This window comes from Caldalkalibacillus thermarum (assembly GCF_014644735.1).
Lineage (GTDB): Bacteria > Bacillota > Bacilli > Caldalkalibacillales > Caldalkalibacillaceae > Caldalkalibacillus > Caldalkalibacillus thermarum.
The window spans coordinates 1-55664 of sequence record NZ_BMKZ01000004.1 but is presented as its reverse complement, the minus strand read 5'-3'; the positions used below and the strand labels follow the sequence as shown (position 1 = coordinate 55664).

Genomic DNA, 55664 nt, shown 5'->3' with positions numbered 1-55664 from the left:
CCGTCCCTGCATCCAGGACGGCGTTTCAAACAAAGGTCTCATCCGCTCCTGGGACAATTGTTCCCCCTCATAGGGGCCGGCCAACGGGGGCAAAGTGTAAGTAAGCACTTGTTCCTGGCCCCGCTCATTGATGTACTTAAATTGGGCCTCGTAATCTAAGAAAGAAAAGGTGAAGACAAGGCCAACAAAGCCAATAACCATCAGAATAGCAGCAAGAACCCATTCCAGCATGACCGTATGCCAGGATGATTTATGCTGATCAACCGTGCGGATGAGATACATCAATCCCGCCGCAAACCCAACGGCAAACAGCCCCTCTCCCAGGGCTACAGTTGCCACGTGCAGTTTCAGCCAGTGGCTTTGCAAAGCCGGGACAAGCGGTTTAGGTGTGGTGTCAAAGACAGAAGCCCAGCCCAGCAGCGTGACTGCTAGAAGCAAGACAAAAACACCCAGGATGGTCGTTCTGTACATTCTGTAAATCACGATAAAACCCAAAACCGTCATCATGGCTAAAAAGCTCATAAACTCAAACATGGAACTGAGAGGGGCGTGTCCTTGGCCAATCCAGCGCAACACGTAATAGGCCGCATGGAAACCAAAACCGATCACAGTAAGACCGAAGCCCAGCCTGCCCCATTTCTGTTTAATATACTGCTTTTCCTCCGCACTTTTCGTCCGGCCGGTGACGGTGAAAACAAAAAACAAAGCGGAAACAAGGTAAAGCAGAAAAGCAATGAGCAAAGCTGTACTGCTGAAGCTGATCAACCTATCCTCCATTAGTTCGCTTCCTCCTTGTCCAAGGTCTGTTTATCAACAGGAAGACCCGTCTGGTCAATCAATTGTTCAACCTCTTTTTTAAACCCGAACCAATTCTTGTTGGTGTGGGCGGCCAGCAAAATCTGGCTGCCTTCTTGCTGAATCCAAATCCGCCTGTGCTGCCAATAAAAGCACATGATCAGGCCAACCATCGTAATCCCCAGCCCCAAATAGATGACCGGCAAGCTCCGTTCTTTGCGCACCATCAAACCGGTTACATTTTTAAACTCCACATTGTTGATCTTCAAAGCATACTGATTCTCTTCCCCAGGCATTTCAATGGTTTGTCCGATCAACACCATGCTTTTTTCACCCGCAGGGTTGTCCGGGGTGATGGTCCGAAAGATAAATGCAGGGTTATTGGGAATACTGCTTTTTGTTTGAGGTTGTTTGTGGGCATCCATTTCGAAGTCAGGATAGTATTCCAACAATTGGACCTTGTAACCGTTACCCAGGTCATATTCTGGATCAGGATCATATAAATCAACGGTTATTTCGCCCACCTCTTTTCCTGACGCTTTATGCGTCAAGGCAAAAGTAAACACGCTGAACTCGTCTAAAATATAATCTGACTGGTAAAATGAAAGACCCTCATACCGCAACGGATCATTGACCCGTATGGTATGTTCTTTCACTTTCACCAGTTCCTTCTCTCCTGAAGCGTTTGTCTTATTTTCATACAGCACGGCTTCCGTAATAAAATCTTCGGGAATAAACCGCTGTTGTCCTTCTGTATCCTCTCCAGTCTGGTAATCCTCATACACTTTTAAAGTAAAACCTTCACTCTGTATATAATATTGATTGTTTGTACCGGGTACAGGTACGATTTCACCGTCCCTGATCCAAACATATTGATCCATTGTAAAACCAGGAAGCACACGTAACAGAGCACCAACAAGGAGAATGATCAGGCCCAGGTGGACCACATATGCTCCCCAGCGGCTGAACCGGTTTTTTTCGCCCAGGACAGCGCCATTTTCTTCCCGCACCTTATAGCGCATACTGGCTAAGGCCTGTTTGGCCTTCTCCAATACCTGTGCAGGCTGCTCAACAGTAACCTGGCTGTGAATCCGCTGCCGTTTCAGAAACTGGGGATGGCGTTTAACCCGCTGCCGTTTAAGCGCCCGGTACAATGGAAGACCGCGGTCGATGCTGGCCACAATAATAGAAATGCCGATCAAAACGAGCAGTGTCACATACCACCAGGAGCTGTACAGATTATGAAAGCCCAGTGTCACATATAAAAAGCCCCCAAATCCATAATTTTCGGGGTAGTACTCATATGGGTCGGCAGTAGATGGAATATACATCTGCTGGGGGTAAATGGTGCCCAGCGTCGAAGCAACCAATGTGATGACCAAAAGCCATACACCCACTTTGACCGAAGCAAAAAAGTTCCATATGTGGTCTATGAACGTTTTGCGTCTCCTTTTAGAGCGCAAAGCGGCACCTTCATAACGCATATTCAAAATGCTGTCTTGGTCATCAAAGGGCTTTCCGCACTGTTCGCAAAGTTCTGTTCCGGGAGGATTGACATGTCCGCATTCGCAATGTATTTGTTCCATGGTTCATTTCACCTACTTCATCTCAGTGTGCCCAACCTCAAGCTTGGTGGGAGCGAAATCTGCCGGCAAAGGCATCTATTCTCCTTGCGGTACAATTAATTCTAGCTTTGCTCTGATCATCTCTTCAGTCATCATGCCTTCTACTTTGTCTACCACTATGCCATTTTCGTCTACAAAGAAAGAAGACGGAATGGGTAACACCCCGTAGCGGTGGGTCACACTCCGATCCTGATCAAGCAAGATAGGAAATGAAAGGCCGTATCGCTCGGCAAAGCGTGATGCTGTCAGATGAGATTCGGCAATATTGACGGCCAAAATCTCAATCCCTTTATCTTTAAATTGCTGATACTGATTTTCCATATACGGCATTTCTTCCCGGCAGGGAGGACAATTGCTGGCCCAAAAATTAATGAATACACCTTTTCCCTTATAATCACTCAGCCGGACTTTTTCACCTTCTAAGTTTTCCAATACAAAATCAGGTGCGGGTTCACCGACTTTGACCGGGGAATCATCGGCAGTATAAGCCGTAAAAAAAGCGCCCCCGACCGCCAGGACAATGATACCTAAAACGGCGACACGCAAGACATACCGCCTGTTGTTCATCCGGAAACCCTCCTTTTGCCTTCATTATTCCTTTTGCCTTCATTATATCAAAACGGTGTTATGATCCTCATTGTCTAAATATGAACGTTATGTGACGAGCGCCTTTAACCTCCTCACCTCTTCAGGGGTTAGCGGCCGGTATTCCCCTTCGTTTAATCCTTCTAAATTTAAAAAGGCATATCGCTCACGGTGCAAGGCAAGAACCGGATGGCCGATCGCCTTAAACATGCGTCGCACTTGACGCTTCCTTCCTTCATGGATCGTGATGCGTACCACCGCTTTGTTTTCAGCCATGTCCTTATGCAGCCACTCCACTTTAGCCGGCGCTGTCCAGCCGTCTTTCAACCTGATCCCCCGCTCCAGCCTGCTCAATTTTTCATCGGAAGGGATGCCCTTTACGGTCACACGGTACACCTTATCCACATGAAAAGAAGGATGCATTAAGCGATGGGCCAGCTCTCCATCATTGGTTAAGAGGAGTAATCCAGATGTATTTCGGTCCAGGCGTCCCACGGGATAGATCCGCTGGGGGATATTTTTGAAAAAATCCATAACCACTTTTCTACCTTGAGGATCCTGGACGCTGGTGATCACACCGGTCGGTTTGTAAAACAGGTAGTAAACTTTCGGTTCAGGATCAATCGTTTGACCGTCCACTTCAATCTTATCTTGTGCAGGATCAACAAGTGTCCCTAATTGGGTGACCACTTGTCCGTTGACTTTTACCCGGCCATCTTCAATCAGTTTTTCTGCTTTTCGCCGGGAAGCTACGCCGGCATGGGCCAATACTTTTTGCAAACGTTCCATGTACAGTCACCTCATTGTCATCTTACCCTGATTACTCAAACAGGACAAGCATCAACCCACCTTGAGCGTCAGCATCCGTTATTATCATTCTTTACCATTTTGTCAAAATAAAAAGCCGGGGTGATGGTTTCCCCAGCTTTTTCCCTGTTTTTCTTTCCAAGAGCAACCTATCCAAAGACAATGGTCACAATCAGAATGGCGGCTAAAGCTCCGGCCAAATCGGCCAATAAGCCCACTTTAAGGGCATAGCCAATTTTGCGTACACCAATTGCACCAAAATAGACCGTTAACACATAAAGCGTGGTGTCTGTGCTCCCTTGCATGGTGGAGGCCAAGCGCCCAATAAAAGAATCCGGTCCATATTGGGCAATCAAATCGGATGTGATGGCTAGTGCCCCTGCTCCAGAAATAGGCCTGATGATGGCCAGTGGCACAACCTCTGCAGGGATATACAACAGAGAAAGCACAGGAGAGATAAACAGCAGGAGATAATCCAATGCGCCGGAAGCCCGGAAAATGGAAACCGCCACCATCATCCCAACCAGATGGGGAATAATATTGATCGCCGTGCCGAATCCTTCCTTAGCTCCCTCCACAAACGTTTCATAAACGGGCAAACCTTTGATGATGCCATAGATAAGGATAAAACAAATCAACGCCGGAATAGCCCAGACCGATATGGCCGTTATAACCGTATACACTGAACCACCCTCTCTTCCTCTATACAAGAACACCGGGCCAGTTAACTTAGTATCCGTAGCGACGGCGGCACCACCTGTCCAGCATGACAGCAATCAGGGTAGAGCAAAACGTGGCAAACAAAGTGGTCCCCACAATTTCCACCGCGTTGCTGGAGCCGTAATTTAAGCGGATCGCAATGACTGTGGTCGGAATTAATGTAATACTGGATGTATTCAGCGCCATTAACGTAATCATGGCAGGGGTGGCCTTTTCTTTGTGTGGATTTAACTTTTGCAGCTCTTCCATCGCTTTAATGCCCATAGGAGTCGCAGCATTGCCTAAGCCGAATAAATTGGCGCTCATATTGGCCAGGATATAACCCATGGCAGGATGATCCTTAGGTACATCAGGAAACAGGCGGTGAGCAACCGGACTCAAAATTTTGGCAAATGTCTCCAACAAGCCAGATTCCCGGGCAATTTTCATCATCCCCAGCCAGAAAACCAAGATGCTGATCAACCCAAAACAAATGGTGACCCCTTCTTTGGCTCCTTCGAAGGCGGCTTCATTTACCGCTTGCAAGTTTCCTTCCAGGGCAGCAACAATAACCCCGATGACGATCAAACCGAACCAGATGACATTAACCATGGACAACACCCACCAAGGTGTCAAACAGGTTTCTTAACCGTTGCCAGAAGGAAGGAGGCTTTTCGTGCGGAATGAATCCTACTGGGACCCTGCCAATTTCTTCATTATCCAAAAAGTAATGCACATAACCAGCCGGCTTAGGAATGGCCGGGAGATCTTCCTGTTTAAAAACTGGATCTATAACGATCTGTTTCTTGAGATGTTCATCTTCCCGGAGGGGATAACGAAAGCTGTTAAGATATTTAAAGTGACCGTCTGTTCTCTCAAAACGCTCTTCTTTAAGCAGCTCTCCCTCTCCAGCGAAAGTGACCAAAGTATAATGCTGAAAGCCATATTCAAACATATTGATGTGATCATTCCAGTCATCGGGCGCATTTAATGTCACGGCAATCAAGCGATGGCCATCCTTGGTCGCTGATGAAACAAGCGTCCGTTTGGCCCGTTGAGTATAGCCAGTTTTAACTCCATCGGCATAGGGATACATGGAGAGCAAACGGTTTTTGTTATACCAAACCCGGTCCCATTTCTCTCCTTCTAATGGCGCGGTTTTCTTCCGTGTAGAGGCAATTGTGGCAAAAGTCTCATTCTGCAGGGCATAAGCGGTAAGCAGGGCCATATCGTAAGCCGTTGAATAGTGCTCCTCATGGGTGTCCAAGCCGTGGGGATTATTAAACACTGTTTGTTCCATTCCTAACTCTTCCGCTTTTTGATTCATTAAAAAAACAAAACCTTCCACCGATCCCCCTATATGTTCGGCAATGGCAACCGCTGCATCATTTCCCGAACGAAGTATTAACCCGTAAAGCAGATCTTCCAAGGTCATTTTTTCTCCTGGCCTGAGGTAAATGGATGACCCTTCAACGCTACAGGCATTTTTGGACGCGGTCACCACGTCTTTCAAATCGCCATGCTCCAGAGCGACAATGGCTGTCATGATTTTGGTAATACTGGCAATGCGCAACGGCTCATAGGCATTTTTCTCAAACAACACCCGCTTTGATTCCGCATCTATGAGAATGGCGGCCTGAGCAGACACATTCAGCTCCGCACCAGCCTTTTGGGGGACCAGGGAGAGCAAAAGTGTGAGTACCAGCGCGGTGATCATGACCTGTTTGCTTTTCACCAGTAACCCTCCCCACTTGATCCACGATCTTCTGACACGCTGGTACAAGTATATGCTTTTCCGGGCTGAATAGAACAAAAAAGCCCTGTCTTCCACTGGCCTGCAGTGTGAAAGACAGGGGACTATCCTTCTTGCGTTTCCGGCTCCGGAGTGGAAAACAAGAAGTTGGCTTCTTTTTTCACTTGATCCATATCGATTTCCTCAGGCAGATCGGGTAAGTCGTCCAGACTGTTTAAACCGAAATAGTCCAGAAACTCCTTTGTTGTGCCATACAGGATGGCCCTGCCAGGCCCTTCTTTACGCCCGACTTCCTTAATGAGCGATTTGTTCAGCAGGGTGTTGATCGCTTTTTCACTCTTAACCCCGCGTACTTCCTCTATTTCCGCCCGGGTGACCGGCTGCTTATAGGCGATAATGGCCAGCGTCTCCAAAGCGGCTTGAGACAGTGTGGCGTGAGAAGGAGAATGGGCCAGTTTTTCAAAATAAGGAGCATGTTCCGGCCGTGTCGTCAATTGATAGGAGCCGGCAATTTCAACCACTTGAATGCCTCTGTTTTGTTCTTTAAATTTTTTCTTCATTTCTTCGATCAACTGGGGAACAGCTGCTGTTTTGATTTCCAGGACGTCAGCGATTTGTTTGGCCTCCAGCCCTTCGTTGCCTGCGACAAACAAGAGCCCTTCGATCACAGCAAGCAGGTGTTCACGATCCATGCGCGTATACCTCCATGGCTAATGAAATCTTAATTTTCCCAAACAAGCGGTCTTGCTGGCAATACACCTCGTTTTTTTTAATTAATTCCAGCAAGGCGAGGAAGGTAACCACGATCTGCGTTTTGGTCCGCTTGCCTTCAAACAGCTGGTCGAAGGTGATCTCTTTTTTCCGCTCCAAACAAGCCTTAATCTCTTTCATTCGTTCGCTGACCGAGATTTCATCCCTTTCCACTTTACTTAACGGTTCCTCTTCCTTTTTTTTCAACACCTCTTGAAGGGCATCAACCAGGTCAAACAGGCTGACATTGGCCACCGGGTTAATATCATCCCGGTCAATAAAGGAAGACAAATCCTCGGCTGGACGGGTGTATATTTGACTCCGTTTAGCTTCTTCTTCCCTCAATAAGGACGCTAACTGTTTATATTTTCTGTATTGCACCAGACGCTCGATCAGCTCTAACCTTGGATCATACTCCTCTTCCAGCTCCATGTCCAGCATGGGCTGAAAGGTATATTCCTCTTTTTTAGGCAGCAGCATTTTACTCTTAATGGCCAACAGGGTGCAAGCCATGACCAAAAATTCGCTGGCAATTTCCAGTTCCAGCTCTTGCATCTGCCGGATGTAAGCCACATATTGATCGGCAATTTCCGAAACAGAGATTTCATAGATGTCCACTTCTGCCTTATCAATCAAATGCAGAAGCAAATCAAGGGGCCCTTCAAACGATTCTAACTTCACTTGTAACATGGGCATCACTTAACGTTTAAATTGTTTAAGCAGATTGGCCATTTCAATAGCGGCCAAGGCAGCTTCCCAGCCTTTGTTCCCCGCTTTTGTACCAGCGCGCTCCACGGCCTGTTCAATGGTGTCTGTGGTAATCACGCCAAAGATCACTGGTAAGTCCAGATCCAGATTGAGCCGGGATATCCCTTTGGATACTTCGCTGCACACATAGTCAAAATGGGGGGTTGCGCCGCGAATCACACATCCCAAGGCAATGATGGCGTCATATCTCCCAGTTTCCGCCATGCGCTTAGCGGCCAGGGGGATTTCAAAGGAGCCCGGGACCCAAGCCACATCGATCGCATCCTTGTTCACACCATGACGGATGAGTGCGTCCTGTGCACCTCCCAGCAATTTGTGCGTAATAAACTCATTGAACCGTCCCACAACAATGCCCACTTTCAAGTCGGATCCCACCAAATGTCCTTCATAAGTTTGTCCCATCTGTGGTCTCTCCTTTTATCATGAAATATATAGCTTATGTTTCAGCTCAGTTTTAAACGCAATTGGGTTGAGAGCGGGTGTTAATCCATGTGCAACAAATGGCCCAGCTTCGATTTTTTCGTTTCCAGATATCTCCGGTTTTCTTGATGAATTTCTGTCTGTATCGGTACTCTTTCGACAACTTCCAGATCATATCCTTCCAATCCGGCAATTTTACGGGGATTGTTAGTCAGCAAACGCATTTTGCGCACACCTATGTCTTTTAATATCTGGGCACCGATCCCATAATCTCTCAAATCGGGCGCAAAACCTAATTTTTGATTGGCCTCCACCGTATCTAATCCTTTGTCTTGCAAGGTATAGGCTTTCAGCTTGTTAATCAGGCCAATTCCCCTTCCTTCCTGACGCATGTACAGAAGGACCCCATTGCCTTCCGCTTCAATCTGTTTCAAGGCGGCATGCAGTTGGGGGCCGCAGTCGCAGCGGTGAGAACCAAACACATCTCCAGTTAAGCATTCGGAGTGCACACGAACCAGGGTAGGCCGGTCTGGATTGATAGGCCCTTTCACCAGGGCAAGATGTTCTTTGTTATCGACAACATTACTGTAGGCAATCACCTTAAACCGGCCGTACTCGGTGGGAAGGTCAACCTCCACCTCCCGCTTAATCAATGTATCTTTTTTGTTCCGATATTTAATTAAATCCTTAATGGTGATCATTTTCAAGTCAAATTTATCTGCAATCTTTCTTAATTGGGGCACCCGGGCCATGGTTCCATCTTCATTCATAATTTCACAAATAATGCCCGCTGGATAAGCGCCACACATCCGGGCCAGATCCACCGCTGCCTCCGTATGGCCAGCCCGGCGCAATACACCACCCTCTTTCGCAATAAGGGGAAAGATGTGACCGGGACGCTTAAAGTCTGTCTTTTTCGCTTTGGGATCAATTAAGGCTCGAATCGTATCCGAGCGTTCATGGGCAGAGATACCGGTTGTTGTTGTTTTGTAATCCACGGAAACAGTAAAAGCAGTGCCATGGGGGTCGGTATTGTGATCAACCATAGGATGCAAATCCAGTTCTCTGGCACGTTGTTCCGTTATGGGCACACAAACAAGCCCCCGCCCATGGGTAATCATGAAGTTAATGATTTCCGGGGTACACTTCTCGGCTAAGGCCACAAAGTCACCCTCATTTTCCCGGTCTTCATCGTCAACAACAATGATGACCCGCCCTTGCATCAGTTCGTAAATCGCTTCCTCGATTGGATCAAACATGCTCTCACCCCTTGTCAGTTTGGTTGCCCATTTATAAATACCCGTTTTTCTCCAGTGTCTCCCTGGTCAGCCCCTTTTGCCCACCGGCCACACCGCTGCCGTCGGCAAACATACCCCGCACAGCAAGCAAACGTTCCAAGTATTTAGCTAACACATCACATTCCAGATTGACAACATCCCCCACCTGCTTGGTGTGCAGGATCGTCTCGGACAAGGTATGGGGAATAATGGACACTGAAAATTGGTTTTTTCCAACTTCCACGACGGTCAGGCTGATGCCGTCAACCGTAACAGAACCTTTGGGAACCAGGTATTTCATCAGCTCCGGCGGTGTTTGCACGGTAAAATAAACCGCATTGCCCCGGGAGGTAATGGCAGTAATCGTTCCCGTCCCATCCACATGGCCGGAGACAATATGGCCCCCAAAACGTCCGTTGGCCGGCATGGCCCGTTCAAGGTTTACCTTGCTCCCGCTGGTCACATGGCCCAGGCTGGTTGCTTTTAATGTTTCAGGCATCACATCCACTTGGAAGCTGTCCCGGGTATAGTTGGTCACGGTCAGACACACCCCGTTAACGGCTATGCTGTCCCCTGTGTGAATGTCCTCGAGAATTTTGTTGGCACCGATCACCAGCTGAAAGTGGTCGTGCCCTTTATGAACGCCCTTGACCGTCCCAATCTCCTCAACAATCCCTGTAAACATTTTTCAAACTCCTTTCATTTCAAATAGCCCACGACTTTGAGATCCTGGCCCAGGGTTTCAACGCTGACATCTTTTAAATGCAAACTCTGAGCCAGGGAAAGCACGCCTTGGCCGCGGAAAGCGCCGGGGGCCTCGTTGCCGCCGATCAGCTTCGGGGCTAAATAAGCCACAACTTTGTTTACAAAACCGCCTTGGAGAAACGAGGCATTGACTTCTCCTCCGCCTTCAACCAGAACCGAGGCAATGCCCTGTTCTCCCAGATAAGCCAGCACCTGTTCCACATCCACCCGAGTTTCCGAAGAAATCTTGACCACCTTGACCCCCTTTTCGGTCAATGCTTTCACTCGTTCTGCCGGAGCCTGGTCCGTGGTAAAGATCCACGTCGGCGCTTGTTCCGTGTGTGTGACCTGGGCATCTAACGGGATTCTTAACTTGGAATCCAGGATGACTCTAACCGGATGACGTCCAGACTGTCCGGCAATACGGGTGGTTAAGCGGGGATTGTCACGCAGGACCGTATTGATCCCCACCAAAATGGCATCATGCCGGTGACGCAAGAGATGGACATCTGCCCGGGCTTCTTCGCCTGTAATCCACTGGCTCTCGCCAGTGACCGTGGCGATCTTGCCGTCGAGGGTCGTCGCTGTTTTTAATGTCACAAACGGTCTCCGGTGGACGATATAGTAATTAAAGATCTCATTCAAGCGCTCGGCTTCTTCTTTAAACAAACCTACTTCTACTTCCAAACCTGCTGCTTTCAGCTTTTCCACGCCCCTTCCCCTGACCAGGGGATTGGGATCACAAGCCGCAATGACCACCCGTTTAATCCCTGCCTCAATGACAGCGTCGGCACAGGGAGGGGTCCTCCCATAATGGCTGCAAGGCTCAAGGGTCACATACATCGTGGCTCCTTGCGCCTTTTCTTTGGCCATGGCCAGGGCATGAACTTCCGCATGTGCCTCCCCCGCTTTCAGATGGGCCCCTAAGCCGACAATCTCAGAATCTTTGACAATCACTGCCCCTACCACAGGATTGGGAGAGGTTTGCCCGCTTGTCGCTTCCGCTAACTGAAGGGCCAGCTTCATATAATAGGAATCCCGTTCTGAAGCCACATAAGCTCCTCCTTTAACACTTGTAAAACATCGTGATTCAAGGCGAAATGCATCTTTTTTCTCGTGCATCTTGTGACAAGAAAAAACCCCAGGAAAACATCTCCCGGGGCCTGCCAGCTCACCTTAGTTGTGAAAACTCTCACAAAAAGGTATACCTAATCTGATAAAATGGTATTGCTTTTTTTGCAATAGGAAAGTAAGGCGTAAGGATCAAGTTTTAAAAAACTTACGCCGCCATTTTTCCTTCTCCCATCCAGACTGTCACTGTCGGCTCTGGCCTCTCACCAGATCCACCGCTTGTCGCGGGTCACGGGCTCTAGATGATGCTGTTTTGAAATGTTGATTTAAAAACAGTCACCATCTAATACCGCCGGTCGGGAATTCCACCCTGCCCCGAAGGAATCCATATGCTATTTTGTTTTTAGTCGTTTGTTTTCAGTATACCTTTTTTTGTATATGCTGTCCATATATTCGCTGCTCGAACTAGGATGCTTCATTGTTTTCCATCACTTTGATCGTTTTCATGCGGTCATCTCCCTGAAACTCATCCACATACTCCATTCCATTTACCACTTTGCCAAACACGGTATGGCGGCCGTCCAAGTGAGGCTGCGGCTGGTAACAAATATAAAACTGGCTCCCTCCTGTGTCACGACCCGCGTGGGCCATGGCCACCGACCCCCGTTCATGTTTGTTAGGATTAATTTCACACTTAATCGTGTAACCCGGCCCTCCGGTGCCATCCCCCCGGGGGCATCCGCCCTGGGCTACAAAACCGGGAATGACCCGGTGAAAGGTCAGCCCGTCATAAAAGCCTTCCTTGGCCAACTTGACAAAATTGGCCACCGTATTCGGAGCATCTTCCTCAAACAATTCCAGTTCAATTTCCGCTCCGTTTTCCATGATAATGGTGGCATAACTTGCCATACTGAAGCCCCCTTTATTTTTGCGTGATTTTAGACATTAAAGGAATGTCATTTCTAATCAGGTCTCCGTAGGTTTCACGCCGGATAATCAGGTGTGCCTCTCCGTCTCGGACCATCACGACGGCAGGACGAGGGATGCGATTATAATTATTGGCCATGGAATAGCCGTACGCACCTGTACAAAAAACAGCCAGCAGGTCCCCCTCTTTGACGCGGGGCAAAGGGAGATCCCAAATCAAAATATCCCCTGTCTCGCATAATTTGCCGGCCACCGTATACACTTCGCTATTGTTCTCTGTCATCCGGTTGGCCACACAGGCTTCATATTTGGCCTGATACAAGGCCACACGCAAATTGTCACTCATGCCCCCATCAACCGATATATATTGACGGACACCTGGCACCTCCTTGAACGCACCAATCGTGTATACAGTGGTTCCTGCTTCACCCACGATACTGCGCCCCGGCTCGATCCAGATCTCCGGCAGCGGTTGGCGTAAAGTCTGCCATTCCTTGTGGACGCTGTCGCACAAGGCATAGACATATTCCTGGGGCAAAAGGGGGGTATCTTCTGCCGTATAACGGATACCGAAGCCCCCTCCTAAGTTGAGTACGGAGATCTGCCAGCCCAGCTTTTTGCTGGCCTCCTGCACAAACTGGGCCAGCCGTTGAATCACCAACTGAAAGGCTGCAGTGTCAAATATCTGGGAACCAATATGGGCATGGAGCCCGAGAACATGGTAGTAAGGCTGGCTCAGCGCTTGCTTGAGGGCTTCAAATGCCTGGCCGCTGTTTAAATCAAATCCAAATTTGGAATCTTCCTGCCCAGTTGTAATGTATTCATGAGTATGGGCCTCAATACCCGGCGTAATACGTAATAAAATCTTTACTTTCTGTTGGCGCGCCTCTGCAAGTGCATGTAAATGAGCCAACTCTGTAAAGTTGTCCACTACAAAACAGCCAATTCCAGACTCCAGTCCCATTTTCAACTCTTGTAAGGATTTGTTATTGCCATGAAAATGAATGCGCTCTGGGGGAAAACCAGCTTTTAAAGCTGTATAGAGTTCTCCTCCAGAGACAACATCCAATGAGAGTCCCTCTTCTTCTATTAATTGACAAATGGCGATGCTGCTAAACGCCTTACTGGCATATGCCACTTGCGCTTGCATTCCTTTATCCTTAAAGGCCTGCACAAAAGCCTGGCACCTGCGGCGGATATACTCCTCATCATAGATCACAAGCGGAGTCCCGTACGTTTGAGCCAATTCCACCACATCACATCCGCCGATCTCCAGATGACCACTTGCGTTGATCCTGCTCGTACCATAGAGGGCCATATCTTAAAGTTCTCCTCTCCCTAACTCCGTGAATATTAAAAACAATATATCACAAACCAAAGGCGTAGACAATGGCAAAAAGGCATGACCACAAGCTACCCTTGGGGTTGTTTATATTTGTTCCGCGGATGGGCAATACTTGGCCTGGTTTTGGTCATGGAGGAGGTTAAACGCAATATCACGGTGGAAAAAGCTTTCAGATTGAAAGGAATAAACGGCCACAAGTAAGGGGTTCGCAAGGATTTCATCGTGCTGAGCCAAACAATGAATACAGTCACGCCAATCACCAACCCGGACACCTTAAACAGGGTGACCAACACCAGTAAAACCATCCGGATCATTTTATTGGCCAAACTCACCTCATAAGACGGAGTGGCAAACGTGCCGATGGCTGCCACAGCGAGATACAAAATCACTTCCGGCACAAACAGTCCCACCTGTATGGCAATTTCACCAATGAGAATAGCAGCCACAAGTCCCATCGCCGTGGCGAGAGGAGTGGGAGTATGGATGGCAGCCATGCGCATCATGTCAATCCCCAATTCCGCGAAAATAAACTGTAAAAATATAGGTAAAGAATAGTTGTCTTTCTTTGGGCCAATAAACTTAATTTGATCAGGCAGAAGCGTGGGTTCCAACACAAATAATGTGTATAAGGGCAACAAAAATAGAGCTGATAAAATACCAATATAGCGAATCCAACGGACATAAAGGCCGATGAAAGGGGTTTGACGGAATTCTTCGGCATGTTGCAAGTGGTGAAAATAGGTCGTGGGCAGAATAATAATGGCTGGGGATGTATCCACCATGATCATGACATGCCCTTCATAGAGATGGGCTGCAGCTACATCTGGCCGTTCGGTGAAGCGCACTTTTGGAAAAGGATTGTAGCCTTGTTTGATGACAAATTCCTCGATCGCTTTCTCACCCATCGGAATGCCATCAACATCAATTTTTTCTAATTGTTTCCTAATTTCTTCAACTAAGCGGGGGTTGGCAATGTCCTTGATATAGGCAATGCAGATATCTGTTTTGGAGCGCTCCCCAACCTGGTGTATTTCCATTCTTAAGCGTGCATCCCGAACCCGGCGCCGAATCATCGCTGTGTTGTGAATAATATTTTCGGTAAAACCGTCCCGTGAGCCCCTAATTACCCGTTCCGTATCCGGCTCTTCCGGTTCACGGCCTGGATATTGGCGCACATCAACAATGAGCGCTTTTTCCCATCCCTCCCCCATTACAACCATTAATCCAGACAACAATTGATCAATCGCTTCATCCATGTTTTCCGTCACTTCGACTTGCACATTGGCCAATGTTTCTTCAAAGAGGGTTTTAAACGCACCCTCCGATGTCAAAGGCTTTTTGACAAAGGAGATTTGGCGCAAAAGCTGTGTCATGTTGGCTGTATCCGCTAATCCGTTGACAAAAAAGACACGGATCTGTCGATTACCGACCTTATACTTACGACATCCTACGTCGTAATTGAGCTTAAAGTCCAGGCGTTCATCCATATATTCATAATTTTTTTCCAATGACTTCTCAATTTTCCGCTTCTTTGTTTGCTTGTTCATAGTAGCCACTCCGTTCCAAGATGATTTCCACCGCTTTATGTGTCACCGGGGCGCCATAACAGAGATGGTCTCTTCTTTTCATTTTGCCGATATCTCCAATCCCCACAATAACCGGAATGTTGAGCTGCCCAAGGATTTCTACCGTGTCTCCAAAAATGCATTTTTCACTATCAGGCAACACATCTCCGGCCTTGTTCACCCCTTGCTCCACAATACGTCCCTGTGCATCAATCGCCACATCAACATGGGTGCAGTTGGTATGGGCCGTGTTAGAAGCTACTGCAATCACGCCCAACACAGAAATGCGGGGGTGCCGGGCAACCTGCACCATAGCCGACTCTCCCGCCCCATATCCTGCCCGCCCATTATCGTCAAACATCACCAGGACAGGATCATGCTTTTGCCTGCAGAATAAGTTCCACGATTTCCTCCCCAGAAATAGGAGTTGGATTGCCGGCAGACAACGTGATGCACCGTCCACCAATATCTTTGGCCACTTGTTCTATCACTTGCTTGGCCACATCGTCTCCATCGGTAATCATGATCACGTGGCGTTTAGCGGTCAAATCCCTATGCTTGTCATACATTTTCATGACGCCTCCAGATTTAGCAAGTTACTCCTTCAAATTTGGCTGCTTTCTTGCAGATCAAAAATACGGCCTCTTTCAAACTGCCCCGGTTTTAGGAAAAGGGAACAAAAAACAACCAGTGAAACAGGGACCCCAGCATCTTACCCAAGACCATGGCCATCAATAACCACAGCAACTTATCCACCATATGAATGCGCTTGGCCAAAATAGGCAAGACATTAAGCACCTCTGTTAAGGCAGCAGCCAACAGACCAACAAACATGCCGGCAAACAGTCCATAAATGATAACAATATCTTTAAGCAAACAAAACTCCGCTTCCCTTAACCCTGTCCAAGTCCAAAACACGGCGCCAATAATAATACTCCTTTGATACCAATGGATAAAGGCATGGGTTTTGGTGATTTGAGCAAGCCGGGGTACAATCCCCAGCACGGTGAGGAAAGCAACCAGACCAGTTCCTACTGCCAGCCCGCCTGAAAGACCAATTAAGATCAAGAACGCAGCTTTAAGTATTGTCATTCAATTTCTTTTCCACCTCCTTATTCTCGTGCATGACCACATATTGATCCAAACTTTGCTGGTAATTAAACATTTCTACTTCCAGGGGACTTGGTTCCTCATTAAGCCTTTTTTTAAAAACATGGTTGAAAAACAATATCATGCCGATGCCAATCCCGAAGGAGTAGGGGATTTGCAACCATAAAGGATGCGGCTCTTCTATACCCGTCATCATTTTGTAAATACGCTGATGCACAGCTAGCATACTCACATCTTCATGGAAATTCATGATGGCTAGTCCTGAGCCGGTAAACAACAGAATCCACACAAATAAAACAAGAAGAAACTGGGGTGATTTTTGGGGATAAACGATCTCAATAATCGTTTGACTAGGGCCCAATACCTCAACTTCCAGGTGGGGGATAACCTCCTGCAACCGCTTAATCACCTTTACCACATCAATCACAATGAGATGCCTGTCCTCCGGAGAGACGGTGTGTATCCGCAGTCGTTTTAGTTTTTCCTCATAGTGTGGGGCAACGATATACTGGGCAATATCTTCAAAATAGACGTGTTGGCTCGGCCTCAGTTGGACACGGTGGCGCAGGCGCAGATAGAGAAGTTGACCGTTTTCCATGCGTTCCACCCCTTTTTAGGCTGAAGTGATAACAGGGAAACCCATGCCTTTTATATCTTTCCATATAGTATGTTCCCAATAAGATGCGAACATGTATGGACAAAAAAACCCTCACTTCTCCTGACAAGGAAAGTGAGGGAGGAATTCAGCCGCTCATATGTTCTTTAATTTGTTGAAGAATCCTTTTTTCCAGCCGTGAAACCTGCACTTGGGAGATGCCCAACCGTTCGGCCACTTCCGATTGGGTTTGGTCCTTGTAGTAACGCAAGTAAACGATCAGTTTTTCCCGCTCCGAGAGTGTAGTCAGCGCTTCTTTTAAGGCGAGCTGATCAAACCACCTTTGATCACTGTCATCGGCTATCTGATCCATCAAAGTAATGGGGTCTCCATCGTTTTCATAGACCGTTTCGTGAATGGAGGCCGGTTCTCTCAGCGCTTCTTGGGCAAACACCACATCCTCGGGAGAAATGTCCAAAGCTTCGGCAATTTCGCTCACTTTGGGCTGACGGCCAAGTTGCTTGGTTAACTCATCTTTCGTACGGCGAATCCGGTTGGCGGTCTCTTTCAAGGAACGGCTGACCTTAACGGAACCATCATCCCTCAGAAACCGTTGAATTTCACCGATAATCATCGGAACAGCATAAGTGGAAAATTTAACCTCGTAACTCAAATCAAATTTATCAATTGATTTGAGCAGGCCAATACACCCAATTTGAAACAAATCCTCTGCCTCATAGCCGCGATTTAAAAAGCGCTGTACGACTGACCAGACCAAGCGTGTGTTACTTTGGACCAGGCGGTCTCTGGCCTTGGTATCCCCTTGTTGACTTCGGGATATGAGTGATTTGATTTCCTCATCATCCAAATAATCATGTGAACGGTTCCACTGTTTCACATCCACATCCATAGGCATTCTCCTTAATTACACAAGGCTTGGTTAGGGTTGGTGGTCAATTTTTTGACCAGCTTGACCGTTGTGCCTTTGCCTTCTTCACTGGACACTTCCACATGATCCATGAAGTTCTCCATGATGGTAAAGCCCATGCCTGAGCGTTCCATTTCCGGCTTTGTTGTGAACAACGGCTGTCTAGCCTGCTCGATATCTTTGATTCCTTGTCCTTCATCCCTAATGATGATGGTGACTTCATTATCGTTAATTTCAGTGGACAGGAAGACCCAGCCTTCTTCATTTTCTTCATAGCCGTGAATAATAGCATTGGTCACAGCTTCAGACACCACGGTTTTAATGTCAGTCAACTGCTCGAGATCAGGATCCAATTGGGAGACAAAAGACGCTACGGCTACCCGGGCAAACGCTTCATTTTCACTTTTAGCCTTAAAACGAAGTTCCATTTTATTATGAAAGGCCATCTATGCCACCCCCAATGTTTTTAAAGCCTGCTCTTCGGAGTCCACGAACTTCAGGATTTTAAACATTCCTGATAATTCAAACAGACGATAGATCGTTGGGGAAATGGCACAGACGATCATTTGGCCACCTTGTTGGGAGATTTGCTTATAACGCCCCAGAATAACCCCCAGGCCAGAGCTGTCCATAAAGGTCAGATCTTCTAAATTTAACAGGATATGTCTGACCTGTTGCTCATTTAGTTTTTGCTCCGCCTGTCTGCGCAGTTGTTCGGCGGTGTGATGGTCCAGTTCGCCTGCTAAACGGATAATCAGTACATCTTCACGGGTGGTAAACTCGACTTGTAAGGCCACCTGCTTTTCTCCTCCTTCATTATCCTTTAACGTTCGTAGATTGGTTTCTACACGGGGAGGAGTTTTTCCTTCCAGGTGACAAAACTACAAAAAAGTCGAGCATTCTTGCTTCTGTTTCCCGGCTGTTTGTCGAATACTGCGTTAGGGAGTGACGCTGAACAATGAAGCGCTGGTTCTTTTTAACAATTGCCAGAATGTTGCCCGCGGCATCTCTGCAGTGGCCACAATGTCCACTTCAGTTTCAATCTTTCCTTCTTTCTCAATCACCACCTGGCCCAATACTTCCCCTATCTTCACAGGTGAGGGAACAAAATCTGGCTTCAAGATTGATGTTTTGTATTGGTCTGTCGCTTCACCTTTTTTGGTTAACACGCTGATTTGAGTGGGTGCAACCAGTTTCATGCTTGTTTGAGCTCCCTTATCGACCGTCACTTCACCCAAAATATCCCCTTTTTTATAAATGGGGTGGGTCTGATAATGGTTAAAGGCATAATCCAGCATTTGGACCACGTTTTTGTTTCTTATTTTGGGGGTTGGTGTCCCCATTACAACGGAAATCATGCGCATATCGCCCCGCTTGGCGGTGGCAGCCAGACAATACTTGGCTTCACTGGTATAACCTGTTTTCAGCCCATCCATGCCGTTATAGAACTTGACCAGCCTGTTCGTGTTGACCAGCCAGAAAGGACGGTCAGTATCTTGGCGCAGGTAGTCTTCATAAAGGCCGGTAAAACGGGTAATATCCTCGTATTTCAATAAAGCCCTGGACATGATGGCAATATCCCTGGCCGAGGTGTAATGATTGTCCGCAGGAAGACCATTGGTGTTAACAAAATGGGTATTTTCCATTCCCAATTGTTTAGCTTTTTCATTCATCATGCGGACAAAATTTTCTTCTGTTCCGGCAATATGCTCGGCAATAGCCACTGTGGCGTCATTGCCTGAGGAAATAGCGATTCCCTTCATCAAATCCTCAACAGTCATCTCTTCGCCAGCTTCCAGGAAAATTTGAGAACCGCCCATAGATGCCGCCCGCTCACTGGTTCTTACTTTATCCGACCAGTTCAACTCCCCTCTTTCAATCGCTTCCATCACAAGCAGCATGGTCATAATTTTAGTGATGCTGGCCGGAGGCAAGCGCAAGTCGGCATTTTTTTCATAAATGACGGTTCCTGTATCCATGTCCATTAAAATGGCTGATTTGGCCTCAGGAGCCAAGTCTACATCATTTTCCTCAGCAGAGGCTGGAAAGCCACCACTCAAAATCAAACTAAGTATAAGCAATAGGCAAAGCAGTGTGGGAGAAATCTTTCCTCTCATCCTTCACACAGGAGACTCCCGCTCTAGGCATTAGAAGGACATCGCCTAACTGGGAGAAGAACAAACGTTGGCCTTAGCCAACCTGTCTCCCGCATTTCCTCCTTTCATCGTTTAAATAGTGTGAGGAAAAAACCGTTAACCAAGGGCTTTTACCCCCAGTGTCGCCAAAAATTTAGCAAGATATTCCTTTCCTGAAAAAAATAAATCAATCAACATGTTTTGTGTAAACCTCGACAGTTCTCAAAAGTTCCAGGCAATAAAATTGCCAGGCGCTGTGCCTGGCTTTTCTGCACGGTAACCAATCCGGAAACTATTTTTTCCTGAACCTGACTGGCTTACCATACTCATCAGATTTGTTTTATTGTAGGACGTCATAGATGAGCGGCAGTTTATTTACTTTTTCCTTGCCAATGACAATCGCTTGCTTTAAGCGGTTGATACTTGCTGCGGGTTGTTCAGAGTTACTGTGTAAAACTGCCAGCACTTCTCCCTTTTGAACAGGATCTCCTACTTTCTTGCGCAGGGTGATCCCCACTGCATGATCAATCGTGTCCTCTTTGGTTGCGCGTCCTGCACCCAGCAACATAGCGGCAACTCCGACAGCTTCCGCATCAATTTGGGTCACATACCCATCCTCTTCAGCTTTTAATTCCACATGAAAGCTGGCTTGGGGTAACTTCTCTGGGTCGTCAATTTGCTCTGTATTGCCCCCTTGGGCCTGAACAAAGCGCTTGAAGGTCTCCAAGGCCTGGCCAGACCTCAGTACCTTGTCCAATTCTTCATAGGCACTGTCAAAGTCTGGGTAGATTTGACCGGCTACGGTCATATAAGCGGCGATGGTCAGGCACAGCTTGGTTAACCCTGCTTCCCCTTCCCCTTTTAAAACCTCTATTGCCTCCCGCACCTCATTGGCATTACCCACCTCATAGCCAAGGGGTTGATTCATGTCTGAAATGACAGCAATCGTTTGCCGGTTCAGCTCTTTGCCGATTGAGACCATCGCTTCGGCCAATGCTTTCGCATCCTCCAACTTTTTCATAAAGGCACCCGATCCCGTTTTGACATCCAATACGATCGCATCGGCACCGGAAGCCAGTTTTTTACTCATAATGGAGCTGGCAATCAGGGGAATGGAATTAACCGTAGCGGTCACATCCCTGAGCGCGTATAACTTTTTATCAGCAGGAGCCAGGTTGCCGCTTTGTCCTACCAAAGCTAATTTAATCTCATTCACATTGCGGAAAAATTGTTCGGGGGTCAGTTCTGTTTGAAACCCTTCAATGGATTCCAGTTTATCTATGGTTCCTCCCGTATGACCCAGCCCCCGGCCAGACATTTTAGCCACCGGTACCCCCACTGTAGCGACGAGGGGAGCTACAATCAGGCTGGTTTTATCTCCGACCCCGCCGGTGGAATGCTTATCTACTTTAATCCCCTTAATCGGAGATAAATCAATGGTTTCACCTGACTGGACCATCGCCATGGTTAAATGGGACGTTTCTTGGCTGTCCATCCCTCGAAAATAAATAGCCATCGCCAGAGCAGCCATCTGGTAATCTGGAATGGTGCCCTGGGTATAGCCTTCAATAATAAAATGAATTTCTTCCTTACTTAAAGCAAAGCCATCCCTCTTTTTTTGAATAAGATCCACCATTCTCATGACAGCTTCACCGTGCCTACAATCTCTTTAACCAAAGAGATAAATTTGGGTTTGGTTCTGTTAGCCACTTCCACCACCTGCTCATGGGTGAGCGGTTCCAGTTCACTGCCGATGGCCATATCGGTTACACAGGAAATACCTATGACCTTTAATCCGGTATGACTGGCGGCGATCACTTCCGGCACGGTAGACATCCCCACCGCATCGCCACCTAAGTTGGCCAGCATGGTTAATTCAGCTGGGGTCATATAGTTAGGGCCGCTAATGCCAACATAAACACCCTTTTGTACTTTGATGCCCAACTTTTGGGCCGTCTCTTCCACAAATTGTACCAGTTCAGGGGTGTAAGCGCGGGACATATCCGGAAAGCGGGGACCCAGTTCTTCCTCGTTAGGGCCTATCAGGGGGTTGTTCCCTGTAAAATTAATGTGATCGGTAATAATCATCAAATCGCCGGGTTGATAGGCGCGGTTCATCCCCCCGCAAGCGTTGGTCACGACCAGGAGCTGAACGCCAAGCTGCTTCATAACATAGACAGGAAAAACCACTTCCTGCATGCTATATCCTTCATAATAGTGAAAGCGCCCCTGCATAGCCACCACGGTTCTCCCCTGCAAACGGCCAATCACCAGCCTTCCAGCGTGGCCAGCTACCGTAGAAACAGGAAAGTAAGGGATATCGCCATAATCAATATGTACTGCTTCTTCGATTTCTTCAGCCAGATCTCCCAAACCGGAGCCTAAGATCAAGCCAATTTCAGGTTTTTGAGCCCCTTTACCCTTGATATATTGAGCTGCTTCTTTGATTTTGGTTAAACGACCCATCTTAATCCCTCCAGCACAAAATTTAAAGTTGTTTAACAATGCCTTTCACCAGGGTTAAAAAGGTTTGTTTGACCCGTTCGGCTGTTTCCATCACTTCTTCATGGGACAAAGGCTGGTCCAAAATACCCGCAGCCATATTGGAAATGCAGGAAATCCCCAGCACTTCCATACCGCAGTGAGCGGCCACGATCACCTCAGGCACGGTGGACATGCCCACCGCATCAGCTCCCATTTTGCGAAACATGCGGATTTCAGCCGGCGTTTCATAACTGGGACCTGTCACCCCTACATAAACGCCCTTTTGTAAAGGAATCCCCAATTCATTGGCCACTTTTTCCGCTTTCTCGCGCAGTTGTGGCGTATAGGCCTGAGACATATCTGGAAAGCGGGGACCCAGTTCATCGTCGTTAGGTCCGATCAAGGGATTCTGGAACATGAAATTGATATGGCTCTCAATCAACATTAAATCCCCCGGAGAAAAGTCAGGGTTGATGCCTCCCGCCGCATTGGTCACCACCAGTTTGGAGACCCCCAGCTTCTTCATCGCTCTCACCGGCATAGTGACCAGCTGCAAATCATAACCTTCGTAAAAGTGAAAACGGCCTTGCATGGCTATGACAGGACGTCCCTCAAGCACCCCGGACACCAATTGCCCGGCATGGCCGGCCACCGTCGATTCAGGAAAGCCAGGGATTTCCCTGTAGGGGATCTTGACCGGGTTTTCAATTTCATCGGCCAAAACGCCCAATCCTGAGCCCAGGATCAAACCAATATCAGGTTTGACATTCAGTTTGTCCCGCAAATAATCAGCTGCTTGGCTATACGTTTCCCTCATTTTTTAAATTTCCCTCCTGAGATGAAGTAAATCATCTAAAAAACTGGTGCCGTGTTCCGGTTGACGAACTTTGAAATTATCAGCTATGGTGGCCCCTACGTCTGCAAAAGTCTCGCGCAAACCAAGATTTGTACCTTGCTCAAAAGAAGGGGAGTAACACAACAACGGCACATATTCCCGGGTATGGTCTGTGCCATGGTGGGTGGGATCATTACCATGGTCAGCAGTAATGATCAACAGATCGCTCTCCTTCAGCCTCTCCATAACTTCCGGAAGCCGGGCATCAAATGCTTCCAGGGCTTGGCCGTACCCTTCAGGGTCCCGGCGATGGCCATAGAGCGCATCAAAATCAACCAGATTAAGAAAGCTGATGCCCTGAAAATCTTCCATCTGGGTGGACAATAATTGATCCATCCCATCCATGTTCGATTTGGTCTTAATGGCCTTGGTCACACCTTCATTGTCGTAAATGTCGCTGATCTTGCCCAGGGCGATGACATCATACCCCGCCTCTTGCAAATAGTTCATTACGGTGGGGCCGAATGGCTTTAAGGCATAATCGCGGCGGTTAGCTGTCCGCTGGAAAGCACCTGGTTCGCCGATAAAAGGACGTGCAATCACCCGGCCCAGCATATAGGGCTCGTCTTTCGTCAGTTCCCGGGCCACTTCACAAATCTGGTACAACTCCTCCAAAGGCACAACCTCTTCATGGGCGGCGATCTGGAAAACACTGTCGGCCGAAGTGTACACAATCAAGTGGCCCGTGCGCATATGTTCCTCGCCCAATTCTTTAATAATTTCAGTACCTGAAGCCGCTTTGTTGCCAATCACTTTACGGCCGACCCGTCTTTCAAATTCACGGATCAACTCAGCAGGAAATCCGGTTTCGGTAAAGGTACGGAAAGGCACCTCAACCCGAAGTCCCATGATTTCCCAATGTCCCGTCATGGTATCTTTTCCAGCCGACGCTTCCTGCATGCGGCCATAGGCAGCAAGAGGTTTTTCCACGGGCGGAATACCTTTAACCGGCTCAATGTTGCCCAACCCCAATTTTTGCATGTGGGGCATGTTTAAACCACCCCGGTGCTCGGCAATGTGTCCCAGCGTGTGGGCCCCTTTGTCGCCGAACTGGTCTGCATCGGGCATCGCGCCAATTCCTACGCTGTCCATAACGATAAGGAAGATGCGTTTAAATGCTTGAGACACGATATCTGGCCTCCTTTGTTTTCCTTAGCCCTTCGTACTAAGCACGGGGATGTGCCCGTGAATAGATATCCTTTAACCGCACTTTAGTTACATGGGTATAGATTTGGGTGGTGGAAATATCCGCATGACCCAGCATTTCTTGCACAGCCCTGAGATCCGCCCCGTTTTCTAAAAGATGGGTGGCAAAAGAATGGCGCAGGGTATGGGGCGTAATCTCTTTCTTGATTCCTGCTTTGGCAGCATATTTTTTGATGATTTTCCAAAACCCCTGTCTGGTTAACGGTCTGCCATGATGGTTAAGAAAGAGGACTTTTTGCCGCCTGGTCTTATCCAATTTTTTTCGCCCGTTGTTAATATACTGAGATAAGGCGTCAATGGCCATCTGGCCCAGAGGGATAATTCTTTCTTTTGATCCTTTGCCCATGCACTTGATAAATCCCATTTGCAAATGGACATCATCCAGGCGCAAGGAGATCAGTTCGCTGACCCGGATGCCCGTGGCATATAGCACTTCCAGCATGGCCTGGTCCCGCTGACCGAAGGGAGTCGTAGTGGAAGGTGCCTGCAACAAGCGCTCCACTTCACTGACAGAAAGCACTTGGGGCAATTTCTTTTCCAGCTTGGGTGTTTCAATATGGGCAGAAGGATCATGGGCACATTTTCCATCGTGAAGTAAAAAGCGGAAAAAAGTCCGGATGGCGGAGAGGTGACGGTTAACGGTGGCATCTGCCTTATGTTCTTTGCGCAACTCAAGCAAAAATGCCAAAATATGCTCCCGATTAACATCTTCGAGTGAGACACACTGCTGTTTGTTTAAAGACGAAAAAAAACGCTCTAAATCCCGCCGATAAGAGTTGATCGTATTGGCGGACAGGCCTTTTTCAACCCGTAAATAGTGTAAAAATGCGTCCAATTCCGCTCTCATCGCTCCCCTGCTCCTTTTACTTCCAGTCTCCTCCGGTTGATAAAACTTCGACACCAAAACCCTTGATTCCTTCCGATGGTGAGCGATTTTAGTTATATATGCTTTGCCCGCTTGGGCGGCATCACTTATTCGCCAAACCAATAGAAAAACATCAACCGGTCTTTCACGTCGTGAATGGTTTCCAATGATCCCTCCCGCTGGGGATTAAACACCTTTACCGCCCGTCCCTTCGGCCTGTCTTCTTCACTGTGCTCTTCAAGGGCATCGGCCACCCACACGATCATCACATAAAAAAAAAGGGTGAGCGCAACAAAAACAGTAATAATCTTGATCACATCCATTAAACGGCTCAAGGAACCTGGCATGGACATCCCTCCTAGTAAAGGGTATGCCACACCTCCCTGCTTTCATACCTGGGCATAGAAAAAGAGAGAGGGCAATCACCCTATAACCCCCTCCAGTTTACCATGACTCCGTACCCGGTACTTGGTCCAGCGGTGTATACGGCAACTGATGGGCCTCAGCCACTGCTTTATAGGTCAGGAGGCCATCGATTGTATTAACTCCCAAGGCCAAAGCAGAGTCTTCTTGTAGCGCGTTTGCCACACCCAGATTGGCGATCTTAAGGGCATAGGGAACCGTCACATTTGCCAGGGCAAGGGTTGAGGTTCTGGGCACTGCCCCCGGCATATTGGCCACAGCATAATGAACCACACCATGTTTGACAAAAGTGGGATGACTGTGGGTCGTCACCCGGTCAATGGTTTCGATGGAACCCCCCTGATCAATGGCTACATCCACAATGACAGAACCGGACGCCATCTGTTTGACCATCTCTTCGCTGACCAGTTTGGGTGCCCGGGCTCCCGGAATAAGGACGGCTCCAATCAGCAGGTCAGCCCCTCTCACGGCTATCTCAATGTTGTAGCTGTTGGACACTAATGTGACCAAGCGTCCGCCGTACAAATCATCCAATTCCCGCAGGCGGTCAGGATTGATATCAAGAATGGTCACTTGCGCTCCAAGGCCCATGGCCATCTTTGCTGCGTTTGTTCCCACAACACCCCCGCCAATAATCACGACACGCCCCGGACTGAGCCCGGGTACACCTCCAATCAGGATACCTTTTCCGCCTCGGGGTTTTTCCAAGAACTGAGTGCCAACCTGCACGGCCATTCGGCCGGCCACTTCTGACATCGGTGTCAGCAAAGGCAGAGATCCATCAGCGAGCTGAATGGTCTCATAGGCAATGGCGGTGACCTTGTTGTCCAGCAACGCTTTCGTCAGTTTTTCTTCTGCTGCCAGATGCAAATAGGTAAACAATATCAAACCAGGCCGGAAAAAGGCATATTCTTCAGGCAAGGGCTCTTTCACCTTCATCACCATATCAGCCGTATGCCATACATCTTGAGCCGTATGTAGAATCTGAGCACCAGCCTGTTGATATTGTTCATTGGTAAAACCGCTGCCCAGGCCGGCATCAGTTTCCATCACAACCTGATGTCCTGCCGTCACCAGCACTTGTACACCGGCAGGAGATAAAGCCACACGATTTTCATTATTTTTAATCTCTTTGGGCACACCGATAATCATCATCCAAGCCTCCCTTCACAAGTAGGATGTGAACAGGAGGCATCATTCATACAAATAAAGAGCCGGTTTCTATCTGGCATCACGATAAAAATGGACATAAAAAAATACCCCATAAACTAAAGATAAAAAAGGCTATGGACTTCCCCTTAGCCTTTATCACGCGTGCTTATCCGGTCATATTAACGGTTTGTGTTGGTTTCAGCTTGTTTTGCCTCTGGGAGCGGTTGATTGTCCTCTTGTTCCTGACAGCGGTGGCATATACCATGGAAGATCAAGCGATGATCAAGAATTTTAAAGTTAAAATCTTTTTCCACCTTATGTTCTACATTTTTGAGAAGATCTTCCATAATTTCATCCACAGCCCCGCACTGAACACAAATTAAATGATGGTGATGACGCTCCGCCCCTTCTGCCCGGAATTCGTAGCGGGCCACACCATCGCCGAAATTTAATTTATGGATGATGTTCAGATCATTCAACAGCTCTAAAGTGCGGTACACAGTGGCCAAGCCAATCTCCGGGGCTTTTTCTTTGACTAATAGATACACATCTTCTGCACTGAGATGATCATCTTGATGTTCAAGTAGAACGCGGACCGTCGCCTCCCGTTGAGGCGTCAGTTTATAATTATGGGCGTGCAAGTGCTGCTTAATGCGCTCAATACGATCTTCCACGTAGATACCCCTCCCCAGAAGGCTTATCCTGTTCCTTATTATAGAAGAGGGAATCTGTTCTCGTCAAATAAGAGCTTATCTGATTCAGGGCTAGAGCAGCCCTCTCATGAGCAGGGGAGAGAAATAGGTCTGAAAAAGAGCGACGGCAACCAGAATAACAGCGGCCAAAGCCATCACAGAAACGTATTTGGCCAGGCTAAGCTCCCTGTTGACTCGGTTTTGTCTAAACAGATGGGCCATTAACTTCAACGAAAAAGAAATACTGATCACACTCATCATCAAAATCAAAGGGACGACGACCATATTTTGAGGAATGACGGAGACGAAGGAAAGCAAAAACCCTTTAAGCCCCATTTGATGAACCAGAAAGCCAACGGTAAAACCAACAAAAACGCCTTTTAAAAAAACCATGATTAAAATGACAGGCAAACCGATAATGGATAAGCCCAAGACCCAGATAATGCCTACGTATTTCACGTAATGGATGAAATTCTGATAAAACGCATAACCGGGATCCACAAAATTTTCTTTAGCAAACTGCTCTAAAAACTGTTGGAAATACGTATACAATTCATGCTGCTGGGCATAACCCAAACTTTGAACAGTCAGTGTTCCGAAGATGATACCCATCACAAACAGAACAGTGATAAACAGATATAATGCGGAGTGTTCTTGCACATGATTCCATATCACTTGTCCAATTTTTTGCTTCATCCCGGGGGCCTCCTCACTTCGGTTTACTCTATCCTATGTGAGGCATCCTGTGAATATGACACTTTTCCATACTGCCCCCCGCCTCCGGCCTTGATGGTGGCTTGTCCTGCTCTGGCCTTAACAATCATGACGGCCACTTCTTCGGGCACCCACTGTTTCAGACTGTCCAGCGAGGCATTGTGAATCACAGCCATTTCTGAACCAAAAACCTCGATCAGTTTCTGCAAGCGTCTTGGCCCCAGGCCGGGTATAAACTCAAGAGGCACCTGATAAATATAGGGCGGCCGGTCGGCGGGTCGGTTTGTTTGCCTGCCGCGCGGGCCCTGTACACAGGCAACATCCTGCTGCGCTGCCTCCCGCTGCCGGGAGGCCAGCTGCCGCAGGCGTTCGCTCACCTCATGATGGTACTTGCCCAGTTTGGGATCAAGACCGTAATTGGCTGCCACCCTTTGATTATCTGTCCTCCTGAGCGCCATTTTTAAATGCGTAAAGTCAGCCTCAGCCACCCTCAATTGCTGATACTCCCTCCCAATCTTGGACAAAGAATGGGCATCGGAATTCGTCAAAAAAGTAAATGAATGGAGTTCCGGTAATTGATCAGCCATGTGACTGTCCGAACTGAGCCCCAACTCTACCCCGTCCACCAGGTCCAAATCCATCACTTCGCTCATAAAAGTGTCGACCCCCTTGCCATAGACGCTTTTATAGGGGGTGAACACATGGGCAGGCACAAACAAGCCTTCCAGCGCCCGTACTTCTTTTTGCAACTTTCGCATGGGTACATAACTGCGTTGGGAGCTGAGGTTAATATTTTTTTGATACCTGCTCATCCACTGGCTGAAGCGGGTCATGGCCTCCAATGTGGGCAAATAGCATAACACATGAACAGGGCCCCGGCAGTATTCATCGCAAATCTCCAGTTCAGTCCCCAGTATCAGCGTTGTCTGGCCGTAACGAATGCCTCCCCCAGGTAACTGGACAGCGCGCCCCTGGCGTATAAGCTGCTTTAATTCGGCCAGTACTTCGGGAACATGGCAATCAATCACACCAATCATATCAAGGCCTTTGCGGGTGGACGCCTCTTCTAAAACCGCGCTGAGGGTCATCTCGCCAGAAGCCGTAATTTTTGACCGGTTTAGATGTCCAGGTTCGACCGAGATGAATATGAAGATCGGCAAAAATATGGTGTAGCTTCATCCTTTACTCACCCAACCTGGCTTTCAATCGTTTATTTTGCCAGTACATCAGGGCAAAAACGGTTTTGGCATCGTGAATCTCTCTGGTTTCCATCAGCTTTAACCCTTCCTCCAAACTGATCAGCCGCATCTCCACAAATTCATCCGCATCGGGGCGGACGCTTCCTTGTTTCAGATCAGTCGCCTCAAAAATGTACAACAACTCATCAGCAAAGCCTGGGGAGGTATAAAAAGAGGTGACCAATTGCAAGTTCTGGGCTGAATAACCTGTCTCCTCTTCCAATTCCCTTAACGCACACAGAGCAGGATCTTCACCTTTTTCCAGTTTGCCAGCCGGGATCTCAAAAATCTCCTTTTCAAGGGGTTTGCGGAACTGTCTGACCACTACCATTCTTCCGTCGTTGGTAAAAGGCATAACAGCCACGGCTCCAGGGTGTTTGACCACTTCCCGGGTACTGGTCTTTCCATTGGGCAGCTCCACTCGTTCGACTTGTAATGAAATGATTCTGCCTTGGAAAATAGGGGTGGTATGTACGGTTTTTTCATAAAATGATGCCATCATCAACGCCTCCGTGTGATAGGATCACTTGTCATCATAGCGAATAAACGCCAAAATGAAAAGCCATCAGCCCTGTGTGGCCACACCAATAGCTTTACTTTTAACTTTGCCCACCATCAGGGGCTATGTGTTTACGGTAAAAATGAAAAACAGCCCCAATTGCGGCGAAGAACGCAGGATCATCCGCATATGACCTCCCCATGGTTCTCACCGTGCCATACCATTCCAGTGCCTCAACCAATTCCCTTTGAAAATGGTGGACAGGTACAGGAATCACATCATGTTTGGCCTTCAGCTGGTCCATTTGTTCTTCAAGCACCTGGTCCGAGATGTGTTGGTCCCCGTACTGGGCGCTCACTCCGACGGGATAGGGAATGCGCGCCCTCGCCAAGGTGTGCGCTACAAGAGGATAGCGGGTATGTTCACTTAACCCTTGATGCCGGTTGCGCTTGTCGCGCCATTGAATACGGGGAATCACCACAGGTATGCCTCCGCAAGTGGTGACAGCGTGAACCCAATGCACCAGCTGCATGCCGCTAAACCCTCGGATGGTGCGTGTCCCGACAACTCCTGGCCCCTGTGTCACAATGATATCATCCGCCTTCACGACCTTTACGGCCGCTTCTAAGGCGGTGTATAAATTAACGGTTTCTAATTCTCCGCCCACGGCTTGGCCACAGGTGATGGTTGTCAGCCGCAGCTGTTGTTTCAAACGGCGGACATGGTCGCTTAAGCCGAGGTGCAGTGCCGCCTGATCATCCATAATGTAGACGATTTTCCGCTCAGGCTGCCAGCGGTAAATCATAGCAGCCAATACTGGCAACATGCTATGCAGTTCCCCAACCAGTACATATCTGCCTCCTAGGGTAAACGGTTGACAAAATAAAGGGTGAACCTTACTCTCTTCACATTCTACAGTTTGCACCGGTATTTGGCTGGGCAAATAGCGAAGCTTCATAATACGTCCGCTATACGGCCAGGGACGCTGTCCATGTTGCTTATCCTTGTCCCGCCATACAGACCGTGGAGAACCATGTTCAGTCAGCCAGTCCTGAGCGGTGGCCATGACAAAACCGTATCCTCCTGTCCCCAACTTTAGGTCAATACCAGACGTATTAATCAGAACCCGATCTCCCTGCTGTAAGCTGTGGCCAGCATAACGGTAATAAATGGCACGGATCAGTTGCTGCTTGGATTCAAGCCAGACAAGCACCTGTTGAACAGTATCTGTCCCAAACACTACCTCGCGCACTTCTCCCCAAAAACCAATCATTCCATGCCCCCCTCTCCTCTTATACCATTGTATGTCGGGGGGATCCGCTCATGTATATTTGCGCCTGATAAGGGAATGGTAAGGCATGAAATCTTGGTGTTCAGTTCATCTTAAGCAAAGAAGGGGTATCGCTGATGAATAAAGCGTGCCATAGGTGGCAAACTATGTTCAGAAACCCTAAAGACAAAATGGATAAGGATGTTGGGCTGTAGCCAAGTGGTAAGGCAACGGATTTTGGCTCCGTGATGCGCTGGTTCGAATCCAGCCAGCCCAGCCAGATTTCTTTATTGTCCGCCAATTTTCTGTTTCGGACTCCGCCCTCCTCAAAATTTTCTTTCTGCCTTCTTAAAATATCAATCAAGAGATATCAATCAAGCATTTACATGTTTATCAAACTGCATTATAATGTTGGTGTGTAGGAGCAAAGGAGGGGAAATCATCATGCCGCGTATGTATCGCGTCTTTGCTTTCTGGACAGCTGTGATTGCCATGCTGGCTTACGCAGGACATATGGAAGTTATGGCCCTTTTATTTTTTGCCCAAACGGCATTCTTCCTGGCATTAAGTTATATGAACCTGTCTGAACGTGGATACATCTATGTGTTTGCGGGCTATCTTGTTTTATTCTTTGTTGGCTTTACATATTACACCACTTTCTTCATGTAAACATAGTAGCTGTGCGTTTGTTGTGAAAAAGGCTATTGACCAGTTGGTCAATAGCCTTTTTTTAGGTATTTGGCAAAGGAAAAAGGCTGAAAAAGGTTAAGCACCTTGTCCGGCACCTCCTTGGCCAGCGTTAACACCTGCAAGGCACCGCTAATGCCTTGCGGGGAAATAAGGTGGTGTATCGCCCTGTTTTTTTTGGCAACAGGATGAAAAGGATCGGTTTCCCTGTGTTCCTCAAGCCTGTCCATGATCCCCGCCATCAACAAAAATTCTGTTTGGGGGTAAAGCCCTACCTGTCCCCAGCCCATCTTCTCTGCAGTCTGGCTTAACACATCAAACGGAACATGGGCAGTGATATCTTTTTGGCCAGGTTGTTCATAGGGGTCGCTATCCACTTGATGCTGGTAAAAACAGCGTAACGTTCCCCTTTTGTATACAGGAGACTCTAGCTCTTTCGTACAGAATCCATAATCTACCGTGAACCACAGTCCGGCTTTAAACCAGGCAGAAACCTTTCTGACCCACTCCAGGGCATCAAGGTGAACTTCCAGGCGTTGTCCTTCCAGAAGCTGAAGCCCAAACTCTTCCAAATAGGTTAAAATGTGTTCATTGGCGAGCGGACGGCACTTCTCCACAAACCGGTCATGCCGATCATCGTAGCCCACGCCAATTTCATACAAGACCCCTTTCCTCTTCTCCACCACATAGACCGGGAAAGCATCCACCAGTTCATTGCTAAATAAAATGCCCTCAAAAGAAGACAGGGAATTTTCCACTCTGTTTTTAACGGCCATGTTATCACCGGCGGCCTTTTCTCCTGGCTGTCCGGCCCAGGTCACCTGGGATATGTGCTTCGCTAAGAGGTGCTGCTGTTGCCTAAGGTGATAGGGACTTTTTTCAATGATGAGATAACGGGTCTGGTGATAGGCTTCGCTGTCAATTTCATGCAAGGCATCAAGGAACTGGCGGGCAAAGCGCCCGGTTCCAGCCCCCATCTCGCAAAAGGTGATCCTTTTTTCCCAGGCGACACATATTTTACGCACAAAGTGGGCAATCGTTTCGGCAAAAACGGGGTGAACAGAGCTGGAAGTGTAGTAATCGCCCTGTTTGCCGATTTTGTCACGGCTTTGCATATAATAGCCATCTTTGGGGTGGTATAAGCACAGGTCCATAAAGTCCCGGAAGCTGATCATTTGGCCCGGATCAGCACTGATCCGTGAAATCAGCTCCTGCTTTAAACTTGGCATCATGCTCCACCAACAAACGGATTATACCGTTTTTCATCTTCTATGGTTGTATCCGGACCATGCCCGGGATAGACGCGGGTGTCACCGGGCAACACCAGCAACTTGTGTTTAATGGCCGAAATCAGGGTCTCATGATCACCGCCCGGAAGATCTGTCCGCCCAATGGAGCCAGCAAACAGCGTATCCCCGGCAATCAGCGTTTTGTGTTCCTCAATGTAAAAGGAAACACTGCCTGGTGAGTGGCCCGGAGTATGCAGGACTTTGAGCGACAATCCTGCCAGATGGAGCAGTTGTCCATCCTGTAAAGCTTCATCCCGTGGCCGGCATTGGATGGGAGCGGTTACCATGGGCCAGCGGGCCGAGCCGTTTTTATAGGGATCTGTCAACCACTCAGCCTCTAAATCATGGATGTACACTGGCGCCCTTGTTGCCTGGCGCACCTCTTCCAACCCGCCAATATGATCAAAATGGGCGTGGGTGAGCAAGATGGCGACAATGTTCAGGTCTTGAATATAGTTCAGCATGGCTTGTGGCTGCATACCCGGATCAATGATGATGCCTTCCCCTTTTTCATTAGACAGCACATATCCGTTTGTTTGTAATGGCCCCAACGGCTGCATCCATAACTTCATGCGTATCCTCACCTTTTTAAGAAATGGATCTGTCTTCTGCTTTATTTTACCGTTAAAGAACTTGGGCAGCAAGTTGGGCCAGAGGGGAACGCTCACCTTTTTCCAGACGGATATGGCCGCTTAAAGGCTGGTCTTTAAATTTTTCCACCAGATAGGTTAACCCATTGCTTTCTTCATCTAAATAAGGATGGTCAATTTGTTCAGGATCCCCCATTAGCACAAGTTTGCTCCCTTCCCCCACCCTGGTTACAATCGTTTTAACCTCGTGTTTGGTTAAGTTTTGAGCTTCATCAATAATGATAAATTGCTCGGGGATGCTGCGCCCTCTGATATAAGTCAGGGCCTCAACCTCAATGCTTCCCATACCAGCCAAAATACGGTCCAGATCCCCCGGTTTATTGGTATGAAACAAATATTCAAGGTTATCATAAATGGGCTGCATCCAGGGCTTCAGTTTTTCCTCCTTTTCTCCAGGCAAATAGCCGATATCCTTACCCATTGGCACAATGGGACGGGCCACAAGCAGCTTTTGATACCGTCGTTCATCCTCTGTTTTAGACAACCCAGCTGCTATGGAGAGTAACGTTTTGCCTGTCCCGGCTTTTCCCGTCAAGGTCACTAAGGGAATATCATCCCGCATTAAAAGCTCCAGGGCCATGCGTTGCTGCACATTGCGGGCTTTGACCCCCCATATGGCTTCATCCTGATACTGAAGCAGTTCCAGGTGGGTGACATCAGCACTTATTTTGCCCAGGGCCGAAGCCGGGCTGCCCAGTTCATCCTTAAGAATCAAAAATTGATGGGGAAAAAAAGATTTGCCTCGTGCCGCAGAGGTTTGCTTTAAGACCGAAATGCTCAGGCGTCCAAGAGTGAAATACTGGTCAATTATAGCTTTACTCACTTTCAGCTCCATGCAACCACTGTAAGATTTGGAGTATTGAATGACTCGGTCGGACAAAAAATCCTCAGCCTGCAGCCCGAGGGCATCTGCTTTCACCCTCATCAAAGCATCTTTACTGACCAAAACCACGGGCCGCGGATGTGGCCGCTTATTCTCATCTTCTTGCAAATTCAAGGCCACAGCAAGGATGCGGTTGTCATTTGTCACTTCAATAAAAATATCTTGGAGTCTTACAAATGATTTATGATTCAGTTCCACTCTGAGAATCCCTCCATTTGAAAGAGGGACCCCATCATGCAATTTCCCCTTCGTTCGATACTGGTCAATCAGTCTGGAGACATATCGGGCATTGCGCCCAATTTCATCCATGTTCCGTTTTTTGCTGTCCAGCTCTTCCAGAGCCACGGCAGGGATTACAATTTCATTATCTTTAAACATGTAGATTGCTCGCGGATCCTGCAAAAGAACATTGGTATCCAGAACATATATTTTTTTCAAAATTCCGCCTCCTTTGAGCAGCTCATCAACTGGTCTTGGAAAAATATACATTTCAAGCGGTGTTTTATTTTTATGTGTATGACTCATGGTTTTGTCTTAGACGGATAAACTATGGGTAATCCCAACTCAACAGCAGATTCTGACAGAAAGGGTGAACCCATATGAGACGATGCTTCAAAGCTTTAAGCCTCACACTGGCTACCACTGTTCTGATCACAGCTTGTAATCCAGCCAATCCCCCTGACAACCGGGCCGCACCTGATTCTCCTGACATGCGCTTTCAAGAAACCCAGCGCCAGCCTTACACAGACCGTGACCGTGCGTTTGAAGGGCAAACCCAGCGCCAGGACCGGGTCCCTACCCAGGACCGTAACCGGATTCTAGAAAACTTTGATGCCCATGAAGCCCAAGAAACAGCTGAGCGCTTGGCCAAACTGGCCACCCAGATTGAAGAAGTGAATGATGCCACTGCCGTAGTGGTCGGTCCCTGGGCAGTAGTCGGTATCGATGTGGATGCCCACGATGACCGGGCACGAGTGGGGAGTATCAAATACAGTGTAGCTGAAGCCCTCAAAGAAGATCCACAAGGTGCCTATGCGGTCATCACAGCTGATCCCGATATCATGCAGCGATTGAGGGAGATGAACCGCTCTATCCGTCGTGGTGAGCCAGTGCAGGGCATCATGGATGAGCTGGCTGAGATCGTGGGACGTCTCATGCCACAAGTCCCCCGTGAAATCGAGGCCCCCGAAACACCTCCTGAGCAAAATGAAGATTTTGAGAATCCCCAAGAGCACTCGGATATAAACCGCTTGGAGCGGGAAATGAACCAGCAAAGCAGACGCTGACAGTGTAAACACAAACACCCCCTGTTTTTAGCAGGGGGTGTTGTCTGTTAAGCCTTAAGGGCTTCCAGGACTTGTCGGTCCAGTTTATCTGCCGCTTCCTTATCATAGGTTTTTTCATATTCCGGATCCACGGAAATGCGGGCACCGTAAAACATCACATCGCGCACTTCCTTCACCGCTAAATCGATGCGTGATAATTTAATGGAAACACCGTCCATTTTTTCAACGGCCACTTTCGCCTCTCCTGCAATAGAATAACAGGAACCTGCCCCGATCAAATTGAGCACAGCCGACGGGTTAGCCTTAATGTTTTCCACAATCCGGGAGCGGCTGGCCACCGCGATGCGCACTTCCGATTTGGATGGGGCATAAACCCACGAGATCGCACTAACGTTGGGAACCCCTGTTTCATGGTCTATCGTGGCGAGTGTGACAAAACGCTCCTTCTGCAATAAAGAAAACAGCTCGTCCGTCAGGGATTGCCAAACTTTTTCAGCCATATGTACTCCTCCTTTAATCTTGAACTGACAATGGTATCATAAGCAGTTCCCGTTTCCTCTATTCTATCCTCTCATGGTATACTATACAAGACAAGGGGGAAACACTGATGATTGTTTCTTGCGTTCTGTGTGATAAAAAGGTTAAACTTGACGCCAATTCCTATGAAGGAAAACGGCTGATTAACCATCCTTTGGCAACCTATATGTGTGAAGAGTGCAAAGAACGTATCGCCCAAAAGACGGAAAAAAGACGGCGGGAGGGGAAACTTCGCCCAAGCTTATACCATAAAGAAAATGATGGTTGGTCATAAATAAGGGGCTGTCCCAAAAGAACGGCTATTGGGTACAGCCCTGTTCATTTACATGTTATTCATTATACTTGGGCTCCTGTTCAATGTCATATAATAATTGGTTGACAAACTCAACAGGGAATTGTCTGGTGCATTTTTCACCGTTCTTGATAAACTGAACCACATACAGCCCATTCTCTGCTGTCACCTTGATGTCTTCCAGCTTAAAATCCTCTTTTAAAATCTGGGTAAAAAATTGAAATGTGTCCTGTGCCGCGTGGTCATCAGGTCGGTTTTCAGCCACATGCTTAATTTGCAGCCAGTTAAACAGGGCATCATCCAAGTTCATAACAGCGCCCTCCATATCGGCTCTGATAGTCGGACAAACCATGCCGAACAACCATTTCGTTCTCCATCATTAATCCGGTCCAACATTCCCCATCAGTCGTTGTACCGCGTCATTCTATAGCGGACAATGGCCAAAACAATCACCGTGATAACCAAAATATCGGCAATGGGAATCACATAGCCCATAAAAGCCAAAATAAGACAGCCCACGGCCAAGACCAGGTAGACGATGGCCTGTTTCAAGACAGGCAGCTTGCGGGCAAACCCCAGCTTATAAGCAATGGCCATCAGGATCACAATCACTAAATACAGCAGAAAAAAGGCCAAAGGCGGGTCCGTCAATTGGTAAATATAATTGGCAATCATCACCATATCTCCCTTGCTCAGGCGTCTGATTTTAACTGATGCAAATACTCAATCTCGTCCCCATACTCTCTTTCATCCTCAACGGGGGTTTCCAGAATCACGGGCAAATGTTCAAAACGTGCTTCTTTCAGAAACAGCGCCAGTGCCCGAGAGCCGATTTCCCCTTGACCGATCTTCTCATGGCGGTCTTTGCGGCTGGCATAAGGGGCTTTGCTGTCATTAAAGTGAATACAATAGAGATGCTCAAGATATCCGGTCTTCTCCATCTCATCAACAAGGTCGGTGAAGGTCTCTTGATTCCAAATTCCCGCGGCAAATGCATGGCAGGTGTCGAAGCAGAAACCGATTTTCTCTGGATAATCGGTCGCTTCCCGCAATTCCACCAAGGTTTGGATGTCCAGCCCCAGTTCTGACCCCTGTCCGGCCGTGTTTTCTAAAAGTAATTTAGTCGGTCCATCATATTGCTTTAAGATCAAATTTAAGGTTTCGACCATGCGTTGTTTGCCGTATTCCTCTCCTTCACCCACATGTTTGCCACAGTGCACGACGGCACCCTTTGAGCCATAGGCCTCAGCAATGTGCAAATCTTCCAGGATGGAACGGATGGTTACTTCCTGCAAATCGGGTTTGGGCGTGGACAAGTTGGTAATATACGGTGTGTGACAAACCACTTCAATGTCATGTTCGGCACAGTATTCCCGACCGCGCTGGGCATCCTTTTCGTCTATTTTTTTGGGACGCAGCCCCCTGGGGTTTTTGGTAAACACCTGAAAAGAGGCAGCGCCCAGTTCCGTCGCTTTTTCCGCTGCTTTGAGCAATCCTTTGCCAATGCTGATATGACAACCGATTTTCATCCATCTTCGCTCCTATGTTCCAAGATAGTTGCAATCATTTATCAATGATATAATAGGACTGGATTTTACACAACCCTGAAACCCTATGCGGAAAGGCGGACATCGTCATGAAAATGCGGCAGACCCTGTTTGTGCTTATTGCTTGTACAGCGGTGGCCCTGTTTGTGCTGACCGGTATTTTGATCGCTGAACGGCGACTCATCTCTGCTTTGTTGGCCTTGCTTACTTCCATGGTCGTGATCGGCAGCGGCTTTATCATTAAAAAACGCTGGTCACAGTGAAGGTGTCCGGTTACCTGCGGGCAGATGGGGAGTGTAAGTATCGGTCAATGATCGCCTGATGCAAGCCAGGACGGGCAACCAATACAGAAGATTTTTCAAAAACCTGAACGGGCTGATTGTGTACCGTACTTGTCACCGCCCCCACTTCCCGGACAATGGCCAGGCCCGCAGCAAAATCCCAGGGAGAAAGGCGCAAGGTAAGATAGGCATCCAGCCGCCCGCAGGCCACATAGGCCATCTCCAGGGCAGCCGCTCCCACTGAACGGGTGCCCCGCACATCACGGACCAACGCTTGCAAAGGTTTAAAATCAAAGTGTTTATTAGGCGTTAGCCACAAACTGTTGATGCCAATCACGGCCTCTTCCACTTTAGTCTCCGTCAATGGCGCCAGTCGTTGGTCATTTAAAAAAGCGCCTTGACCGGCGATGGCATGAAACAACTCACCGGCCATGGGATCATAGATAAAGCCGAGCCGGGGTTCACCTTTTTCATACAGGGCCACTGAAATGCAAAAGTTTTGTTTTTGGTGGACGAAGTTGGTAGTCCCGTCGATGGGATCGATAATCCACACCCAGCCCTGTTGGGGATCGTTCAAGCCCTTTTCATGGATTCCCTCTTCTCCCAGGATGTCATGATCAGGGTAAGCATGCCTGATCCGGGAAACAAAAAACGATTCAATTTCCCTGTCCTTTTCCGTGACCAGGTCACGCACGGATGTTTTGTATTCGATACGGGGGTCTGTATCCATACTCTCCCGCAGACGTTGACCCGCTTCTAAAACCCATGCTTTGGTTTGGTTATACATTTCTAGCAGCGATTCTGTTGCCAATGTTTCACCCTCCACTCAAATTGTGTATAAATGATCTTGGTAAGTTAAGTATACTAAGAAATACAACAAAAAAACATCCCGCACCTTCTCAGCGAGATGTTTTTAAACTTTATGGTGATTGATATATTCCATTTTTGGCTTCTCCTATCTAATTATTGGTTTTATGAACAGGTGTCTGAAAAGCTTCCAGCAACATCATTTCCTTGCGTAATTCAGACAACTTGCGTTTGCATTCTTCTATGCGCTCCAAATCCTCAGCCAGCATGGCTTCATGGAGATTTAACAACTCATAATCAATTTCCATCCTCAAGACCGGTATCCTTTTCTCCGCGTCTGTCCTTTTCAAGGCTTGAATAACTTGTTCCATGCTAAGCCTCCCCTTTCAAAAGGTTTTCACCAGTCCCCACTCTTCCACACCATGCGTCACCCTTCTTTACTCTTTGTATTCCCGGCTTTCCAGAATCAGAAACTCTAATTTTTCTGATAATTTAAATGGTTTGTTAGTATATAATATTATGCCTTGCGCGCTTTGGCAATAACAATTTTTACTATATGGTTGTTTTTTGATATATTAAAGGATAATCAGACGGCCAAAAGGAGTGAATGGGATGCGCTTTGAAGGATTTAGCCAGCAGGACTTTGAAACATTCCATATTGATGGACTTGATGAACGCATGGCAGCCATCCGGGAACGGATTCAACCTAAATTTAGAATCATTGGTGAAACATTGGCCGCCGATCTGACTGCACTGGCAGGCAACGACATGTTTCTACATATTGCTAAACATGCCCGCCGCACGAAGAATCCGCCCGATTCTACCTGGCTGGCCATTTGCCATGATAACAGGGGATATAAGAAGCACCCCCACTTTCAAGTAGGGCTGTTTGATGACCATGTGTTCATCTGGTTAGCCTATATTTATGAATTGCCAAACAAAAAGGCGGTTGCCCAAACATTTCTAGACAATATTGAAACCATCCGAGCCAAGGTTCCGGACGATTATGTGGTCTCACTAGATCACACGAAGAAGGATGCCGAAACATTGAAAGTCTTGGATTTACAGCATGCGTTGGAACGCTTCCGGGATGTCAAAAAAGCTGAATTTCTCATAGGCCGCCATGTTGCTGCCAATGATCCTGTTTTACGAGACGGCGACGCTTTTTTAAACTTAGCCAACGACACGTTTAAAACCGTATTTCCCATTTATAAACTGTCCTTTGTCTAACGAGATGGTAAATGACTATGCCCCCGCACTGGTCCGTGTGCAGGGGCTTTTGCTGCTTATCCCTCATCTAATACCTTGCGACACTGGGCCAGATAGGTTCTTGCTTCTTCTTCCATGCGTTCAAACAATTCCTGGACAGTAGGAATATCATGGATAAGGCCGATCACTTGACCCGCCCAGCCAAAACCTTCTTCCGGCTTACCCTCATGAATAAACTTACGGTTGGTTTTCCCGCTGATCAACTCTTTCAAATCTTCATAGGTTGCGCCTTGAGCTCTGTTTTTTGGCGCACTTTATGTATTTCCTCTCTCAAGCGCTCCGGGCTTGGCAGTGACATAGCGGTAATTTGGCCCAAACCACCTGCATTTGACACTGCCGCTGCCAGTTCAGCATAAGCTAAATAAGCCAGTCCCCCTTGGATAATGGGCCGTTCAATCCCTAATAATGATGTTAACCTTGTCCTCATCTAACCCGCTCCTTTTCAAAGATTCAAAACTTTTGTCACCTCATATATTCGCTTCCCAACCGGAAACTCCTTCCTTCACCATCATGGCCCCTTGCAATCAGCCCTTATTTTGATATACTCTACTTGTTTTAAACCAACGGCTACTTGGAAGCTCCAACAGCCAAACAGAAGCTGCTGCAATGTGAGGTGAACCCAATGGCAAAGCAACTGGATCACCATCAAACTCCTTTGTTTTCCGGTGTGGTTGAACATGCCCAGTCCAACCCGATTCAATTCCATATTCCCGGCCACAAAAAAGGAAAGGGAATGGATACAGAGTTTCGCCGTTTTGTTGGTGACAACGCCCTGGCTATAGACTTGATTAACATTGCCCCCTTAGATGATTTGCACCATCCGACAGGTATTATCAAAGAAGCCCAAACCTTGGCAGCGGACGCCTTTGGCGCGGACAAAACCTTTTTCTCGGTCCAAGGAACCAGCGGCGCCATTATGGCCATGATCATGAGCGTTTGCGGACCGGGAGACAAGATTATTGTCCCCCGTAACGTACACAAATCGGTTTTAAGTGCCATCATCTTTGCCGGTGCCGTTCCGGTTTTTATCCACCCAGTCATGGATAAACGCCTGGGGATCTCCCACGGCATCACTGTCTCCAGCGTGCGTGCTTCATTGGAACAGCACCCTGATGCCAAGGCGCTGCTGGTCATCAACCCCACTTACTACGGGGTGGCCGGCAACTTAAAAGAAATTGTGAACTTGGCTCACCAGCATAACATTCCCGTACTGGTGGATGAGGCCCACGGGGTACACATCCATTTTCATGATGACTTGCCCCTTTCAGCCATGCAAGCCGGTGCAGATATGGCTGCCACCAGCGTGCACAAGCTAGGTGGATCCATGACCCAAAGCTCTGTGCTCAATGTCAAGGAAGGACTCATTTCTGCCAAACGGGTTCAGGCTGTTTTAAGCATGCTGACCACCACTTCAACCTCTTACCTCTTGCTTTCATCTTTAGATGTGGCCCGGAAACAGCTTGTTTTACATGGCAAAACCATGTTGGATAAGGCCATTGCCTTGGCCAACCAGGCGCGCCAAGCCATCAATGACATTCCCTATCTGTATTGCATGGGAGAAGAGATCATTGGCCAGGACGAATCGATTTATGATTTGGATCCGACCAAATTGCTCATCCACGTCCGGGAACTGGGCTTAACTGGTCATGAAGTGGAACAGTGGCTGCGTGAGAAGAAAAACATCGAAGTGGAGTTAAGCGATTTGTACAACATCTTATGCTTAATTACACCCGGTGATAACGAACACACCGTTCAGGCTCTGGTGGATGCCCTGCGTGAGCTCGCGTCCATGGCCAGTCATAAACGAAACCAGCTGACACCGCTGCCTGTGGCACTGCCCAAGATCCCCCGGCTGGCCATGTCACCGAGGGATGCCTTCTATGCTGATACGGAGCTGGTTCCTTTCCATCAATCGGCAGGGCGTATTATTGCTGAATTTATCATGATTTATCCTCCAGGCATTCCGATTTTGCTCCCTGGCGAAATCATCACCGAAGATAACCTGGATTATATTCTGCAAAACAAAGAAAAAGGGCTTCCCGTCCAGGGACCGGAAGACTTTGATTTCCGCTACCTTCGTGTCATTAAAGAATACCAGGCCATCCGTTAAAGAAATCATAAACTTAAATAAAATTTCTCACTGCAACAAGAAGGGCTATCTCCGGCACAAATATGTTCAGGAGATAGCCCTTTTCCTATCCAGTTGGTTAAGTTAAACTCATTTTGTTTCAGTTCGTTTTTATCTTTCTTCATTTTTCAATTCTTCACATTCATGGCAACCTGGACAAACGCCATACAAGACAGATACCTTTTCGGCTTCAAAATGTTCAATGGTTTTCTCACAAGTTTGGCACACAATCTCGCCCATTGAAAAAGCCTCCCAATCATTTAGTTGAATGCGCTTTAAATGTGTTACACTATTATAGTATTATGACATATTATTTTTTGTCAATATGGATCTTCATGGGATAAATAATGTCCTATTAAATACAAAAAGGTAGCTCATTAAGGCTACCTTGATGTTACTGTGCTATTTTATTGTTGGGTCAGCGGTAACTACTCATGTTCCGGTCCAACTGTCAAGCGCGGAATCACATGTTGGAAAAACACAGACAACTGTTCGGCTTCTTCACAGGAGGAGATATTAAATGTGCGTTGAAGGTACTCAATATTTTCTGCCTCATCAGCAGACAACAATGTGGAACGACCGGTTTGCATACAGATCACCAGCGGCTTGCCAAAAAACTGGTTGGTAAAGACGATGCCAAAATCATAGCGCGCCCGGTCTGATGCAAACCCTACAAAACGAACGTGTGCTTTCTCAGACACATCGTACAAACGTTCAAATCTCATTGTTACCCCTCCTTGTTTTTTGTATTTGCCTGCCGAGTAGATTTATTATATCAATCCCATCTCGAATCGTCAAATTATTTCGTCTATTTAAAGTGCCCGGTTCTTAAGCCGAACTCATCATCTGCATAAGGATTTGTCGACGAACCAAAAACCTTACCCGGTTTGGACATTTTTGTTGTGAAATTGGCCCTTGAATGCTAAGATGTTAACAGACATGCTGGACACTGTGCTATCGCAAGGAGTGAGTTGGGTGAGTCAAAGTGCGTATATTCGTCTGGTAGAGGAATCAACAATGACCGAGTCCAATTTGGACGATGTGAAGCAAAAATTGGAACGTTACATAAGCATGACCACAAAAACAGGACAGCAGCTGGCTTGGCATTATGAGGAGGCCGCTTTTCCTTACACGATTGAAGAGAAGTCGGAGGGGAAAGGAAAATGGCTCTACCTGAAAGGCAACAACCCTGAACTGTACAAATATATTGTCATCGGGGTTGGCTCAGAAACAGTCATGGATGAAGAGAGCGGCCAAGAGAAGGAAGAACACTATATTCAGGTGGTGTTGCCGGATGGAGCCACTCATGGTGATAAATCAAAAGCCAATGAGTTTTGCAAATATCTGGCCAAAGCGTATCAAGCGAAATTGCAGTTGTTTAACGGGCGCACCATGTATTTTTATCCCCGCAAACCGTAACCTGTCCCACTGAGCCTGACCGGTTTAAACCCGGATCCTTAGTATCTTTTTTGAAGCTTAGTTTCTTGCCTTTTCTTATCTAATGCGTTTCTCTCCCTCCTTTTTCCACTTTTATTTTTTCTTTTTTTGCCGTAGAATAGAACATACGTTCTGTTATCCACTGCTGAACGGAGGATGGCACAACATGAACAAAGCAGGTAGCAAGATGCCCCGGGAACGGGTCATTTTCCTGGTTGATGTGCAATCCTTTTTTGCTAGCATTGAAAAAACAGCTGACCGCTCCTTGCAGCATAAACCGATTGTGGTGGCAGGAGATCCCGAACGGCGCAGCGGGGTGATCCTGGCGGCCTGTCCCCTGGCCAAACAATGGGGGATTGAAACGGCAGAAGCGTTGTGGGAAGCCCAGCAAAAATGTCCTGGTGTCACTGTCGTCAAACCCCATATGCAAAAGTACATTGAAATCTCTGTTCAGCTTACCGCCATCATGGAAAGCTTCAGTGATCTGGTCGAACCGTACAGCATTGACGAACAGTTTATTGATCTGACACCGACCCTGCATTTATTTGGTGGCAGCCCCTATCAAGCGGCCCGTCTCTTGCAACATAAGATCCAGCAGGAAATAGGGGTCTATGCCCGCATTGGCATTGGCCCCAACAAAGTGCTGGCCAAAATGGCCTGTGATAACTTTGCCAAGAAAAACAAAGAGGGCATCGCCCACATCAGCTATGACACATTGCCCGCCACGTTATGGCCTCTTCCCGTCCGCTCTTTATTTGGCGTGGGCAGCCGCATGAGCCGCCACTTGGAACGCATGGGCATCCGCACGATTGGCCAACTGGCTCAAACCCCCGTGGAACGTCTGCGCAAAAAATGGGGCATTAATGGGGAACGGCTGTGGCTGACCGCTAACGGTATTGATGAATCCCCTGTTTCTCCCCGCTCCCATGATGAACAAAAGGCGATCGGTCACCATATGACCCTCCCCCGGGACTATGAAACCCTGGAGCAGATTAAAGTCATTCTGCTGGAATTAAGTGAAGAGGTGGGCCGCCGCGCCCGGCGCAAGGGATATGTGGGCGATACCGTTTCCGTGGGTGTACGCGGCGCCCGCTTTGATTTGCCCACCGGCTTTCACCGCCAAACCAAATTGACCGAAAAAACCAACGATGGACTGGATGTGTTTAAAGCCGCTTTTGATCTGTTTTGCACCCATTGGGACGGGGAGCCGATTCGCAGTGCGGGGGTAGCGCTGTCTGGCCTGGAGCCGGACCACTGCCGTCAACTGAGCTTGTTTAACTTTGAGACCACGCTTAAAAAAGAGCGCTTAAGCAAGGCAGTAGACCACATTAAGAATAAATACGGGGCCGCCGCCATTTTGCGGGCCGCCTCCCTTACTGCAGCAGGCCAAGCCCGGGACCGGGCCCAAAAAATAGGAGGGCATTACAAATAACCCTAAAAAATGACATTTGTTTTACACTTTGGTGACGTTTCGTTTACAAATGGCACGCTGTCACATAATTGTGACACAATCGCACGTTGCGTCCCCCTCTTTCTGTTAAAATGAAACTAGGAATGAAAAACGGGGAGGCCGTGATGATGCAAGGACAACCCTTTTTGGCCCAAGAACGTCAGGCGTGGCAAAACACAGGCATCTTTTCCGGACAGAACTTTCTAAAACTGAAGGAGATTATGTATGACCATACGTTTGAAGCCGGCTCTTATCTATTCTGGGAAGGGGAGCAAGCTGACAAACTTTTTTATATCAAACAGGGGCAAGTCAAGCTGACCAAAACAAACGCTGAAGGAAAAGAGTTTACTTTGCACATGTTTCAAGAGGGCGATCTGGTCGGGGAATTAGCGGGATTTACCACATTAAAGCACAGTTACAATGCCTTGGTGACCAAAGACAGTATCATCGGTGTCATCCAAACTCGTGATTTGGAAGTGTTGCTCTGGCAGCACGGGGATCTGGCGGTTGAATTTATCAAGTGGATGGGCCTGATGAATCGTATCACAGAAACTAAAGTGAGAGATTTGATGTTTTATGGCAAGCCAGGCGCTTTGTGTTCAACTTTAATCCGCCTGGCCAATACGTACGGCAAACAGACTGAACAGGGATGGCTTATCTCTCACAAAGTCACCCATGCGGAATTGGGTGAATTTATTGGAGCGACAAGGGAAAGTGTCAACCGCATGCTGCGAGATTTGGCCAAAAAAGGAGTGATTGCTCAGGAGCAAGGGCACATCATCATTAAAGACATCGACTATTTGAGAGATATTTGCCACTGTGAGCACTGTCCCGTTACCGTATGCCGCATCTAACCATCTTGCTTTATTTGAACGGCTGATTATTTATGATAGGAAACTGAAAGTATGTGGCGACCTCAAGGGTCGCCATTATACTTTCAGCTCCCTTCAGCTAACCTTTTAGAGCGATTGTTGTTGTCCTTTCTCTCTTCTAGTTGCAACAGTTGGTTATATTCATCAAAGGTATTGAAATCAATCACAAAGGACAAGTCCAGCCCATGATGATTGAAAAAAGATTCGGTGACCGCTGCCCAATTCAAATAGTGGAGCAGATCCTCAAGCTGACCATTTTGTTGTTGGAGCATCATCGTTATGGAAGGCACACAAGATTGATGATAAACAGCGTTAAGAGGGTATAATTTGTTTTTTAACACGGGAACCACGGCATCACACCCTTTTTCCCGCCGGTGTTGTTGCATAAGACGGGCTGCATTGGGGGAGATAAACGGCATATCGCAAGCCACCACCCATAGCTCCTGGTGCTTGGCTAAGGAGAAGGCGGCATGCATACCGCTCAAGGGTCCCCCTGTTTTAAAAAAGTCAGTAATGATCCGGATGGCATTGCCAAAGACAGGAAGGAAAGGACGAGGGTGATTGGTCACGAGAATGATCTCATCACATATGGTCTTCATGATGCGGACCTGCCGCTCAACCACCTTTTCCCCGCCAAACGGTAACAACCCCTTGATTTCCCCATTCATTCTGCGGTTTTGGCCGCCAGCCAGAATGACACCTGTCATCATCCTTGTCACCCCCTTCCTTTCAACTCCGACTATACCAGGAAAGGCGACGGATAAGCAGTTAGGTTGATCACACCAGCCAAAGGTTCTGGGCTGACAGATGCAGACCTTGTCGCTGTACTTCCGCAGGAATCTGGCTCAGCCCAGTCTGAACACAATGCCGTACCCACCTTTGGGGTACCGCCACTCAATATTGTCATAAGGGCAGCCGATGCGGCAGCTGCCGCATTCATGACATCCTTCGAAACCTACATGCATACGGTCTCCTTCCCATTTGTACACTTCAGCAGGGCAAAAGATCGTGCACAGTTTATCTGGACAACGGGTGGCACAGATATGAGCATTGACGATTTTTAAGTGGGACTCAGTGTCCGCATTGAACCGGACAAGATACTGTTTCTCCTCGATGTTCATCCTTTGATCACCTTCCAGGCGCGGATCATATCCCGCGCGATTTTAAACCGTTCTCCAACCGTCCCCAACTGGCGGATCAACTGCTTTTGTATTTCTTTTTTTGGTGTGCCATCCACCGTGAAGAAGTGGCTGGCTGCCCTGTTCAGCATAGGGATATACTGTTCAAAGTATTGCGGGAAACGTTCAAAGTGACGGGTGGTATCTTTGTACTTTTTCAAGTCCTGTCCAACATAGCTGTTTAACAGATTAACACGGTAACTGTCCAGAACATTCTCCGAAAAATCATTCAGCTCTTTGGCCGTCATGATGGCCTCGGCAGCCAGTACTCCGGAAGTCATGGCCAGGTTGGATCCCTCCCGGTGGATGGAATTGACCAGCTGGGCCGCATCTCCCACGACCAGCACCCCATGACCCACCAGTTTGGGCATGGAACGCCAGCCTCCTTCTGGAATGAGGTGTGCCAGATATTCCTGAGGCTCACTGCCAGCGATCAAGGGCTGAATCAGGGGATGCTGTTTCAGCCGTTCCAACAGTTCGTACGGTTTCAGCTTATGTTTGATCAAACCAGACAATAAGGCACCAACGCCAACATTGATGCTGTCCTTGTTGGTGTAGACAAAACCGGTGCCCAAAATGCCCTGGGTGGCATCTCCAAAAATCTCAATGGTACAACCCTGGTTCGGCTCCAGATTAAAACGTGCTTCAATGGCAGCCTTGTCCAGTTTAAGCACTTCCATGGTAGCTAAAGCCACTTCATCAGGTTGCCATTCCTTATGAAATCCCAATGATTTGGCTAACAGAGAGTTCACACCGTCAGCCAACACAACTACATCGGCGTAAACATCTCCATCAGGACGGTCGGTACGCACGCCAACCACCCGTCCGTCTTGGACAATACATTCCTTGACCACTGTTTCGTTAACGAGCAAGGCCCCGGCTTCAACTGCTTTCTGGGCAAACCATTGATCAAACTTGGCCCTGAGCACCGTAAAACAGTTGTACGGCTCCCTGGCCCATTCCAAACCCTTATAGCTGAATGTGACAGCCGATTCCCGATCCAGCAGCATAAAGCGCTGCTCCACCACCGGCCTCTCCAGCGGAGCCTCCTTGTAAAAACCCGGGATGATGTCGTCCAGCATTTTGCGGTACAACACACCACCCATGACATTTTTGGCTCCAGGATATTCCCCCCGCTCAATGATCAACACATCCAATCCTGCTTTGGCCAGCGTATAGGCACAAGACACACCAGCAGGTCCGGCTCCCACAATGATACAATCAAATTTTTCAGGCATGTTGAACCTCCTCTCTGTAGAGAGCCTCTTTAAAGGCTGCAATCAACGCCGGTACGACCTCGAAAGCATCACCGACAATGCCGTAATGGCAGGTTTGAAAGATGGGCGCGTTGGGATCATTATTGATAGCAATGATCAATTCTGAGTTTTGCATGCCCACCACATGCTGAATGGCACCTGAAATGCCGATAGCAAAGTAGATTTTTGGGGTGACGGTCACCCCGGTCTGCCCAATTTGGTGGTGATGATCAATCCACCCCGCCTCTACAGCATCCCGGCTGGCGCCGACCGAAGCACCCAACACCTCGGCTAACTTATAGCAAAGCTGAAAGCCTTCAGCATCCTTCAAGCCTTTGCCTCCGGCGACAATAATATCCGCTTCGTCCAGGCGGGGCCGCTTGGTTGTCTCTCTGACCACTTCCAGTACTTTGGTCCGCACCTCATCTTCTGTTAAGGTGATTTGCTCCTCAACCACTTGGCCCCGTCTGCCCGGTTCAGGAGCAAGGGCTTTCATCACTTTGGGACGCACCGTGGCCATTTGGGGCCGATGCTTTTTGCATAAAATCGTGGCCATAATGTTGCCCCCAAAGGCCGGACGGCTGGCTTCAAGCAAGCCAGTCTCCGGATCAACATCCAACATGGTGCAGTCAGCCGTCAATCCCGTGGCCAGATCAGTGGCCACAGCACTGGCCAGATCTTTCCCTGTTGAGGTGGCCCCGTACAGCATGATTTCAGGCTTATATTTGCGACAGGCCTCCACCACGGCGTGCATGTACGGTTCGGTGCGGTACTGGCTGAAGATGGGAGCATCATAGACATAAACCTTGTCAGCACCATACTGAAACAGTGTATTTGTTAAGTCTTTCACATTGTGGCCGATTAAAATACCGGCCAGCTCCACTCCCCGTTTGTCAGCCAAAGCCCGCCCGGCACCGAGGAGCTCCAAGGAAACGGGAGCCACCTCACGATCACGCTGTTCTATAAACACCCAGACGCCTTTAAACTCATCCAGATTCATCGGACTCCCTCCCGTTCAGTGAACAACTCTCTTTTTTGCAGGACAATATCTAGCAGTTGCTGCACCTGCTCCTGTATGTCCCCCTCCAACAGGGTGCCTCCTTGAGGTTTTTCAGGGGTCCATATTTTACCAACCACCGTTGGCGATCCCTTTAAGCCCAGTTGTTTGCGGTCCACATCCTCCAAATCATCCACAGACCAGATTTGAGGCTGGTAACGGGCCGCCTTGATCATGTTGGGCAACGGGGCATAGGAGAGGTCGTTAATCTCTTTTTCAACTGCACACAGGCAAGGCAGGCAAGACTGAACCACTTCATAGCCATCCTCCAGCTTGCGGTGCACGATGATATACCGGTCTTTAAGGTTAAGCTCTGCAATCTTTTTCACCGCTGTTAAGGGTGGAATGTCCAGCCGGCGGGCAATGCCCGGACCCACCTGACCGGTATCACCGTCAATGCTCATCTTGCCGCATAAAATCAAGTCAATCGGTTTAATTGTGGAGATTTTCTCTAATGCCTTGCTCAAAGCATAACTGGTCGCCAGGGTATCCGCTCCGGCGAAGGCCCGGTCGGAAATCATGTAACCGTCATCGGCACCGATTTCAATACACTTTTTGATCGCTTTCACCGCAGGGGGCGGTCCCATGGTCAGGACAGAAACAGTTCCCCCATAACGCTGCTTCAGGCGGACTGCTTCTTCCACCGCATGGGCATCATACGGATTCAAAATGGCAGGTGCACTGGCCCGGTCTATGGTTTTGGTTTTGGGATTCATTTTAATCACTTTGGTATCCGGCACCTGCTTGATACAAACGACAATGTGCATCTCTTATCACGCTCCTCTCCTCATCTGGGCACATTTCCCGGCCATCTTCTTCAAGCCTGGCATAGACAGCCAAGGCTGAGACAAGCTTGCTCCTTGTTCATCTTAACAAAGCAGCACTCAGTTGCCTGTGATATAAATCACGAATAATTTCAAAAATAAAAAATCGACAATTCTGAGAACATGACAGCCAAGGTGACAAATATAACTGCTTGGCGGGATCCTCCCTGCTAAATTGGAAACAGAACAGCCTAATGAAAAACAGGCATCTGTTTACGACAAAAGCCAAAGGAGGGGGAAATCGTGCTTCAGGTAGGGGACGTGGTCAGATTTAGAATAGATGGCACACTGGGTGTGGTGATCAAAGTGCATGAGAAGGATTGTTATGTATTGTGGGAAGATGGTTTCAGCAGCCTGGAGCTTTACGATGAACTGATAAAGGATGAATATTGGACAGCCAGACAACGGATCGACCCCCGGCATCCATGTGCACCATGATCAAGAACAGGGGAAAAACATTCCCCTGCATCGTTTATTACATCTGTTTTATTTATTTTTATGAAATCACTTTTTAGGTGGTTTTGGGCTAGTGTGGTCCCACTTGCTGGCGCAAGTAGGATAAGGCTTGCTTAAGCATGAGCCGGTTCTTCTCCTCAATCTCCTTCTGACGGGGGATAACAGGCAGCACCTCTTCCTCATCCAGCCATAAAGCAGGCACCGGGCCATTAACATGAGCCCTGACAGCAGACAGCCAAGATTCAGGCAATGGCCCTTGCTTGACTGGCACATCGTTCATGACCATCCACAACAATCCCCAAGCACGGGGTACAACACGGTAGATGTCATACCCCCCGCCACCAACGGCCAGCCATTTTCCTCCCGTATAGGTTTCGGCTGCCTGCTTGATCAACTCAGGCATACGGACATAGATCGACATGGACCCTGCCAAATGGGTCAGCGGATCATAAAAATGGGCATCACAGCCGTGCTGGCTGATAATGATATCCGGCTTAAAAAACTGAAGCACGGCTTCTAAACCCCTTTCAAAACAATCCAGCCAGGACGCGTCCTGAGTAAAGGCATCGACCGGCAAGTTTAAGCAATAACCATACCCTTCGCCAATGCCCTTTTCGTTGACATGACCCGTACCAGGATATAAGTAGCGGCCCGTTTCGTGAATGGAAAAGGTAAACACATGAGGATCATGGTAAAAGATCCACTGCACCCCATCGCCATGATGGGCATCGGTGTCAATATACAGCACCTTCATGTCATATTGCCTGCGCACATACTCAATAGCCACGGCACAGTCATTATAGATGCAAAATCCAGAGGCCTTTCCCCGCTGGGCATGATGCAATCCCCCGGCCAGATTGAGGACGCGTTTGGTACGGCCTTGGGCGATCAACTCCGCCCCCAGCAAGGTTCCGCCCACCGCCAATACTGCTTGCCGGTGCATGTCAGGAAAAAGAGGGGTATCTTCAGTTCCTAAGCCGAAAGGATGGAATTCGGGATGCTCCTGTCCGGGAGAAGACTGCCCTGACACTTGACTCGCCTTTTTAACCGCTTCAATATACTCCCTGTCGTGGACAAGCAAGAGCTCCTCATCGGTGGCCATGCGGGGAGCACGCACCTGGTCCGGGATTAAAAATCCACAACATTCCAGCAATTGTTTGGTTAAAGCGATCCGCTTCTGGTTGAAAGGATGCTCATCATGAAAAAAATAGTTGAGCACCGCTTCGCTGTAAATGAAGATAGGCTTAGAGGTTGGCCGACCCATCATTGTTTTGCTCCTTTGCTTTCATTCTTTGCTGAGTTTTTTCCTGTGCGTTGTGCTTCACGTCCAGCTTTTCCGGCCAGATCACCCGGAAACCATGCTGTTCAATCCGTTCAATGATGGGGCGGGGATCGATAGTCTCTACCCTGAAACTAAGATTTTTCTTGCCTTTTTTCTTGCTGGGGTAAACATACACATTGGAAATATTGACATGACACTCTTTAATAATCTGGGCTACATCGGCCAGACGCCCAGTGGTATCGTCCACCTCGATTTTAAGATATGAACTGGGCCGGTCTACACCCATCAATTCTACCAGGGAATGGAGAATATCGGATTCCGTGACGATGCCCACCAGTTTCCCCTGGCTGACAACTGGCAAACAGCCGATTTTGGCTGTATACAGCGTTAACGCTGCTTCTTCAATAAAATCTAAAGGATGAATGGTGATCACATCTTTTTTCATGACGGATGAAACCGGATGTTGATATATGTCGTCCACTTCAACTTCTTTGTGGATCACAGAAGGAAGGGCGTCCCGCAAATCCCGGTCAGAAATAATCCCCACCAGCGTCTCCCCCTCGACCACCGGGAGATGGCGTATGCGGTGTTCCTGACACAAACGCCTGGCTTCCCTAATGGTTGTGCTTGGAGAGACAGTGATCACCTTCCGTTTCATCACCTCTTCTATTTGCATCTCCTATGCCTCCTTGTGTTTAAACAACGGTTAAAAAACGACGCCCATTTGGCATGGTCATACTTACGTGCCTAATACATAAACCGGCGTTTAAAGCGCATGCGGTCAAACTTTTCAATGGAGCTCATGGGGACACGTTTACCAATCCGGGCCATTAAGCAATTGGCAGGATGGGAACATATCTCGGGGTCGTCGGTGGCAAACCAGGTCAGCCCCACACTGCCCATCACCTTCTCCATCACTTTGCGGTACTCCCACACAGACAAACCTGTTCCCTTTAAATCCCAGTGCCAGTAATACTCCGTACTGATGACAATATAATCTTCCATGGCGTCATCCCGGAAGGCCACTTGCAGCATACGTTTGGCCAGCCCGATGTTACGGTAAGGAGGGGCAACCTCAATGGCCCCCAATTCCAGCAAATCTTCCATCTTTTCTTCCGACCATCTTTCAAGTGGATCGGGGTACAAAAACGTAACATAAGCCACAATCATATGGCCATCCAGGGAAACAATAATGCGGGCCTCGGGCAATTGGGCAATCGACAGCAAGGCTTTATACTGCTGTTCAGGCGGCCTGAAAGCCGTTAAACCTTCATGAAAATCATAACCCTTAAGCTCTTCATGCGTAACCGGCCCTTGAATGTTAATTGTCCGCCCCTCAAACTCAGTGGTATCACGATAAAAAGTTTTGGTATGCTCCACCATAAATTCCTCCCGATGAGGATTGTTTTCCCTCTATTATCTCATGTCTCTTAGCTATCTAAAACTTTAAAGGCCCGCTTCGCTTGTTACAGTGATATCTGTCACTGATTCAGGCCGTTCCTTGAACAAATTGTGACAGCAGTCACACCCAACTTTCTAGGGAGCTATGGACGGCAACGCTTCCTGAGCAAGCGGTTGACCGTCTCACGCCGCACACCGATGAACTGGCCGATTTCTTCCTGGTTGAGCACATCGGCCAGCACTAAATGGGGAAAATGACGCCTGAACCACCGTTCTGCTAGCTCAAACCGTTCCGCTGGTTTCACCGCCGTCAGCTGGTCAATCCGCTGCTGCATCATCCTTAATTTTTCCTGCAACACCAAAGCAATCTCTTTCAGGCGCTCCGGGTTTTGGTCCAGCTCGTGATACCAGCTGTCACTGGTGATGATCTCCACTTCACTATTGAGAAGGGCAACCGCGGTGCCAAAATACTCCTTTTGTGTCAACAATGAATGATGGGGAAAAATTTCCCCCGGAAGAATCAGGTTGACCAGTGTGGAGGTGCCATCCTCCTTCACACGGACAATTTTAAGCAAGCCCTCTTTAAGGTGATAAAGGGAGCCTGTGTCGCCTTGATGAAACAAAACTTGACCCGGTTTCAGTTTCATTGTTCCACTACTCCTTTGGATTTAACACCTCATAGTAACTCCTCCGCTGCGTGTCACTCCAAAATTAATGGGGTATCCTTGCTTACGTAAGAAGATACCCCATTTTTTACCGATCAAAACACTAGTTACTGAAACTGCTGTTGCAATTTCTCTTTTTCTTCCGTTGTCAACATGCGTTCAGCCATTGGAAAAAGCACGTTTTCTTCGTTGGGCTGTTGCATAAAATACATCCATCGCTTTTCTCAACGGAACATGTTCTTCCTTTAATTGCTTCAATGGCGCGGAGAGTGTCACATTCAACATGTCACCCATATTCATATGACCGCATCCAAATGGCCTTGGCGAATCTTCTTCATTCGCTCCGCTAGGCATTAGAGTATTCTCAATTGTTTCACTCAGCGTACAGGTCTGACCAAAAGGTGGAAACGTTCATCTCCTGCTGACAACCAATAACCACAGCGCTGATCATAAGCAGGCATAAATCATGATCAAACGGATATACTTCATATTGACTTAGCGGTTAAATATAAAACCAGATATAAAGATTATCATTTCCTGAAGTAGAATATATATGATAATGATTCTCAATATCTGTGATCGTACTCACAGACAAGAATAAATTTTTGGCCTAAAGTAAATCTAGACAAGAATAAATAATAGATTAAAGTCACCCATCTAAATGACGGTAGTGTAAAAAGTTCTATGAAAAACTAGAGCTAGCTACTCCGAAGGAGTAAAGTATTAAGGTTTGTATACGCATGACCGCTCTCGCTCTTGACAAACACCATCCAAATGGTCGTTTTCAAGTAAC

Annotated in this window: 64 protein-coding genes, 1 tRNA gene, 3 pseudogenes and 1 riboswitch (1 of these 69 running past the window's edge); of the genes and pseudogenes, 11 read left to right on the top strand and 57 right to left on the bottom strand. The window is 47.9% G+C overall.

The features are described 5' to 3' along the window. The 35 genes and pseudogenes from ccsA to IEW48_RS02605 form a co-directional block, all read right to left on the bottom strand. Window positions 1-777, bottom strand: the 5' portion of a protein-coding gene (gene ccsA / locus IEW48_RS02775; protein ID WP_188622486.1) for a cytochrome c biogenesis protein CcsA. It extends 441 nt beyond the left edge of the window; 777 of the gene's 1218 nt are visible here — the first part of the coding sequence; its start codon is at window positions 775-777; its stop codon lies beyond the left edge, outside the window. After that, window positions 777-2381 (bottom strand): cytochrome c biogenesis protein ResB, encoded by a 1605-nt coding sequence (gene resB / locus IEW48_RS02770; protein ID WP_188622485.1) that lies wholly within the window; start codon window positions 2379-2381, stop codon window positions 777-779. The genes ccsA and resB overlap by 1 nt, the downstream gene beginning before the upstream one ends. Window positions 2382-2456: 75 nt before the next feature. Then, window positions 2457-2987, bottom strand: coding sequence for a thiol-disulfide oxidoreductase ResA (gene resA, locus IEW48_RS02765; protein WP_188622484.1), 531 nt, complete (start codon window positions 2985-2987; stop codon window positions 2457-2459). Between the two features lie 87 nt (window positions 2988-3074). Next, the gene (locus IEW48_RS02760) at window positions 3075-3794 is read right to left on the bottom strand and encodes a pseudouridine synthase (protein ID WP_188622483.1); all 720 of its coding nucleotides are present in this window, start codon (window positions 3792-3794) and stop codon (window positions 3075-3077) included. 167 nt (window positions 3795-3961) lie between these two features. Continuing rightward, on the bottom strand, window positions 3962-4495 hold the full coding sequence (locus tag IEW48_RS02755) for a spore maturation protein (RefSeq protein WP_188622482.1): 534 nt from the start codon (window positions 4493-4495) through the stop codon (window positions 3962-3964). 46 nt (window positions 4496-4541) lie between these two features. Then, window positions 4542-5123 carry a nucleoside recognition domain-containing protein gene (locus tag IEW48_RS02750; RefSeq protein WP_007504134.1) on the bottom strand — a complete coding sequence of 194 codons (582 nt, stop codon included), beginning with the start codon at window positions 5121-5123 and terminating at the stop codon, window positions 4542-4544. Next, window positions 5116-6246, bottom strand: coding sequence for a D-alanyl-D-alanine carboxypeptidase family protein (locus IEW48_RS02745; protein ID WP_188622481.1), 1131 nt, complete (start codon window positions 6244-6246; stop codon window positions 5116-5118). Before IEW48_RS02745 ends, IEW48_RS02750 begins: the two co-directional genes overlap by 8 nt. Before the next feature lie 122 nt (window positions 6247-6368). Beyond that, the gene (gene scpB / locus IEW48_RS02740; protein WP_188622480.1) at window positions 6369-6956 is read right to left on the bottom strand and encodes an SMC-Scp complex subunit ScpB; all 588 of its coding nucleotides are present in this window, start codon (window positions 6954-6956) and stop codon (window positions 6369-6371) included. After that, window positions 6946-7704: a segregation and condensation protein A gene (locus IEW48_RS02735; RefSeq protein WP_188622479.1), complete on the bottom strand. Its 759-nt coding sequence runs from the start codon at window positions 7702-7704 to the stop codon at window positions 6946-6948. The genes scpB and IEW48_RS02735 overlap by 11 nt, the downstream gene beginning before the upstream one ends. Before the next feature lie 9 nt (window positions 7705-7713). Continuing rightward, entirely contained in the window at window positions 7714-8184 is a 471-nt protein-coding gene (gene ribH, locus IEW48_RS02730) for a 6,7-dimethyl-8-ribityllumazine synthase (protein ID WP_007504130.1), read from the bottom strand. Between the two features lie 80 nt (window positions 8185-8264). Continuing rightward, a complete protein-coding gene (locus IEW48_RS02725; protein WP_188622478.1) occupies window positions 8265-9461 on the bottom strand; it encodes a bifunctional 3,4-dihydroxy-2-butanone-4-phosphate synthase/GTP cyclohydrolase II in 1197 nt (398 codons plus the stop codon). Window positions 9462-9492: 31 nt separating this feature from the next. Further along, complete coding sequence (ribE, locus tag IEW48_RS02720) at window positions 9493-10164, bottom strand: riboflavin synthase (RefSeq protein WP_188622477.1); 672 nt, start codon at window positions 10162-10164, stop codon at window positions 9493-9495. Window positions 10165-10178: 14 nt separating this feature from the next. After that, window positions 10179-11276 (bottom strand): bifunctional diaminohydroxyphosphoribosylaminopyrimidine deaminase/5-amino-6-(5-phosphoribosylamino)uracil reductase RibD, encoded by a 1098-nt coding sequence (gene ribD, locus IEW48_RS02715; RefSeq protein WP_188622476.1) that lies wholly within the window; start codon window positions 11274-11276, stop codon window positions 10179-10181. A 237-nt stretch (window positions 11277-11513) separates the two neighbouring features. Next, window positions 11514-11681, bottom strand: a riboswitch (FMN riboswitch). A gap of 78 nt (window positions 11682-11759) precedes the next feature. Further along, entirely contained in the window at window positions 11760-12203 is a 444-nt protein-coding gene (locus IEW48_RS02710; RefSeq protein WP_188622475.1) for a peptidylprolyl isomerase, read from the bottom strand. Window positions 12204-12216: 13 nt separating this feature from the next. Beyond that, window positions 12217-13539: a diaminopimelate decarboxylase gene (gene lysA / locus IEW48_RS02705; protein ID WP_188622474.1), complete on the bottom strand. Its 1323-nt coding sequence runs from the start codon at window positions 13537-13539 to the stop codon at window positions 12217-12219. A gap of 95 nt (window positions 13540-13634) precedes the next feature. Further along, window positions 13635-15113: a spore germination protein gene (locus IEW48_RS02700; protein WP_188622473.1), complete on the bottom strand. Its 1479-nt coding sequence runs from the start codon at window positions 15111-15113 to the stop codon at window positions 13635-13637. Then, a pseudogene (spoVAEA, locus tag IEW48_RS02695) lies at window positions 15082-15655 on the bottom strand (stage V sporulation protein SpoVABEA). The gene IEW48_RS02700 and the pseudogene spoVAEA overlap by 32 nt, the downstream one beginning before the upstream one ends. Window positions 15656-15794: 139 nt before the next feature. Next, entirely contained in the window at window positions 15795-16223 is a 429-nt protein-coding gene (locus tag IEW48_RS02690) for a stage V sporulation protein AB (protein ID WP_188622472.1), read from the bottom strand. Continuing rightward, a complete protein-coding gene (locus IEW48_RS02685; RefSeq protein WP_188622471.1) occupies window positions 16210-16839 on the bottom strand; it encodes a stage V sporulation protein AA in 630 nt (209 codons plus the stop codon). The genes IEW48_RS02690 and IEW48_RS02685 overlap by 14 nt, the downstream gene beginning before the upstream one ends. A 145-nt stretch (window positions 16840-16984) precedes the next feature. Beyond that, entirely contained in the window at window positions 16985-17746 is a 762-nt protein-coding gene (gene sigF, locus IEW48_RS02680) for an RNA polymerase sporulation sigma factor SigF (RefSeq protein WP_188622470.1), read from the bottom strand. 11 nt (window positions 17747-17757) lie between these two features. Further along, window positions 17758-18210: an anti-sigma F factor gene (gene spoIIAB / locus IEW48_RS02675; protein WP_188622469.1), complete on the bottom strand. Its 453-nt coding sequence runs from the start codon at window positions 18208-18210 to the stop codon at window positions 17758-17760. After that, entirely contained in the window at window positions 18211-18561 is a 351-nt protein-coding gene (gene spoIIAA, locus IEW48_RS02670) for an anti-sigma F factor antagonist (RefSeq protein WP_188622468.1), read from the bottom strand. A gap of 141 nt (window positions 18562-18702) precedes the next feature. Further along, entirely contained in the window at window positions 18703-19881 is a 1179-nt protein-coding gene (locus tag IEW48_RS02665; protein WP_188622467.1) for a D-alanyl-D-alanine carboxypeptidase family protein, read from the bottom strand. Window positions 19882-20239: 358 nt separating this feature from the next. Next, the gene (locus IEW48_RS02660) at window positions 20240-21541 is read right to left on the bottom strand and encodes a pyrimidine-nucleoside phosphorylase (RefSeq protein ID WP_188622466.1); all 1302 of its coding nucleotides are present in this window, start codon (window positions 21539-21541) and stop codon (window positions 20240-20242) included. Next, window positions 21538-22365, bottom strand: a complete 828-nt coding sequence (locus tag IEW48_RS02655) for a purine-nucleoside phosphorylase (RefSeq protein WP_188622465.1) — start codon at window positions 22363-22365, stop codon at window positions 21538-21540. The genes IEW48_RS02660 and IEW48_RS02655 overlap by 4 nt, the downstream gene beginning before the upstream one ends. Window positions 22366-22387: 22 nt before the next feature. Beyond that, window positions 22388-23200 (bottom strand): purine-nucleoside phosphorylase, encoded by an 813-nt coding sequence (locus IEW48_RS02650; RefSeq protein ID WP_188622464.1) that lies wholly within the window; start codon window positions 23198-23200, stop codon window positions 22388-22390. 3 nt (window positions 23201-23203) lie between these two features. Then, window positions 23204-24406 (bottom strand): phosphopentomutase, encoded by a 1203-nt coding sequence (deoB, locus tag IEW48_RS02645; RefSeq protein ID WP_188622463.1) that lies wholly within the window; start codon window positions 24404-24406, stop codon window positions 23204-23206. A gap of 37 nt (window positions 24407-24443) precedes the next feature. After that, entirely contained in the window at window positions 24444-25331 is an 888-nt protein-coding gene (xerD, locus tag IEW48_RS02640) for a site-specific tyrosine recombinase XerD (RefSeq protein WP_188622462.1), read from the bottom strand. Between the two features lie 125 nt (window positions 25332-25456). Further along, window positions 25457-25696, bottom strand: a complete 240-nt coding sequence (locus IEW48_RS02635) for a DUF4227 family protein (protein WP_188622461.1) — start codon at window positions 25694-25696, stop codon at window positions 25457-25459. Between the two features lie 97 nt (window positions 25697-25793). Beyond that, window positions 25794-26924 (bottom strand): alanine dehydrogenase, encoded by a 1131-nt coding sequence (ald, locus tag IEW48_RS02630; RefSeq protein ID WP_188622460.1) that lies wholly within the window; start codon window positions 26922-26924, stop codon window positions 25794-25796. A gap of 179 nt (window positions 26925-27103) precedes the next feature. Beyond that, a complete protein-coding gene (gene fur, locus IEW48_RS02625; RefSeq protein WP_188622459.1) occupies window positions 27104-27598 on the bottom strand; it encodes a ferric iron uptake transcriptional regulator in 495 nt (164 codons plus the stop codon). A gap of 90 nt (window positions 27599-27688) precedes the next feature. Beyond that, window positions 27689-28312 (bottom strand): stage II sporulation protein M, encoded by a 624-nt coding sequence (gene spoIIM / locus IEW48_RS02620; RefSeq protein ID WP_007505240.1) that lies wholly within the window; start codon window positions 28310-28312, stop codon window positions 27689-27691. 23 nt (window positions 28313-28335) lie between these two features. Next, window positions 28336-29509 (bottom strand): annotated as a pseudogene (locus tag IEW48_RS02615) (endonuclease Q family protein). 3 nt (window positions 29510-29512) lie between these two features. Further along, window positions 29513-30067 carry an NUDIX hydrolase gene (locus IEW48_RS02610; protein ID WP_188622458.1) on the bottom strand — a complete coding sequence of 185 codons (555 nt, stop codon included), beginning with the start codon at window positions 30065-30067 and terminating at the stop codon, window positions 29513-29515. A gap of 100 nt (window positions 30068-30167) precedes the next feature. Next, a complete protein-coding gene (locus IEW48_RS02605) occupies window positions 30168-31340 on the bottom strand; it encodes a DUF3866 family protein (protein ID WP_188622457.1) in 1173 nt (390 codons plus the stop codon). 202 nt (window positions 31341-31542) lie between these two features. On the opposite strand from IEW48_RS02605, the gene IEW48_RS02600 reads away from it, so the two are divergent. Both IEW48_RS02600 and IEW48_RS02595 read left to right on the top strand, forming a co-directional pair. Then, a tRNA-Gln gene (locus IEW48_RS02600) sits at window positions 31543-31617 on the top strand. A gap of 164 nt (window positions 31618-31781) precedes the next feature. Then, window positions 31782-32006: a DUF2626 family protein gene (locus IEW48_RS02595; RefSeq protein ID WP_007505235.1), complete on the top strand. Its 225-nt coding sequence runs from the start codon at window positions 31782-31784 to the stop codon at window positions 32004-32006. Between the two features lie 47 nt (window positions 32007-32053). Here the strand turns inward: IEW48_RS02595 and IEW48_RS02590 are convergent, their stop codons facing one another. The 3 genes from IEW48_RS02590 to IEW48_RS02580 are packed head-to-tail and all read right to left on the bottom strand — an operon-like array spanning window position 32054 to window position 35284. Next, the gene (locus IEW48_RS02590) at window positions 32054-33253 is read right to left on the bottom strand and encodes a class I SAM-dependent methyltransferase (RefSeq protein WP_188622456.1); all 1200 of its coding nucleotides are present in this window, start codon (window positions 33251-33253) and stop codon (window positions 32054-32056) included. Further along, entirely contained in the window at window positions 33253-33885 is a 633-nt protein-coding gene (locus tag IEW48_RS02585) for an MBL fold metallo-hydrolase (protein ID WP_188622455.1), read from the bottom strand. The genes IEW48_RS02590 and IEW48_RS02585 overlap by 1 nt, the downstream gene beginning before the upstream one ends. A gap of 52 nt (window positions 33886-33937) precedes the next feature. Further along, window positions 33938-35284, bottom strand: coding sequence for a PhoH family protein (locus IEW48_RS02580; RefSeq protein ID WP_188622454.1), 1347 nt, complete (start codon window positions 35282-35284; stop codon window positions 33938-33940). Window positions 35285-35445: 161 nt separating this feature from the next. Between IEW48_RS02580 and IEW48_RS02575 the strand changes: the two genes are divergently transcribed. Then, a complete protein-coding gene (locus IEW48_RS02575) occupies window positions 35446-36132 on the top strand; it encodes a YhcN/YlaJ family sporulation lipoprotein (RefSeq protein WP_188622453.1) in 687 nt (228 codons plus the stop codon). A gap of 47 nt (window positions 36133-36179) precedes the next feature. Here the strand turns inward: IEW48_RS02575 and IEW48_RS02570 are convergent, their stop codons facing one another. After that, window positions 36180-36632: a pyridoxamine 5'-phosphate oxidase family protein gene (locus tag IEW48_RS02570; protein ID WP_188622452.1), complete on the bottom strand. Its 453-nt coding sequence runs from the start codon at window positions 36630-36632 to the stop codon at window positions 36180-36182. A gap of 107 nt (window positions 36633-36739) precedes the next feature. On the opposite strand from IEW48_RS02570, the gene IEW48_RS02565 reads away from it, so the two are divergent. After that, window positions 36740-36943 carry a YlaI family protein gene (locus IEW48_RS02565; protein ID WP_188622451.1) on the top strand — a complete coding sequence of 68 codons (204 nt, stop codon included), beginning with the start codon at window positions 36740-36742 and terminating at the stop codon, window positions 36941-36943. A 55-nt stretch (window positions 36944-36998) separates the two neighbouring features. Here the strand turns inward: IEW48_RS02565 and IEW48_RS02560 are convergent, their stop codons facing one another. From IEW48_RS02560 to IEW48_RS02550, 3 genes are all read right to left on the bottom strand, one after another. Next, window positions 36999-37271: a hypothetical protein gene (locus tag IEW48_RS02560; RefSeq protein ID WP_007505225.1), complete on the bottom strand. Its 273-nt coding sequence runs from the start codon at window positions 37269-37271 to the stop codon at window positions 36999-37001. A gap of 92 nt (window positions 37272-37363) precedes the next feature. After that, a complete protein-coding gene (locus IEW48_RS02555; RefSeq protein WP_007505224.1) occupies window positions 37364-37636 on the bottom strand; it encodes a YlaH-like family protein in 273 nt (90 codons plus the stop codon). A gap of 17 nt (window positions 37637-37653) precedes the next feature. Then, window positions 37654-38490, bottom strand: a complete 837-nt coding sequence (locus IEW48_RS02550) for a deoxyribonuclease IV (protein WP_188622450.1) — start codon at window positions 38488-38490, stop codon at window positions 37654-37656. Window positions 38491-38597: 107 nt separating this feature from the next. Between IEW48_RS02550 and IEW48_RS02545 the strand changes: the two genes are divergently transcribed. Continuing rightward, the gene (locus IEW48_RS02545; protein ID WP_188622449.1) at window positions 38598-38771 is read left to right on the top strand and encodes a DUF5325 family protein; all 174 of its coding nucleotides are present in this window, start codon (window positions 38598-38600) and stop codon (window positions 38769-38771) included. A gap of 10 nt (window positions 38772-38781) precedes the next feature. Here the strand turns inward: IEW48_RS02545 and IEW48_RS02540 are convergent, their stop codons facing one another. Continuing rightward, window positions 38782-39600, bottom strand: a complete 819-nt coding sequence (locus IEW48_RS02540; protein ID WP_007505219.1) for an inositol monophosphatase family protein — start codon at window positions 39598-39600, stop codon at window positions 38782-38784. Between the two features lie 148 nt (window positions 39601-39748). Beyond that, window positions 39749-39967 (bottom strand): YkzI domain-containing protein, encoded by a 219-nt coding sequence (locus IEW48_RS02535; protein ID WP_007505217.1) that lies wholly within the window; start codon window positions 39965-39967, stop codon window positions 39749-39751. Window positions 39968-40208: 241 nt separating this feature from the next. Between IEW48_RS02535 and IEW48_RS02530 the strand changes: the two genes are divergently transcribed. Further along, window positions 40209-40826, top strand: coding sequence for a YktB family protein (locus IEW48_RS02530; RefSeq protein ID WP_188622448.1), 618 nt, complete (start codon window positions 40209-40211; stop codon window positions 40824-40826). Window positions 40827-40882: 56 nt separating this feature from the next. Here IEW48_RS02530 and IEW48_RS17595 read toward each other — a convergent pair whose 3' ends face one another. Further along, complete coding sequence (locus IEW48_RS17595) at window positions 40883-41077, bottom strand: hypothetical protein (RefSeq protein WP_371874803.1); 195 nt, start codon at window positions 41075-41077, stop codon at window positions 40883-40885. Between the two features lie 23 nt (window positions 41078-41100). Next, window positions 41101-41292 (bottom strand): annotated as a pseudogene (locus IEW48_RS17590) (nitronate monooxygenase); the annotation flags it as partial. Window positions 41293-41487: 195 nt separating this feature from the next. On the opposite strand from IEW48_RS17590, the gene IEW48_RS02520 reads away from it, so the two are divergent. Beyond that, window positions 41488-42975, top strand: coding sequence for an aminotransferase class I/II-fold pyridoxal phosphate-dependent enzyme (locus IEW48_RS02520; RefSeq protein WP_371874802.1), 1488 nt, complete (start codon window positions 41488-41490; stop codon window positions 42973-42975). A gap of 129 nt (window positions 42976-43104) precedes the next feature. Here IEW48_RS02520 and IEW48_RS02515 read toward each other — a convergent pair whose 3' ends face one another. Then, window positions 43105-43233: a GapA-binding peptide SR1P gene (locus IEW48_RS02515; RefSeq protein WP_007505212.1), complete on the bottom strand. Its 129-nt coding sequence runs from the start codon at window positions 43231-43233 to the stop codon at window positions 43105-43107. A gap of 188 nt (window positions 43234-43421) precedes the next feature. Then, window positions 43422-43718: a DUF3055 domain-containing protein gene (locus IEW48_RS02510; RefSeq protein WP_007505210.1), complete on the bottom strand. Its 297-nt coding sequence runs from the start codon at window positions 43716-43718 to the stop codon at window positions 43422-43424. A gap of 250 nt (window positions 43719-43968) precedes the next feature. On the opposite strand from IEW48_RS02510, the gene IEW48_RS02505 reads away from it, so the two are divergent. The 3 genes from IEW48_RS02505 to IEW48_RS02495 all read left to right on the top strand — a co-directional run bounded on the left by IEW48_RS02505 (window position 43969) and on the right by IEW48_RS02495 (window position 46734). Next, window positions 43969-44412, top strand: coding sequence for a DUF1885 family protein (locus IEW48_RS02505; RefSeq protein WP_007505208.1), 444 nt, complete (start codon window positions 43969-43971; stop codon window positions 44410-44412). Window positions 44413-44596: 184 nt separating this feature from the next. Further along, window positions 44597-45862: a DNA polymerase IV gene (locus IEW48_RS02500; RefSeq protein ID WP_007505207.1), complete on the top strand. Its 1266-nt coding sequence runs from the start codon at window positions 44597-44599 to the stop codon at window positions 45860-45862. 143 nt (window positions 45863-46005) lie between these two features. Next, a complete protein-coding gene (locus IEW48_RS02495; RefSeq protein ID WP_188622446.1) occupies window positions 46006-46734 on the top strand; it encodes a Crp/Fnr family transcriptional regulator in 729 nt (242 codons plus the stop codon). Between the two features lie 83 nt (window positions 46735-46817). On the opposite strand, the gene mobA is transcribed toward IEW48_RS02495, so the two are convergent. From mobA to IEW48_RS02470, 5 genes are all read right to left on the bottom strand, one after another. After that, window positions 46818-47462 (bottom strand): molybdenum cofactor guanylyltransferase, encoded by a 645-nt coding sequence (gene mobA, locus IEW48_RS02490; protein WP_188622445.1) that lies wholly within the window; start codon window positions 47460-47462, stop codon window positions 46818-46820. A gap of 135 nt (window positions 47463-47597) precedes the next feature. Then, a complete protein-coding gene (locus tag IEW48_RS02485; RefSeq protein WP_007505204.1) occupies window positions 47598-47873 on the bottom strand; it encodes a ferredoxin family protein in 276 nt (91 codons plus the stop codon). Continuing rightward, on the bottom strand, window positions 47870-49168 hold the full coding sequence (locus tag IEW48_RS02480) for an FAD-dependent oxidoreductase (protein WP_188622444.1): 1299 nt from the start codon (window positions 49166-49168) through the stop codon (window positions 47870-47872). The genes IEW48_RS02485 and IEW48_RS02480 overlap by 4 nt, the downstream gene beginning before the upstream one ends. Further along, window positions 49161-50186, bottom strand: a complete 1026-nt coding sequence (locus IEW48_RS02475) for an electron transfer flavoprotein subunit alpha/FixB family protein (RefSeq protein ID WP_188622443.1) — start codon at window positions 50184-50186, stop codon at window positions 49161-49163. The genes IEW48_RS02480 and IEW48_RS02475 overlap by 8 nt, the downstream gene beginning before the upstream one ends. Further along, on the bottom strand, window positions 50183-51010 hold the full coding sequence (locus IEW48_RS02470; RefSeq protein WP_188622442.1) for an electron transfer flavoprotein subunit beta/FixA family protein: 828 nt from the start codon (window positions 51008-51010) through the stop codon (window positions 50183-50185). The genes IEW48_RS02475 and IEW48_RS02470 overlap by 4 nt, the downstream gene beginning before the upstream one ends. A 300-nt stretch (window positions 51011-51310) precedes the next feature. On the opposite strand from IEW48_RS02470, the gene IEW48_RS02465 reads away from it, so the two are divergent. After that, window positions 51311-51505 carry a hypothetical protein gene (locus IEW48_RS02465; RefSeq protein WP_188622441.1) on the top strand — a complete coding sequence of 65 codons (195 nt, stop codon included), beginning with the start codon at window positions 51311-51313 and terminating at the stop codon, window positions 51503-51505. Between the two features lie 88 nt (window positions 51506-51593). On the opposite strand, the gene IEW48_RS02460 is transcribed toward IEW48_RS02465, so the two are convergent. From IEW48_RS02460 to IEW48_RS02445, 4 genes are all read right to left on the bottom strand, one after another. Continuing rightward, window positions 51594-52787, bottom strand: a complete 1194-nt coding sequence (locus IEW48_RS02460; protein ID WP_188622440.1) for an acetoin utilization protein AcuC — start codon at window positions 52785-52787, stop codon at window positions 51594-51596. Next, window positions 52768-53481 carry an acetoin utilization AcuB family protein gene (locus IEW48_RS02455; protein WP_188622439.1) on the bottom strand — a complete coding sequence of 238 codons (714 nt, stop codon included), beginning with the start codon at window positions 53479-53481 and terminating at the stop codon, window positions 52768-52770. Before IEW48_RS02455 ends, IEW48_RS02460 begins: the two co-directional genes overlap by 20 nt. 71 nt (window positions 53482-53552) lie before the next feature. Then, window positions 53553-54185, bottom strand: coding sequence for a GNAT family N-acetyltransferase (locus IEW48_RS02450; protein ID WP_042685473.1), 633 nt, complete (start codon window positions 54183-54185; stop codon window positions 53553-53555). A 164-nt stretch (window positions 54186-54349) separates the two neighbouring features. After that, entirely contained in the window at window positions 54350-54853 is a 504-nt protein-coding gene (locus IEW48_RS02445) for a Crp/Fnr family transcriptional regulator (protein WP_007505196.1), read from the bottom strand. Between the last annotated feature and the right edge of the window lie 811 nt (window positions 54854-55664).

What these genes read in the sequence shown, in the direction of transcription:
- resB (WP_188622485.1), bottom strand. Translation starts at nt 2,381, where the DNA reads ATGGAACAAATACATTGCGAATGCGGACATGTCAATCCTCCCGGAACA.
- resA (WP_188622484.1), bottom strand. Translation starts at nt 2,987, where the DNA reads ATGAACAACAGGCGGTATGTCTTGCGTGTCGCCGTTTTAGGTATCATT.
- IEW48_RS02760 (WP_188622483.1), bottom strand. Translation starts at nt 3,794, where the DNA reads ATGGAACGTTTGCAAAAAGTATTGGCCCATGCCGGCGTAGCTTCCCGG.
- IEW48_RS02750 (WP_007504134.1), bottom strand. Translation starts at nt 5,123, where the DNA reads ATGGTTAATGTCATCTGGTTCGGTTTGATCGTCATCGGGGTTATTGTT.
- scpB (WP_188622480.1), bottom strand. Translation starts at nt 6,956, where the DNA reads ATGGATCGTGAACACCTGCTTGCTGTGATCGAAGGGCTCTTGTTTGTC.
- IEW48_RS02735 (WP_188622479.1), bottom strand. Translation starts at nt 7,704, where the DNA reads ATGTTACAAGTGAAGTTAGAATCGTTTGAAGGGCCCCTTGATTTGCTT.
- ribH (WP_007504130.1), bottom strand. Translation starts at nt 8,184, where the DNA reads ATGGGACAAACTTATGAAGGACATTTGGTGGGATCCGACTTGAAAGTG.
- IEW48_RS02725 (WP_188622478.1), bottom strand. Translation starts at nt 9,461, where the DNA reads ATGTTTGATCCAATCGAGGAAGCGATTTACGAACTGATGCAAGGGCGG.
- ribE (WP_188622477.1), bottom strand. Translation starts at nt 10,164, where the DNA reads ATGTTTACAGGGATTGTTGAGGAGATTGGGACGGTCAAGGGCGTTCAT.
- IEW48_RS02710 (WP_188622475.1), bottom strand. Translation starts at nt 12,203, where the DNA reads ATGGCAAGTTATGCCACCATTATCATGGAAAACGGAGCGGAAATTGAA.
- lysA (WP_188622474.1), bottom strand. Translation starts at nt 13,539, where the DNA reads ATGGCCCTCTATGGTACGAGCAGGATCAACGCAAGTGGTCATCTGGAG.
- IEW48_RS02700 (WP_188622473.1), bottom strand. Translation starts at nt 15,113, where the DNA reads ATGAACAAGCAAACAAAGAAGCGGAAAATTGAGAAGTCATTGGAAAAA.
- IEW48_RS02690 (WP_188622472.1), bottom strand. Translation starts at nt 16,223, where the DNA reads ATGACAATACTTAAAGCTGCGTTCTTGATCTTAATTGGTCTTTCAGGC.
- IEW48_RS02685 (WP_188622471.1), bottom strand. Translation starts at nt 16,839, where the DNA reads ATGGAAAACGGTCAACTTCTCTATCTGCGCCTGCGCCACCGTGTCCAA.
- sigF (WP_188622470.1), bottom strand. Translation starts at nt 17,746, where the DNA reads ATGGATGTGGATGTGAAACAGTGGAACCGTTCACATGATTATTTGGAT.
- spoIIAB (WP_188622469.1), bottom strand. Translation starts at nt 18,210, where the DNA reads ATGGCCTTTCATAATAAAATGGAACTTCGTTTTAAGGCTAAAAGTGAA.
- IEW48_RS02665 (WP_188622467.1), bottom strand. Translation starts at nt 19,881, where the DNA reads ATGAGAGGAAAGATTTCTCCCACACTGCTTTGCCTATTGCTTATACTT.
- IEW48_RS02660 (WP_188622466.1), bottom strand. Translation starts at nt 21,541, where the DNA reads ATGAGAATGGTGGATCTTATTCAAAAAAAGAGGGATGGCTTTGCTTTA.
- IEW48_RS02655 (WP_188622465.1), bottom strand. Translation starts at nt 22,365, where the DNA reads ATGGGTCGTTTAACCAAAATCAAAGAAGCAGCTCAATATATCAAGGGT.
- IEW48_RS02650 (WP_188622464.1), bottom strand. Translation starts at nt 23,200, where the DNA reads ATGAGGGAAACGTATAGCCAAGCAGCTGATTATTTGCGGGACAAACTG.
- xerD (WP_188622462.1), bottom strand. Translation starts at nt 25,331, where the DNA reads ATGAGAGCGGAATTGGACGCATTTTTACACTATTTACGGGTTGAAAAA.
- IEW48_RS02635 (WP_188622461.1), bottom strand. Translation starts at nt 25,696, where the DNA reads ATGCCAGGTTCCTTGAGCCGTTTAATGGATGTGATCAAGATTATTACT.
- ald (WP_188622460.1), bottom strand. Translation starts at nt 26,924, where the DNA reads ATGATTATCGGTGTGCCCAAAGAGATTAAAAATAATGAAAATCGTGTG.
- spoIIM (WP_007505240.1), bottom strand. Translation starts at nt 28,312, where the DNA reads ATGAAGCAAAAAATTGGACAAGTGATATGGAATCATGTGCAAGAACAC.
- IEW48_RS02610 (WP_188622458.1), bottom strand. Translation starts at nt 30,067, where the DNA reads ATGGCATCATTTTATGAAAAAACCGTACATACCACCCCTATTTTCCAA.
- IEW48_RS02605 (WP_188622457.1), bottom strand. Translation starts at nt 31,340, where the DNA reads ATGATTGGTTTTTGGGGAGAAGTGCGCGAGGTAGTGTTTGGGACAGAT.
- IEW48_RS02595 (WP_007505235.1), top strand. Translation starts at nt 31,782, where the DNA reads ATGCCGCGTATGTATCGCGTCTTTGCTTTCTGGACAGCTGTGATTGCC.
- IEW48_RS02590 (WP_188622456.1), bottom strand. Translation starts at nt 33,253, where the DNA reads ATGCCAAGTTTAAAGCAGGAGCTGATTTCACGGATCAGTGCTGATCCG.
- IEW48_RS02585 (WP_188622455.1), bottom strand. Translation starts at nt 33,885, where the DNA reads ATGAAGTTATGGATGCAGCCGTTGGGGCCATTACAAACAAACGGATAT.
- IEW48_RS02575 (WP_188622453.1), top strand. Translation starts at nt 35,446, where the DNA reads ATGAGACGATGCTTCAAAGCTTTAAGCCTCACACTGGCTACCACTGTT.
- IEW48_RS02570 (WP_188622452.1), bottom strand. Translation starts at nt 36,632, where the DNA reads ATGGCTGAAAAAGTTTGGCAATCCCTGACGGACGAGCTGTTTTCTTTA.
- IEW48_RS02565 (WP_188622451.1), top strand. Translation starts at nt 36,740, where the DNA reads ATGATTGTTTCTTGCGTTCTGTGTGATAAAAAGGTTAAACTTGACGCC.
- IEW48_RS02560 (WP_007505225.1), bottom strand. Translation starts at nt 37,271, where the DNA reads ATGAACTTGGATGATGCCCTGTTTAACTGGCTGCAAATTAAGCATGTG.
- IEW48_RS02555 (WP_007505224.1), bottom strand. Translation starts at nt 37,636, where the DNA reads ATGATTGCCAATTATATTTACCAATTGACGGACCCGCCTTTGGCCTTT.
- IEW48_RS02550 (WP_188622450.1), bottom strand. Translation starts at nt 38,490, where the DNA reads ATGAAAATCGGTTGTCATATCAGCATTGGCAAAGGATTGCTCAAAGCA.
- IEW48_RS02545 (WP_188622449.1), top strand. Translation starts at nt 38,598, where the DNA reads ATGAAAATGCGGCAGACCCTGTTTGTGCTTATTGCTTGTACAGCGGTG.
- IEW48_RS02535 (WP_007505217.1), bottom strand. Translation starts at nt 39,967, where the DNA reads ATGGAACAAGTTATTCAAGCCTTGAAAAGGACAGACGCGGAGAAAAGG.
- IEW48_RS02530 (WP_188622448.1), top strand. Translation starts at nt 40,209, where the DNA reads ATGCGCTTTGAAGGATTTAGCCAGCAGGACTTTGAAACATTCCATATT.
- IEW48_RS02520 (WP_371874802.1), top strand. Translation starts at nt 41,488, where the DNA reads ATGGCAAAGCAACTGGATCACCATCAAACTCCTTTGTTTTCCGGTGTG.
- IEW48_RS02515 (WP_007505212.1), bottom strand. Translation starts at nt 43,233, where the DNA reads ATGGGCGAGATTGTGTGCCAAACTTGTGAGAAAACCATTGAACATTTT.
- IEW48_RS02510 (WP_007505210.1), bottom strand. Translation starts at nt 43,718, where the DNA reads ATGAGATTTGAACGTTTGTACGATGTGTCTGAGAAAGCACACGTTCGT.
- IEW48_RS02500 (WP_007505207.1), top strand. Translation starts at nt 44,597, where the DNA reads ATGAACAAAGCAGGTAGCAAGATGCCCCGGGAACGGGTCATTTTCCTG.
- IEW48_RS02495 (WP_188622446.1), top strand. Translation starts at nt 46,006, where the DNA reads ATGATGCAAGGACAACCCTTTTTGGCCCAAGAACGTCAGGCGTGGCAA.
- mobA (WP_188622445.1), bottom strand. Translation starts at nt 47,462, where the DNA reads ATGATGACAGGTGTCATTCTGGCTGGCGGCCAAAACCGCAGAATGAAT.
- IEW48_RS02485 (WP_007505204.1), bottom strand. Translation starts at nt 47,873, where the DNA reads ATGAACATCGAGGAGAAACAGTATCTTGTCCGGTTCAATGCGGACACT.
- IEW48_RS02480 (WP_188622444.1), bottom strand. Translation starts at nt 49,168, where the DNA reads ATGCCTGAAAAATTTGATTGTATCATTGTGGGAGCCGGACCTGCTGGT.
- IEW48_RS02475 (WP_188622443.1), bottom strand. Translation starts at nt 50,186, where the DNA reads ATGAATCTGGATGAGTTTAAAGGCGTCTGGGTGTTTATAGAACAGCGT.
- IEW48_RS02470 (WP_188622442.1), bottom strand. Translation starts at nt 51,010, where the DNA reads ATGCACATTGTCGTTTGTATCAAGCAGGTGCCGGATACCAAAGTGATT.
- IEW48_RS02460 (WP_188622440.1), bottom strand. Translation starts at nt 52,787, where the DNA reads ATGGGTCGGCCAACCTCTAAGCCTATCTTCATTTACAGCGAAGCGGTG.
- IEW48_RS02455 (WP_188622439.1), bottom strand. Translation starts at nt 53,481, where the DNA reads ATGCAAATAGAAGAGGTGATGAAACGGAAGGTGATCACTGTCTCTCCA.
- IEW48_RS02445 (WP_007505196.1), bottom strand. Translation starts at nt 54,853, where the DNA reads ATGAAACTGAAACCGGGTCAAGTTTTGTTTCATCAAGGCGACACAGGC.